46 protein-coding genes, 4 tRNA genes and 3 rRNA genes (2 of these 53 running past the window's edge) are annotated in these 57671 nt (G+C 42.5%); 35 read left to right on the top strand and 18 right to left on the bottom strand.

Translation table 11 applies throughout. The features are described from left to right. From NEE14_RS07430 to rrf, 5 genes are all read left to right on the top strand, one after another. A 16S ribosomal RNA gene (locus NEE14_RS07430) occupies positions 1-1110 on the top strand (it extends 417 nt beyond the left edge of the window). A gap of 141 nt (positions 1111-1251) precedes the next feature. Then, positions 1252-1325 (top strand) — tRNA-Ile (locus tag NEE14_RS07425). 11 nt (positions 1326-1336) lie between these two features. Beyond that, positions 1337-1410, top strand: a tRNA-Ala gene (locus NEE14_RS07420). Between the two features lie 162 nt (positions 1411-1572). Continuing rightward, positions 1573-4455 (top strand): 23S ribosomal RNA (locus NEE14_RS07415). A 92-nt stretch (positions 4456-4547) separates the two neighbouring features. Next, a 5S ribosomal RNA gene (gene rrf / locus NEE14_RS07410) occupies positions 4548-4658 on the top strand. Together the 16S, 23S and 5S rRNA genes with 2 tRNA genes alongside form the textbook arrangement of a ribosomal RNA operon. A 175-nt stretch (positions 4659-4833) precedes the next feature. On the opposite strand, the gene NEE14_RS07405 is transcribed toward rrf, so the two are convergent. Continuing rightward, positions 4834-6582, bottom strand: coding sequence for a metallophosphoesterase (locus NEE14_RS07405; protein WP_251968755.1), 1749 nt, complete (start codon positions 6580-6582; stop codon positions 4834-4836). A 468-nt stretch (positions 6583-7050) separates the two neighbouring features. Here NEE14_RS07405 and NEE14_RS07400 point away from each other — a divergent pair, with 468 nt between their 5' ends. The 6 genes from NEE14_RS07400 (at position 7051) to leuB (ending at position 13931) form a co-directional block, all read left to right on the top strand. Next, positions 7051-8547 (top strand): 2-isopropylmalate synthase, encoded by a 1497-nt coding sequence (locus NEE14_RS07400; protein ID WP_251968756.1) that lies wholly within the window; start codon positions 7051-7053, stop codon positions 8545-8547. Between the two features lie 6 nt (positions 8548-8553). Next, positions 8554-9954 carry a 3-isopropylmalate dehydratase large subunit gene (gene leuC / locus NEE14_RS07395; RefSeq protein WP_251968757.1) on the top strand — a complete coding sequence of 467 codons (1401 nt, stop codon included), beginning with the start codon at positions 8554-8556 and terminating at the stop codon, positions 9952-9954. Between the two features lie 21 nt (positions 9955-9975). Beyond that, the gene (locus NEE14_RS07390) at positions 9976-10413 is read left to right on the top strand and encodes a pyridoxamine 5'-phosphate oxidase family protein (RefSeq protein ID WP_251968758.1); all 438 of its coding nucleotides are present in this window, start codon (positions 9976-9978) and stop codon (positions 10411-10413) included. Further along, positions 10397-10996, top strand: a complete 600-nt coding sequence (gene leuD, locus NEE14_RS07385; RefSeq protein WP_251968759.1) for a 3-isopropylmalate dehydratase small subunit — start codon at positions 10397-10399, stop codon at positions 10994-10996. The genes NEE14_RS07390 and leuD overlap by 17 nt, the downstream gene beginning before the upstream one ends. A gap of 313 nt (positions 10997-11309) precedes the next feature. Then, on the top strand, positions 11310-12839 hold the full coding sequence (locus NEE14_RS07380) for an alpha-isopropylmalate synthase regulatory domain-containing protein (protein ID WP_251968760.1): 1530 nt from the start codon (positions 11310-11312) through the stop codon (positions 12837-12839). Positions 12840-12869: 30 nt separating this feature from the next. Further along, on the top strand, positions 12870-13931 hold the full coding sequence (gene leuB, locus NEE14_RS07375; protein WP_251968761.1) for a 3-isopropylmalate dehydrogenase: 1062 nt from the start codon (positions 12870-12872) through the stop codon (positions 13929-13931). 80 nt (positions 13932-14011) lie between these two features. On the opposite strand, the gene NEE14_RS07370 is transcribed toward leuB, so the two are convergent. Beyond that, complete coding sequence (locus NEE14_RS07370; RefSeq protein ID WP_251968762.1) at positions 14012-14842, bottom strand: tetratricopeptide repeat protein; 831 nt, start codon at positions 14840-14842, stop codon at positions 14012-14014. A 161-nt stretch (positions 14843-15003) separates the two neighbouring features. On the opposite strand from NEE14_RS07370, the gene NEE14_RS07365 reads away from it, so the two are divergent. Further along, the gene (locus NEE14_RS07365) at positions 15004-15849 is read left to right on the top strand and encodes a mechanosensitive ion channel family protein (protein ID WP_251968763.1); all 846 of its coding nucleotides are present in this window, start codon (positions 15004-15006) and stop codon (positions 15847-15849) included. 266 nt (positions 15850-16115) lie between these two features. On the opposite strand, the gene NEE14_RS07360 is transcribed toward NEE14_RS07365, so the two are convergent. Both NEE14_RS07360 and NEE14_RS07355 read right to left on the bottom strand, forming a co-directional pair. Continuing rightward, positions 16116-17771, bottom strand: a complete 1656-nt coding sequence (locus NEE14_RS07360) for an IS1182 family transposase (protein ID WP_338578715.1) — start codon at positions 17769-17771, stop codon at positions 16116-16118. A gap of 148 nt (positions 17772-17919) precedes the next feature. Next, complete coding sequence (locus NEE14_RS07355; RefSeq protein ID WP_251968783.1) at positions 17920-20415, bottom strand: DUF6383 domain-containing protein; 2496 nt, start codon at positions 20413-20415, stop codon at positions 17920-17922. A 389-nt stretch (positions 20416-20804) separates the two neighbouring features. On the opposite strand from NEE14_RS07355, the gene NEE14_RS07350 reads away from it, so the two are divergent. Then, positions 20805-22460, top strand: a complete 1656-nt coding sequence (locus NEE14_RS07350) for an IS1182 family transposase (protein ID WP_338578715.1) — start codon at positions 20805-20807, stop codon at positions 22458-22460. 167 nt (positions 22461-22627) lie between these two features. Here the strand turns inward: NEE14_RS07350 and NEE14_RS07345 are convergent, their stop codons facing one another. Then, a complete protein-coding gene (locus tag NEE14_RS07345) occupies positions 22628-24841 on the bottom strand; it encodes a RelA/SpoT family protein (RefSeq protein WP_251968010.1) in 2214 nt (737 codons plus the stop codon). 161 nt (positions 24842-25002) lie between these two features. Between NEE14_RS07345 and NEE14_RS07340 the strand changes: the two genes are divergently transcribed. From NEE14_RS07340 to NEE14_RS07310, 7 genes are all read left to right on the top strand, one after another. Further along, on the top strand, positions 25003-26526 hold the full coding sequence (locus NEE14_RS07340) for a DUF4301 family protein (protein ID WP_251968009.1): 1524 nt from the start codon (positions 25003-25005) through the stop codon (positions 26524-26526). Between the two features lie 165 nt (positions 26527-26691). Beyond that, positions 26692-28131 (top strand): sodium:proton antiporter NhaD, encoded by a 1440-nt coding sequence (gene nhaD, locus NEE14_RS07335; protein WP_251968008.1) that lies wholly within the window; start codon positions 26692-26694, stop codon positions 28129-28131. 6 nt (positions 28132-28137) lie between these two features. Next, entirely contained in the window at positions 28138-28986 is an 849-nt protein-coding gene (locus NEE14_RS07330) for an ATPase (protein ID WP_251968007.1), read from the top strand. Continuing rightward, positions 28983-29813 carry an N-acetylmuramic acid 6-phosphate etherase gene (gene murQ, locus NEE14_RS07325; RefSeq protein WP_251968006.1) on the top strand — a complete coding sequence of 277 codons (831 nt, stop codon included), beginning with the start codon at positions 28983-28985 and terminating at the stop codon, positions 29811-29813. Before NEE14_RS07330 ends, murQ begins: the two co-directional genes overlap by 4 nt. A 34-nt stretch (positions 29814-29847) precedes the next feature. Beyond that, a complete protein-coding gene (locus NEE14_RS07320; RefSeq protein WP_251968005.1) occupies positions 29848-30495 on the top strand; it encodes a hypothetical protein in 648 nt (215 codons plus the stop codon). Next, positions 30492-31106 carry a uracil-DNA glycosylase family protein gene (locus tag NEE14_RS07315; protein ID WP_251968004.1) on the top strand — a complete coding sequence of 205 codons (615 nt, stop codon included), beginning with the start codon at positions 30492-30494 and terminating at the stop codon, positions 31104-31106. The genes NEE14_RS07320 and NEE14_RS07315 overlap by 4 nt, the downstream gene beginning before the upstream one ends. A 110-nt stretch (positions 31107-31216) precedes the next feature. After that, positions 31217-31290 (top strand) — tRNA-Pro (locus NEE14_RS07310). 351 nt (positions 31291-31641) lie between these two features. Here NEE14_RS07310 and NEE14_RS07305 read toward each other — a convergent pair. Continuing rightward, on the bottom strand, positions 31642-33288 hold the full coding sequence (locus NEE14_RS07305; protein ID WP_251968003.1) for an RluA family pseudouridine synthase: 1647 nt from the start codon (positions 33286-33288) through the stop codon (positions 31642-31644). Between the two features lie 118 nt (positions 33289-33406). On the opposite strand from NEE14_RS07305, the gene msrA reads away from it, so the two are divergent. After that, positions 33407-33892: a peptide-methionine (S)-S-oxide reductase MsrA gene (gene msrA, locus NEE14_RS07300; RefSeq protein ID WP_251968002.1), complete on the top strand. Its 486-nt coding sequence runs from the start codon at positions 33407-33409 to the stop codon at positions 33890-33892. 33 nt (positions 33893-33925) lie between these two features. Here msrA and NEE14_RS07295 read toward each other — a convergent pair whose 3' ends face one another. Genes NEE14_RS07295 through NEE14_RS07285 form a run of 3 tightly spaced genes read right to left on the bottom strand, consistent with a single transcriptional unit; the run spans position 33926 to position 36720 of the window. Then, positions 33926-35248 (bottom strand): MATE family efflux transporter, encoded by a 1323-nt coding sequence (locus tag NEE14_RS07295; RefSeq protein WP_251968001.1) that lies wholly within the window; start codon positions 35246-35248, stop codon positions 33926-33928. 15 nt (positions 35249-35263) lie between these two features. After that, positions 35264-36031 (bottom strand): peptidylprolyl isomerase, encoded by a 768-nt coding sequence (locus NEE14_RS07290; protein ID WP_251968000.1) that lies wholly within the window; start codon positions 36029-36031, stop codon positions 35264-35266. A gap of 5 nt (positions 36032-36036) precedes the next feature. Next, positions 36037-36720 carry a peptidylprolyl isomerase gene (locus NEE14_RS07285; protein ID WP_251968013.1) on the bottom strand — a complete coding sequence of 228 codons (684 nt, stop codon included), beginning with the start codon at positions 36718-36720 and terminating at the stop codon, positions 36037-36039. 229 nt (positions 36721-36949) lie between these two features. Here NEE14_RS07285 and dcm point away from each other — a divergent pair, with 229 nt between their 5' ends. Further along, on the top strand, positions 36950-38233 hold the full coding sequence (gene dcm, locus NEE14_RS07280; protein WP_251967999.1) for a DNA (cytosine-5-)-methyltransferase: 1284 nt from the start codon (positions 36950-36952) through the stop codon (positions 38231-38233). Positions 38234-38237: 4 nt separating this feature from the next. Further along, positions 38238-39428, top strand: a complete 1191-nt coding sequence (locus NEE14_RS07275) for a type II restriction endonuclease (protein WP_251967998.1) — start codon at positions 38238-38240, stop codon at positions 39426-39428. On the opposite strand, the gene NEE14_RS07270 is transcribed toward NEE14_RS07275, so the two are convergent. After that, the gene (locus NEE14_RS07270; RefSeq protein ID WP_251967997.1) at positions 39412-39939 is read right to left on the bottom strand and encodes a very short patch repair endonuclease; all 528 of its coding nucleotides are present in this window, start codon (positions 39937-39939) and stop codon (positions 39412-39414) included. The genes NEE14_RS07275 and NEE14_RS07270 overlap by 17 nt on opposite strands. Positions 39940-40232: 293 nt before the next feature. Between NEE14_RS07270 and NEE14_RS07265 the strand changes: the two genes are divergently transcribed. From NEE14_RS07265 to NEE14_RS07235, 7 genes are all read left to right on the top strand, one after another. Then, positions 40233-40979, top strand: a complete 747-nt coding sequence (locus NEE14_RS07265) for a DUF6261 family protein (protein ID WP_251967996.1) — start codon at positions 40233-40235, stop codon at positions 40977-40979. A 127-nt stretch (positions 40980-41106) separates the two neighbouring features. Then, entirely contained in the window at positions 41107-41709 is a 603-nt protein-coding gene (locus NEE14_RS07260) for a riboflavin synthase (protein WP_022455565.1), read from the top strand. A gap of 7 nt (positions 41710-41716) precedes the next feature. After that, positions 41717-42265: a nitroreductase family protein gene (locus NEE14_RS07255; RefSeq protein ID WP_251967995.1), complete on the top strand. Its 549-nt coding sequence runs from the start codon at positions 41717-41719 to the stop codon at positions 42263-42265. Positions 42266-42289: 24 nt separating this feature from the next. After that, positions 42290-42967, top strand: coding sequence for a PAQR family membrane homeostasis protein TrhA (gene trhA / locus NEE14_RS07250; RefSeq protein WP_251967994.1), 678 nt, complete (start codon positions 42290-42292; stop codon positions 42965-42967). A 37-nt stretch (positions 42968-43004) separates the two neighbouring features. After that, positions 43005-43442 (top strand): LexA family protein, encoded by a 438-nt coding sequence (locus tag NEE14_RS07245; protein WP_251967993.1) that lies wholly within the window; start codon positions 43005-43007, stop codon positions 43440-43442. Next, positions 43439-44707: a Y-family DNA polymerase gene (locus tag NEE14_RS07240; protein WP_251967992.1), complete on the top strand. Its 1269-nt coding sequence runs from the start codon at positions 43439-43441 to the stop codon at positions 44705-44707. The genes NEE14_RS07245 and NEE14_RS07240 overlap by 4 nt, the downstream gene beginning before the upstream one ends. Before the next feature lie 55 nt (positions 44708-44762). Beyond that, the gene (locus NEE14_RS07235) at positions 44763-45368 is read left to right on the top strand and encodes a ribonuclease HII (RefSeq protein ID WP_251967991.1); all 606 of its coding nucleotides are present in this window, start codon (positions 44763-44765) and stop codon (positions 45366-45368) included. Positions 45369-45383: 15 nt separating this feature from the next. Here NEE14_RS07235 and NEE14_RS07230 read toward each other — a convergent pair whose 3' ends face one another. The 4 genes from NEE14_RS07230 to NEE14_RS07215 all read right to left on the bottom strand — a co-directional run bounded on the left by NEE14_RS07230 (position 45384) and on the right by NEE14_RS07215 (position 48442). After that, positions 45384-46634 carry an AmpG family muropeptide MFS transporter gene (locus NEE14_RS07230; RefSeq protein ID WP_251967990.1) on the bottom strand — a complete coding sequence of 417 codons (1251 nt, stop codon included), beginning with the start codon at positions 46632-46634 and terminating at the stop codon, positions 45384-45386. A 34-nt stretch (positions 46635-46668) separates the two neighbouring features. After that, positions 46669-47454, bottom strand: a complete 786-nt coding sequence (locus NEE14_RS07225; RefSeq protein WP_251967989.1) for an amidohydrolase — start codon at positions 47452-47454, stop codon at positions 46669-46671. A gap of 150 nt (positions 47455-47604) precedes the next feature. Next, on the bottom strand, positions 47605-48150 hold the full coding sequence (locus tag NEE14_RS07220) for a 1-acyl-sn-glycerol-3-phosphate acyltransferase (protein ID WP_251967988.1): 546 nt from the start codon (positions 48148-48150) through the stop codon (positions 47605-47607). 7 nt (positions 48151-48157) lie between these two features. Beyond that, positions 48158-48442 carry a hypothetical protein gene (locus NEE14_RS07215; RefSeq protein ID WP_251967987.1) on the bottom strand — a complete coding sequence of 95 codons (285 nt, stop codon included), beginning with the start codon at positions 48440-48442 and terminating at the stop codon, positions 48158-48160. Positions 48443-48570: 128 nt separating this feature from the next. On the opposite strand from NEE14_RS07215, the gene NEE14_RS07210 reads away from it, so the two are divergent. The 5 genes from NEE14_RS07210 (at position 48571) to ruvC (ending at position 54000) form a co-directional block, all read left to right on the top strand. After that, on the top strand, positions 48571-50235 hold the full coding sequence (locus tag NEE14_RS07210) for a glycosyltransferase (protein WP_251967986.1): 1665 nt from the start codon (positions 48571-48573) through the stop codon (positions 50233-50235). Between the two features lie 103 nt (positions 50236-50338). Next, complete coding sequence (glgP, locus tag NEE14_RS07205) at positions 50339-52900, top strand: alpha-glucan family phosphorylase (protein WP_251967985.1); 2562 nt, start codon at positions 50339-50341, stop codon at positions 52898-52900. A 129-nt stretch (positions 52901-53029) separates the two neighbouring features. Continuing rightward, positions 53030-53103, top strand: a tRNA-Ala gene (locus NEE14_RS07200). A 22-nt stretch (positions 53104-53125) separates the two neighbouring features. Further along, positions 53126-53437 carry a DUF4286 family protein gene (locus NEE14_RS07195; RefSeq protein ID WP_251967984.1) on the top strand — a complete coding sequence of 104 codons (312 nt, stop codon included), beginning with the start codon at positions 53126-53128 and terminating at the stop codon, positions 53435-53437. Next, positions 53437-54000 carry a crossover junction endodeoxyribonuclease RuvC gene (gene ruvC / locus NEE14_RS07190; RefSeq protein WP_251967983.1) on the top strand — a complete coding sequence of 188 codons (564 nt, stop codon included), beginning with the start codon at positions 53437-53439 and terminating at the stop codon, positions 53998-54000. The genes NEE14_RS07195 and ruvC overlap by 1 nt, the downstream gene beginning before the upstream one ends. 72 nt (positions 54001-54072) lie before the next feature. Here ruvC and gdhA read toward each other — a convergent pair whose 3' ends face one another. From gdhA to pruA, 4 genes are all read right to left on the bottom strand, one after another. Next, positions 54073-55407, bottom strand: coding sequence for an NADP-specific glutamate dehydrogenase (gene gdhA, locus NEE14_RS07185; RefSeq protein ID WP_251967982.1), 1335 nt, complete (start codon positions 55405-55407; stop codon positions 54073-54075). 146 nt (positions 55408-55553) lie between these two features. Further along, positions 55554-55730: a DUF4250 domain-containing protein gene (locus tag NEE14_RS07180; RefSeq protein WP_251967981.1), complete on the bottom strand. Its 177-nt coding sequence runs from the start codon at positions 55728-55730 to the stop codon at positions 55554-55556. A 211-nt stretch (positions 55731-55941) separates the two neighbouring features. Beyond that, entirely contained in the window at positions 55942-57111 is a 1170-nt protein-coding gene (locus NEE14_RS07175) for a proline dehydrogenase family protein (RefSeq protein ID WP_251967980.1), read from the bottom strand. Between the two features lie 42 nt (positions 57112-57153). Continuing rightward, positions 57154-57671: the 3' end of an L-glutamate gamma-semialdehyde dehydrogenase gene (gene pruA / locus NEE14_RS07170; protein WP_251967979.1), read on the bottom strand. The gene runs 1114 nt beyond the window's last position; only the last 518 of its 1632 coding nucleotides appear in the window; its start codon lies beyond the right edge, outside the window — the gene reads right to left on this strand; it ends in the stop codon at positions 57154-57156.

Raw genomic sequence — 57671 nt, 5'->3', positions numbered from 1 at the left:
GGATCTATGGTTTGTAAACTTCTTTTATACGGGAATAAAGTGAGTCACGTGTGGCTTTTTGTATGTACCGTATGAATAAGCATCGGCTAACTCCGTGCCAGCAGCCGCGGTAATACGGAGGATGCGAGCGTTATCCGGATTTATTGGGTTTAAAGGGTGCGTAGGTGGTTTCTTAAGTCAGCGGTGAAAGTTTGTGGCTTAACCATAAAATTGCCATTGATACTGGGAGACTTGAGTATGTTTGAGGTAGGCGGAATGCGTGGTGTAGCGGTGAAATGCATAGATATCACGCAGAACTCCGATTGCGAAGGCAGCTTGCCAAGCCATAACTGACACTGAAGCACGAAAGCGTGGGTATCAAACAGGATTAGATACCCTGGTAGTCCACGCAGTAAACGATGATTACTAGGAGTTTGCGATATAGTGTAAGCTCTACAGCGAAAGCGTTAAGTAATCCACCTGGGGAGTACGCCGGCAACGGTGAAACTCAAAGGAATTGACGGGGGCCCGCACAAGCGGAGGAACATGTGGTTTAATTCGATGATACGCGAGGAACCTTACCCGGGTTTGAACGCACAGCGACGAATCAGGAAACTGATTTTCTATCAATAGCGATGTGCGAGGTGCTGCATGGTTGTCGTCAGCTCGTGCCGTGAGGTGTCGGCTTAAGTGCCATAACGAGCGCAACCCTTGCCGTTAGTTACTAACAAGTAGTGTTGAGGACTCTAGCGGGACTGCCAGCGTAAGCTGTGAGGAAGGCGGGGATGACGTCAAATCAGCACGGCCCTTACATCCGGGGCGACACACGTGTTACAATGGCGTGGACAAAGAGCAGCCACTTGGCGACAAGGAGCTAATCTCCAAACCACGTCTCAGTTCGGATCGGAGTCTGCAACTCGACTCCGTGAAGCTGGATTCGCTAGTAATCGCGCATCAGCCATGGCGCGGTGAATACGTTCCCGGGCCTTGTACACACCGCCCGTCAAGCCATGGGAGCCGGGAGTACCTGAAGTCCGTAACCGCGAGGATCGGCCTAGGGTAAAACTGGTGACTGGGGCTAAGTCGTAACAAGGTAGCCGTACCGGAAGGTGCGGCTGGAACACCTCCTTTCTGGAGCGAGAGATTCCGAAAGAAAAAAACGAAGGATCAAGTAGAGGTATGAATGAAGAATACCTTGTACTACAGGTTGGATATGAAAAAAGATAGATGAAAAGAGAGAAAAGATGAAGCTGGGAAACCGGCAAAGTTGACAGTCCTATAGCTCAGTTGGTTAGAGCGCTACACTGATAATGTAGAGGTCGGCAGTTCAACTCTGCCTGGGACTACTCTCAGAGACGGGGGATTAGCTCAGCTGGCTAGAGCATCTGCTTTGCACGCAGAGGGTCAACGGTTCGAATCCGTTATTCTCCACAGAGTAGAATTGATGCTGGAAAAGGAAAAACGAAAAATAATTTTCAATTCTCCATTTTCAATTTTCAATTCAGAAAGATCTTTGACATGTTGTACATTCAGTAAAGTAAAAAAGAAGAGCAAGCTTAGTAAATATCAATCCGGCGCGTTAAGTGCCAGATAAAGAAAGTAAGCAAGGGCAGACGGTGGATGCCTTGGCTCTCGGAGGCGAAGAAGGACGTGATAAGCTGCGAAAAGCCCGGGGGAGATGCAAATAATCCTTGATCCCGGGATATCCGAATGGGGCAACCCGGCAGGTTGAAGGCCTGTCACCTTGAAACAAGGGGCAAACGCGGGGAACTGAAACATCTAAGTACCCGTAGGAGAAGAAAACAAAATGTGATTCCGCAAGTAGTGGCGAGCGAACGCGGAAAAGCCCAAACCGGTTTTGTCTAGGCAAAGCCGGGGTAGTAGGACCACGACGTGGCAAGACAGCCTTGAAGTAGAACCATCTGGAAAGGTGGGCCAGAGACGGTGACAGCCCGGTACACGACTCAAGGCCGAAGCCTAGTGGAATCCTGAGTAACGCGGAGCACGAGGAATTCTGCGCGAAGCAGCGGGGCCCATCCCGTAAGGCTAAATACTCCCGAGAGACCGATAGCGAACCAGTACTGTGAAGGAAAGGTGAAAAGAACCTCGAACAGAGGAGTGAAATAGACCCTGAACCCGTCTGCCTACAAGCGGTCGGAGCAGCGTAAGCTGTGACGGCGTGCCTTTTGCATAATGAACCTACGAGTTACTTTCAGTGGCAAGGTTAAGTACTTCAGGTACGAATCCGAAGCGAAAGCGAGTCTGAAAAGGGCATCAAGTCACTGTGAGTAGACGCGAAACCAAGTGATCTACCCTTGTCCAGGATGAAGGTTGGGTAACACCACCTGGAGGTCCGAATGGTTATACGTTGAAAAGTGTTCCAATGAGATGAGGGTAGGGGTGAAAGGCTAATCAAACTTGGAGATAGCTCGTACTCCCCGAAATGCATTTAGGTGCAGCCTGTGCGAAGTATAATATGAGGTAGAGCGACTGATTGGATGCGAGGGCTTCACCGCCTATCAAGTCCAGACAAACTCCGAATGCGTATTATATGATTCCATGGAGTGAGGGCATGGGTGCTAAGGTCCATGTCCGAGAGGAGAAGAATCCAGACCACCTGCTAAGGTCCCGAAATAATGCTTAAGTTGAGAAAACGAAGTCAGATTGCAAAGACAGCTAGGATGTTGGCTTGGAAGCAGCCATTCATTTAAAGAGTGCGTAACAGCTCACTAGTCGAGGAATTTGGCATGGATAATAATCGGGCATAAAGCATTTACCGAAGCAGTGGAATCTTTAAAGATTGGTAGGGGAGCATTCCGGCGGCGTCGAAGATGGAGGATGACCTCCGTTGGAGCTTCCGGAAAAGCAAATGTAGGTATAAGTAACGATAAAGGAGGTGAGAAACCTCCTCGCCGAAAGACTAAGGTTTCCTGATCAACGTTAATCGGATCAGGGTAAGTCGGGACCTAAGGATAAGCCGAACGGCGAAGCCGATGGAAGAAACGGTTAATATTCCGTTACTGCTTTAATGAGTGACGTGGAGACGGAGAAGTGACAGTCCTGCCGGCTGACGGAATAGCCGGTTGAAGGGTGTAGGAGCAGATCTTTGTAGGCAAATCCGCAGAGAGATCCGAACCTGAGAGTATGGAGCGCACCCCGGTGCAATCCAAGATGGACGTAACCAGGCTCCCGAGAAAATCCGCTAAACATAATCATTGAAGTACCCGTACCACAAACGGACACACGTAGTTGGGTTGAAAATACTGAGGCGCTCGAGTGAGTCACGGTTAAGGAACTAGGCAAAATGGTCCTGTAACTTCGGGATAAAGGACGCCGATCGGAAGATCGGCCGCAGAGAATAGGCCCAGGCGACTGTTTAACAAAAACACATGGCTGTGCGAAATAGTTAACATGAAGTATACAGCCTGACACCTGCCCGGTGCTGGAAGGTTAAGAGGAGAGCTCAGCGCAAGCGAAGGCTTGAATTGAAGCCCCAGTAAACGGCGGCCGTAACTATAACGGTCCTAAGGTAGCGAAATTCCTTGTCGGGTAAGTTCCGACCTGCACGAATGGTGTAACGATCTGGGCACTGTCTCAACCGTGAGCTCGGTGAAATTGTAGTATCGGTGAAGATGCCGATTACCCGCGATGGGACGAAAAGACCCCGTGAACCTTTACTATAGCTTTACATTGAATTTGGGCAATTGATGTGTAGGATAGGCCGGAGGCTATGAAGCTGGTACGCCAGTATTAGTGGAGCCGCCGTTGAAATACGGCCCTTTGATTGTTTGAGTTCTAACTTGCGGAAAGCGAGGACACTGTATGGTGGGTAGTTTGACTGGGGTGGTCGCCTCCAAAAGCGTAACGGAGGCTTCTAAAGGTACCCTCAGACCGATTGGTAACCGGTCGCAGAGTGTAATGGCATAAGGGTGCTTGACTGGGAGACAAACAAGTCGATCAGGTAGGAAACTAGAGCATAGTGATCCGGTGGTTCCGTATGGAAGGGCCATCGCTCAAAGGATAAAAGGTACTCCGGGGATAACAGGCTGATCCCTCCCAAGAGCTCATATCGACGGAGGGGTTTGGCACCTCGATGTCGGCTCGTCACATCCTGGGGCTGGAGAAGGTCCCAAGGGTTGGGCTGTTCGCCCATTAAAGTGGCACGCGAGCTGGGTTCAGAACGTCGTGAGACAGTTCGGTCTCTATCTATCGTGGGCGCAGGAAATTTGCGGGGATCTGACACTAGTACGAGAGGACCGTGTTGGACAGACCTCTGGTTTACCGGTTGTACCGCCAGGTGCACCGCCGGGTATCTAAGTCTGGAAAGGATAAGTGCTGAAAGCATCTAAGTACGAAGCCAACCTCAAGATAAGATTTCCTTAGGAGGGTCGTCAAAGACGATGACGTTGATAGGCTGCAGGTGTAAGGTCAGTAATGGCGAAGCCGAGCAGTACTAATAGCCCGAAACTTTCTTATCGGAAAAAGGATTGATAGTTACGAAGCAGAGAAGGTCTTCCGGAAGACTTTACGGGATGTACGGCAGGTTCAAAAGATTTAAATAAAGACATTAAGGTGGTTATAGCACGAGGGATCCACCTCTTCCCATTCCGAACAGAGAAGTTAAGCCTCGTCACGCCGATGGTACTGCGTAACAGTGGGAGAGTAGGTAGCCGCCGTTTTAGAGAGAGAGCCGGTTCAACATCTGTTGGATCGGCTTTTTTCGTGTTTATAGGCTTTCTTTATATCTAGATATTGTACCTTTATACAGTAAATTCAGTGAAGGTGTGCTTTTCTACACACCTTCGATAAATGATTTATTTTTGTTCAATACCAGTAACGGCTGTTTGGAACTTGTTATTTAGAATTTCTGAGATCTATAAATAAGGAATCGCAAGGTATTCCATGTAGAAAATAATTATAGATAGTTGCGATATTTCGTAAGTGAGTAACCATATCAGAAGACGAAGTACTTTTTGAAACTTCCTGAAATAATTGTTTGTACTGTTTTAACCGATAATTCGGAATGTCTTTAAGAGCCCCAACATCGGCATAGCGTAATCTGTATAGATCTAAGATTAGTTCATAGCCGTTCCAGCTTTTCCAAGAAGTAGAGTCTTGACTGGGTGAATGTCCTGTGACTTGATTAAAGATTGTTAGGCCGTTTATTGGAACAATACTGTCTTGAACGAATGTGGGTAAATCATTGGGGATGAAACGGAGTCTGACTAAATCTTGAAAGATGTAATCGCAAAATTCATGATAATTGCGTGACTGATGAATCCTTTTTTGCCAAACAGGCTGTTTGTGCTTTGTTATTGATGCTGAATACTCTTTCTCATAAAAAGGAAATAGTTGATTGAAATTTACTATAGAGTCAAGATAAACCGTTTTAATTTCTATTTGATATTCATTTCTGACTGTAGCAATTTTGTATGCAGGAGAATAAGTGGCAATAGAAGGAACTTGAATGTTATAAAGTTTATTCCCTTGTTCATCACTTATTGTACCTGTATTATTAATGTGCATATGTCCTGCAAAATGTAATTGTATTCCGGCTTGTAGAAATGCTTTACTAACCGAAAGTTTCGGTACTCTTGATAGATCAAATTTGTTATCTCCCCAAGCTTTCGATATGGCTTCAGAAGCACCATCATTGAATTCAATTAGAGGATAATGGCTGAAAGCAATTAAAGTTTTGTGTAGGCGTTGGGCTTCAGAGGCTATCTTTTTTACCCAAGGCAATAAGAATGGTTTATATTGGAGAATATTATTATACCCATCACCTGATCCTTGAAATTCTTGCTTCCCGTTAAGGGCTGATTTAGGTTTATGGACGCTTCCGTCAATAGCAAGTAGCCAGATTCCAGGTATAGGTTCTACCAAATAACTGGCATCAATAGCCGATATGGAATCAGTTAATAAATACTGTCTACAATTTGTAGCACTTTGTTCTGCCGCTTTTGAATATGAATAATTGTCATATGAATATGTACTAAAGGGAGTTTCCCAATAAAGATATTGTTGCTGGGGGAAAAATCCAAATTGCTGATAGCATTCCAATTGTTTTTTATAACCAGCTCCTTTTAGTGTCGTGTCAACTTGAATGCATTGATTTTCCTTTTGATTTGATATTGATAGACTACTGCAAATTGTATGTTTTTCTCCATTACTTGTAAGAAAGTTTCTATCACAATTTTCATAATCTCGAGGCTGAGAGGGATCATGATTACCCGTGGTAAAATAGAACGAAATTCCATATGTCTGCGTATATTTTTCCAGTATTTTTCGAACGGCATTCTGATTGATAAGTTGCCCGTTGTCTGTAAGATCACCAGGTATTACAATATGTTTGATTCCTTTTTGTGCAGCATCATCAAGTGCGGCGATAAAAGCAAAATAGTTTTCATTGAACAGACGAGTAGAATGTACTTGAGATTCCATTGTTCGTATTAAGTGCGGATGATTTACTACGTCTTGTATATGTGGATCTGCTATGAATGCAAGCTGAAATGGATAAATATCTGCAGGTTTCTTTACCTGTTCGCAAGCAGTAAAAGAAAATAAATAAGCGGAAGCAATTAAGTATTTGTATAAGCTTAACATGATAGTTTCTTGAATATTTAATAATTGTATGTAAACATACGAACTGTTTCTGGAAACGACAAATTTTCATAACATATAGTTCTTTCTGTTTGTAATTCTGATGTGGTTTTCATTGATAAAATGAAATTATTAGGTTTAGTAATGATAGTTTTTCGTTTGTTTTAATCTTTTTCTTACGGTTTGTAATATTTCAATTGAAAAAAGTTAGGAATATATTTTGTCGTTTCGGAAAACAATGTAACTTTGCACCGTCAAAAAGTTAAAACGGAAAAAGACAAGTTAAATGGAACAGATTTTGCGTAACAGTCTATTGAATTCGTTGGGTATTATTATTATTCTACTCTGGCAACAGGATAGGAAGTGAGACGGTGCGTGATTCTGTAAGATAAAATAAAGATAAAGACCTTTCTCGCTTCCTTGTGAGAAAGGTCTTTTTGGTTTGTATATAATTTAAAAAGAAAAAGAGATATGTCAGACAGATTATTTATTTTTGATACGACACTTCGTGATGGAGAACAAGTACCAGGTTGTCAGCTGAACACCGTTGAGAAAATTCAGGTGGCAAAAGCTCTGGAAGCGTTGGGTGTTGATATTATCGAGGCTGGATTCCCGGTTTCAAGCCCGGGTGATTTTAAGAGTGTGGTTGAAATCTCAAAGGCTGTTACGTGGCCAACTATTTGCGCTTTGACGCGTGCGGTTGAAAAAGATATAGACGTAGCTGCTGAAGCCTTAAAATTTGCCAAGCGTTCTCGGATTCATACAGGAATTGGAACTTCTGATCCACATATCAAATATAAATTTAATTCGACACGTGAAGAAATTATTGAAAGAGCTATTGCTGCCACAAAATATGCACGTAAGTTTGTGGATGATGTAGAGTTCTACTGCGAAGATGCCGGTCGTACAGAAAATGAATATCTGGCACGTGTAGTTGAAGCAGTTATCAAAGCCGGTGCAACTGTTGTAAATATTCCGGATACAACAGGCTACTGTTTACCTGATGAATATGGTGCTAAGATCAAATATTTGATGGAACACGTAGACGGCATTGAAAAGGCCATCATTTCTACTCACTGCCATAATGATTTGGGTATGGCTACAGCCAATACAGTTCAAGGCGTATTAAACGGTGCCCGTCAGGTGGAAGTAACTATTAATGGTATTGGTGAACGTGCCGGTAATACTTCTCTGGAAGAAATAGCAATGATTTTCAGAAGTCATAAGGAATGTGGAATTTCTACGAATATCAACACGACTAAGATATATGGTATCAGCCGGATGGTATCGAGCTTAATGAACATGCCTATCCAGCCTAACAAGGCAATTGTCGGTAGAAATGCCTTTGCTCATTCTTCAGGAATTCACCAGGACGGCGTTTTGAAGAATGCACAAACGTATGAGATTATCGATCCGAAAGATGTTGGTATTGACGACAACGCTATTGTATTGACAGCGCGTAGCGGACGTGCAGCTTTGAAACATCGTCTGCATGTATTAGGTATCGAAATTAATCAGGAAAAACTGGATCAGATTTATGAAGATTTCTTGAAGCTGGCTGATAAGAAGAAGGAAATTACGGATGATGATGTCTTGGTATTGGCCGGAGCCGATCGCTCGATGAATCATCATATCAAACTGGATTATTTGCAGGTAACAAGTGGTGTTGGCGTTCGTTCGGTTGCAAGCTTAGGATTGAGCATTGCCGGTGAGAAGTTTGAAGCAGCTTCATCCGGAAACGGACCTGTAGATGCCGCCATCAAGGCCCTGAAACAGATCATACATCGCCAAATGGTACTGAAGGAATTTACCATTCAGGCTATTAGTAAAGGAAGTGATGATGTGGGTAAAGTTCACATGCAGGTGGAATATGACGGACATGTATATTATGGCTTTGGTGCCAATACTGATATTATCGCAGCTTCTGTTGAAGCTTATATTGATGCAATTAATAAATTCGTAAAATGACAGAGCATGAATACGCTATTTGATAAAATCTGGGACGCCCACGTGGTTCAGCAAGTTGTTGATGGGCCAGTCCAATTGTATATTGACAGATTATATTGTCATGAAGTAACCAGTCCGCAAGCCTTTCAGGGACTTCGGGAACGCGGATTGTCTTGTTTCCGTCCGGATCATATCTTCTGTATGCCGGATCATAATACACCGACTCACGACCAGGATAAACCGATTGAAGATCCGATCTCAAAGGCTCAGGTTGATACGTTGGAGAAAAATGCCAAGGATTTTGGTTTGACTTATTTCGGCATGATGAATCCGAAGAACGGTATTATCCATGTAGTAGGTCCTGAACGTGGCTTGACTTTACCGGGCATGACGATTGTCTGTGGGGACTCTCATACTTCTACACATGGAGCCGTTGGTGCCGTTGCTTTCGGTATCGGTACGAGTGAAGTTGAAATGGTAATGGCTTCCCAGTGTATTTTGCAGTCACGCCCGAAAACAATGCGGATTACCATTGATGGAAAGTTAGGTAAAGGGGTTACAGCAAAGGATGTGGCTCTTTACATGATGTCGAAGATGACAACCAGTGGTGCTACGGGTTATTTTGTAGAATATGCAGGCGAAGCTATCCGCAGTCTGACTATGGAAGGACGACTGACTCTTTGTAACCTGTCTATTGAGATGGGAGCTCGTGGCGGTATGATTGCTCCGGACGAAGTTACTTTTGCTTATCTGAAAGGTCGTGAATATGCACCAAAAGGAGAAGACTGGGATAAGGCTGTAGCTTATTGGAAGACATTGAAGAGTGATGATGACGCAGTCTTTGATAAAGAAGTTCATTTTGATGCTGCCGATATTGAGCCGATGATTACTTATGGAACGAATCCGGGTATGGGAATGGGCATTACACAGTCTATCCCGACAACTGAAGGAATGAGTGAAGTAGAAAAAGGTTCATTTGAGAAGTCACTGCATTATATGGGATTCAAGCCGGGTGAAAAATTATTGGGTAAACCGGTAGATTATGTATTCTTAGGTGCTTGTACGAATGGGCGTATCGAAGATTTCCGTGCTTTTGCTTCTATCGTGAAAGGACGGAAAAAGGCCGAAAATATTACGGCTTGGCTTGTACCGGGTTCGTGGATGGTAGACGCGCAGATTCGGGAAGAAGGTTTGGATAAGGTTTTGGCAGAGGCTGGCTTTGAGATCCGTCAGCCGGGTTGTTCGGCTTGTCTGGCTATGAATGACGACAAGATCCCGGCAGGCAAATATGCTGTTTCAACCAGTAACCGTAACTTCGAAGGTCGCCAGGGTCCGGGTTCTCGTACTTTGTTGGCTAGTCCGCTTACGGCGGCTGCAGCTGCAGTGACAGGGAAGATAACAGACCCCCGTACTCTGTTAGGCGAATAATCAATAGTAATCTTTTAGCTTATGAGAGATGCCGAAAAAACGATCGGTCTGCTGATAGACAAGCAGAAGGTTGCATTCATGGGATCGGTGGATTCGGATGGATTTCCGAATATGAAAGCCATGCTGGCTCCCCGTAAACGTGAGGGAATCCGTGTGTTTTATTTCACGACCAATACATCTTCCATGCGTGTAGCCCAGTACCGGCAGAACGATAAGGCTTGCATTTATTTTTGTGACAAGCGTTTCTTCCGAGGTGTGATGTTGAAAGGGACAATGGAAGTGCTGACCGATACTGAACACAAGGCAATGATCTGGCAAGACGGGGATACGATGTATTATCCGGGAGGTGCTGAAGATCCTGATTATTGTGTCTTAAAGTTTACGGCAACTTGTGGGCGTTATTACCATAATTTTTCTTCTGAAGATTTTAATATAGATAATTATGAAACAAAAATTTAATATAGTAACAAGTACATGTGTTCCACTTCCGTTGGAAAATGTGGATACCGATCAGATTATACCGGCGCGTTTCTTAAAGGCAACAACGCGTGAAGAGAAGTTTTTCGGCGATAACCTGTTTCGCGACTGGCGTTATAATCCGGATGGTTCGTTGAACACTCAGTTCGTCTTGAACGATCCTACTTATGGTGGTCAGATTCTGGTGGCAGGAAAGAACTTCGGTTCTGGTTCAAGTCGTGAACATGCGGCGTGGGCCATTGCCGGTTATGGCTTCCGGGTTGTTGTTTCAAGCTTCTTCGCCGATATTCATAAAAATAATGAATTGAATAATTTCGTGCTTCCGGTCGTTGTAAGCGAGGAGTTCTTGAAAGAATTGTTCGATTCCATTTATGCTAATCCTAAAATGGAGGTCGAAGTAAATCTTCCGGAACAGACAATAATCAATAAGGCGACAGGAAAATCTGAGCATTTTGAAATCAATGCCTATAAGAAGCATTGTTTGATGAATGGATTGGATGATGTGGATTTCCTGGTAGAAAATCGTGGAAAGGTAGAAGCCTTTGAACAGGCAAGAAAACATTAATCTGGAAAAGTTTTTTGTCCTTGTTTGGGACAAGAGCATAAAGAGTTTTCTGCTCATCCTATTTTTCTTTTGGTAAGCAGATAAAGAATTCAATCTGATGTCAAATTCTTTAGTTCACGGCGTGAACTAAGTAATCCACGACGTGAACTACGTAATTCACGGTGTGAACTAAGTAATTCACGCCGTGAACTAAAGAATAGTTTGTGAATTCTATAAGTATATCTGTCCACATACATCTTTTTGATAGGTAGACGGTAAATGTTGGAACAGGCAGATCTGTTTCAGCGAAAGAAAAGAAAACAATTTTATCAGTATGAAGAATGAACATCCTCGTATAGAGATAATGGACACTACGTTGCGCGATGGAGAGCAGACCAGTGGCGTTTCGTTTGTGCCTCATGAGAAATTAATGATCGCCCGTTTGCTGCTTGAAGAGTTAAAAGTAGATCGGGTAGAAGTCGCTTCGGCTCGCGTGTCGGAAGGTGAATTTGGAGCCGTTAAGATGATTTGCAACTGGGCTGCCCAGCGGGGGTTACTGCCAAGAGTGGAAGTATTGGGGTTTGTTGACAAGAATATATCGGTCGATTGGATCTATAATGCGGGGTGTCGGGTTATTAATTTGTTGTGTAAAGGCTCGGAAAAGCATTGCCGGTTCCAGTTGAAAAATACAGTGGAAGAGCATATTGCCAATATTACCCAGACTGTCATGTATGCTGCACAGAAAGGTTTGGATGTCAATGTATATCTTGAAGACTGGAGTAACGGAATGAAAGATTCGCCGGATTATGTGTTCCAGCTGATGGATGCCTTGACGAAATTACCGATCAAACGGTTTATGTTGCCGGATACATTGGGCATTCTGAATCCATTGCAAGTTATCGAGTATATGCGGAAGATGATGAAACGTTATCCTGACGTACATTTTGATTTTCATGCGCATAACGATTACGATTTAGCCGTGAGCAATGTGTTAGCTGCTGTGCTTAGCGGAGTAAAAGGTCTGCATACAACGATCAACGGTTTGGGCGAACGGGCCGGAAATGCTCCTTTGTCGAGTGTACAGGCCATACTGAAAGATCATTTCCATGCTATTACCAATATTGATGAAAGCCTGCTGAATGAGGTAAGTCGTGTAGTCGAATCTTATTCGGGTATTTCTATTCCGGCCAACAAACCAATCATTGGGGAGAATGTATTTACGCAGGTAGCCGGTGTACATGCCGATGGCGACAATAAGAATAATTTGTATTGCAATGATTTGTTGCCCGAGCGTTTTGGCCGCAAACGTGAATATGCATTAGGAAAGAATAGTGGTAAGGCTAATATCCGGAAGAATCTGGAGACATTGGGACTGGAACTGGATGAAGAGTCGATGCGTAAGGTAACCGACCGGATTATTGAGCTTGGCGACAAGAAAGAGGTGGTTACTCCCGAAGATTTGCCATATATTGTCAGTGATGTTTTAAAACATGACGTTGTCAGCGAAAAAGTAAAACTGAAGAGTTATATTGTCAATTTAGCCTATGGACTGAAACCGATGGCTACATTGAAAATAGAAATTAACGGCAAGGAGTACGAAGAAAGTGCCAGTGGCGACGGTCAGTATGATGCTTTTGTACGGGCTCTTCGGAAAGTTTATAAGGAAACATTAAAGCGGAAATTCCCGATGCTGACCAATTATGCGGTGAGTATTCCTCCTGGAGGACGGACGGATGCCTTTGTGCAGACCGTGATTACATGGAGTTTTGAAGGGAAAGTATTCAGAACCCGTGGTCTGGATGCCGACCAGACCGAAGCAGCCATCAAGGCTACTATCAAAATGTTGAATATGATTGAAGAATAAGAACAGGTTTAATTAAAAATATTATAGACAATGAATTTCAAAATAGCTGTATTAGCCGGTGACGGTATCGGACCAGAGATTTCCGTGCAGGGCGTGAATGTCATGACCGCTGTTTGCGAGAAGTTTGGTCATCAGGTTAGTTATAAACATGCACTTTGTGGAGCGGATGCTATTGATAAGGTGGGCGATCCGTTTCCGGAAGAAACTTATCAAGTTTGTGAAGACGCAGATGCCGTATTGTTCTCGGCTGTAGGCGATCCGAAATTCGATAATGATCCGACGGCTAAAGTACGTCCGGAACAGGGACTTTTGGCTATGCGTAAACGACTGGGCCTTTTTGCAAATATCCGTCCTGTACAGACTTTCAAATGTTTGTTACATAAGTCTCCGCTTCGTGCAGAGCTGGTAGAAGGAGCAGACTTCCTGTGTATTCGTGAATTGACAGGTGGTATGTATTTTGGAGAAAAATACCAGGATAACGATAAGGCTTATGATACCAACATGTACACTCGTCCAGAAATCGAACGAATCCTGAAGGTCGGCTTCGAATATGCCATGAAGCGTCGTAAACATCTGACTGTAGTGGATAAGGCCAATGTCTTGGCTTCCTCTCGTTTGTGGAGACAGATTGCGCAGGAGATGGCTCCGAAATATCCGGAAGTAAAGACCGATTATATGTATGTTGATAATGCAGCCATGCGAATGATACAGGAACCGACTTTCTTTGATGTCATGGTTACAGAAAATACATTTGGAGATATTCTGACAGACGAAGGTTCTTGCATCAGCGGTTCCATGGGCTTACTTCCTTCTGCTTCTACAGGAAAGAGCACTCCGGTATTTGAACCGATCCATGGTTCATGGCCGCAGGCAAAAGGTTTGAATATAGCGAACCCATTGGCTCAGATTCTTTCTGTTGCTATGTTGTTTGAATATTTCGATCTGAAGGAAGAAGGCGCCTTGATCCGTGAAGCGGTCGATGCTTCTTTGGATGCTTGTGTCCGTACGCCGGAAATTCAGGTTGAAGGTGGGGCAAAATATGGAACGAAGGAAGTCGGCAGCTGGATTGTTGACTATATCAAGAAGAAATAATTGCCGTCAATAGTTTTTTGAGTTTGTAAGTTGATGGAATCTTGTTCATACAACTTATAAACTCAAAAGCTTTTCTTTTCTTATTCGCACATGCGTAACAATTCGTTGACGATCGTCTGGTCATAACCCATTTCCTGGGCTTTCAGAAAATCATTTTTGGCAGATTCCTTTTCATATTGAGCCAGTTTGACTTTTCCTCTCAATATATATAAAGAAGCCGTTGGCTCACTCTCTACAAATATGTGGTTAATATCATTCATGGCACGCGCATTCTTGCCCATCAGAAAATAAAGGTCAGCTCTTCCTTCATATAAGATCCAGTCGCGTGGCATTTTATCAATCAGATAATTGTAGATACGCTCGCTTTCATCGTAATTACCTCTTGTCTTTTCAAGGATGGCATATCCCATACGTGCCAGAACAGACTTTTCATTAAGCTGCAGAATCTTGTCGAAGTCTCCTTCTGCCGCTGCATATTTTTTTTGTGCCAGGTAAAGCAGTCCGCGGGCATACAACGATTCCTGATGTTCCGGATCTACAATCAGCAAGGCATTATAATCATTGATCGCTTTATCTATTTCGCCGAGTTCGGTGTAAAGGGAAGCTCTATTTTCAAGTATGGTAACACTTTTCGGATGGCGGCTTAATGCGGCTGTATAAGAAACAAGTGCCTCTTGCTTTTTCCCTTGTCGGCGTTGAATAGTTCCTAAATTACAGAGTAAGGCAAAATTGGCCGGGTTGCCAGGCTCTTCACGCATGGCATTTTTAAGTGCTTCTTCAGCTGAAACCAGGTCGTTTTTATCAAAATAATCACAGCTTTTCTGAATCCATTCTTCATACGTTTGAGCAGAAAGATGTCCGAAGCCATAAGAAATAAAAAATATTGTAAGAAATATAAATCTTTTTCCCATGAAATTTGTTTACTAAATAAGCACGTGCAAAACTAAGGATTTATTTCGGCTATTTGTCCAAATATAAATTATTTATAGCTTTGCTACACTTTGTAAGATTTCATGGTCGAATGAATTGACTTATAACGGATAAAGCTAACAAATTAAAATTGTAAAACAATATGATGCTATTAGAAGTAATTGAAACGGGAAGTAAATTATCACGAGTTTTAGATTCCCTTGTTGAACAGGGCGCAGCTTTGGGTTGGACTTTAATCAAAGCGTTGCTGGTATTTATTGTAGGTCGCTTTTTAATCAGTATGATCAATAAATTAGTGCAGCGCGTTTTGTTGAAACGGAAAATTGATCCTTCAATCAAAACCTTTGTCGGAAGTTTGATACATATTATATTGATGATCCTTCTGATTATTTCGGTAGTTGGTGCATTGGGCGTACAAACGGCTTCCTTTGCTGCCTTGTTGGCTTCAGCCGGTGTTGCAATTGGTATGGCTTTGAGCGGCAATCTGTCAAATTTCGCAGGGGGATTGATTATCCTGATCTTCAAGCCTTATAAAGTAGGCGATTTTATCGAGGCACAGGGGCTTTCTGGTACAGTTCGGGAGATACAAATCTTCCATACCGTATTGACAACAACCGACAATAAGGTGATTTATATTCCGAATGGCTCGTTGAGCAGCAGTGCTGTTGTCAATTATTCCTACCAGGAGGTTCGTCGTGTTGACTGGACATTCGGTGTAGAATACGGAACAGATTATGCAAAAGTAAAAGGTGTGCTGGAAGATATACTTGCAAAAGACGAACGGATCTTGCAAGAGCCGGCTGCTCCTTTTGTTGCGATGAGTCAGTTGGCCGATAGTAGTGTGAACTACGTTGTCCGTGTTTGGGTAAAAAGTCCGGATTATTGGAATGTCTATTATGGCATTACCCGTACGGTCTATGAGCGTTTCAATGCAGAAGGTATCGGATTCCCATTTCCTCAGCTGACTATACATCAGGCTAAAGATTGAAGTCTTTTGTACAGAAAACAATTGGGTTTGTTCAGAAAACATACCGTTTAGAAAGATTCTTTTGAATCTGATTATTTTTCAAAAGGATTTGTATATCTTTGTGGTGTAGAAAAAGAAACATACTCTTATTTTTGTTTTTAAGACAAAAATAAATGATTATATCAGTCTTTTATTACACTATTATTAATATTACTGTTAGGAGGGTGTGTCGTAATACGCGATTCACCCTCTTTTCTTTATCAACGATAAGAGCGTAGTTAACTTTTTCAGGCAGCGATATTCTGAAGATAATCTCGATTATTTTGTTCCCAATAGCTTAAATGAGCGGTAATAAGGCCGTAAAGGTGTTTAATTGGCCAATTTATACCCTCTTTATTCATCTTGGTACACATCTTTTTTATATTGAAGGCGATGGCCAGGAAGGAAAAGTCCATGAGAACCTTGTCCTTTCCAAAATGACGGAAGCGCTTGTAGTTCATGTTGAATTTTATCTGTCCAAATACAGCTTCCGGTTCTATGCACCTTTGCCCTCTGTGTTTCAGCCCTTCTTCGGAACAGAGAAGTTCCCGGGCTTTCTGTTTGTATATCCAGAGTCGGTGATTCAGTTCTATCGTCCTGTTTCCTTTAGCTTTAAAACACAGACATCTTAACGGACATCCTTCGCATCTGACAGCCCTATACCTGGCATATTCGACTACATATCCGGATTCGGTTTTCGTATGCCTGGTGCCTGCCCTCTGCATCTTTTGTCCCATTGGACAGACACAGTAATCCTGTTCTTCATTGTAGAAAAAGTTTTCGGCTTTAAAAGGATTCGGTTTAAATCTTGGCCGCTGCTCCATGTGGAAATAATTGTATTTGACGTATGCTTCCATCCCGTTTTCCGACATAAAGTGGTAATTCTCTTCTGATCCGTAACCGGAATCAGCAACCACCGTATGAGCCAACTGGCCGTATCTGTCGGCAAAGGACTTCAGGAAGGGAATCATCGTCAAGGTGTCAGTCGGATTCGGGAAAAGAGAATAATCGATAATGAATTGATTTTCCGTAGCAATCTGAAGATTATATCCGGGTTTTGTCTGACCGTTGCGCATGGCATCCTCCTTCATTCTCATAAAGGTGGCCTCTTTGTCTGTCTTGGAATAAGAGTTGCGGTCCTGAAGATTGTCCAGATGGTTATTGTATTCCTGAAGCTTATCTCTATGTGCTTCCAGTTCTTTCAGCTGCCTGCGTTTCTTTCTCAGTGCAGATTTCTGCTCTTTCGTGGATGGTTCTGAAGCCTGTTCAAGGGCATTGCGTAATTCTCCTGCCATTTCTGTCAGCATGGAAGGGGAAAACTCAATTTCCTCGTTGTTTTCCGAAGCTTTTTCCTGAGCGATGACGTCATCTATTTGGCTTAACAAAACACTGATTTTCTTCATCAGTCGTTCACGGTTTCGCTCAACGCTCTTCCGCCATACAAAAGTATATTTGTTGGCCTTGGACTCAATCTTTGTTCCGTCAATATATTCCACATTCAGACTGATGAAACCTTTGGATGAAAGCAGAAGTACGGTTTGGGTAAACACTTCGTTAATTTCCTTCTTCACCCGGTTACGGAAACGGTTGATAGTAATGAAGTCCGGTTTCTCATAACCGGCTAACCATATGTAATGGATATCACGACGAAGATGCTTTTCTATTTTCCGGCAGGAGTATATATTGTTCATATAGGCATACAAGATAACCTTTAGCATCATCTTGGGATGGTAAGGACTACGGCCGTATTCTTTGTATAACTTCCTGAAACCTTCAAGATTCAGGCTTTCAACCAAAGCGTCAACCATGCGTACAGGATCGTTTTCTGCAATATCTTCATCGATTCTTTGCGGAAAAAGTACCGTTTGGTTGGGAGTGTATGGACGAAAATGTATCTTTGTCATATGTGTAAATCTTTATGCTTAAAGATACAAAATCTTTAGGTAATAACAAAGCCCCAGCTTGTGAAAGTCGGGGCTTTGTGCTAAAAAAGAAGGTGTGCTTTTTGACACACCTTCTTTATGTATTACGACAATTCGTGTGTATATCTCGTTATTTCACGATCACCTTTTGAGCGACTTCGCCTTCGATAGCGACAATCAGCAAACCACGGGATGCCGGAACTGTAAAGCGATCACTGGTTACTAAATAGTTTCCAACGATCTTACCTAAGATATCCGTCAGGACAATCTTCTTGTCTTTGGCATTCATCACAGTTACCGAATTATGACCACCTGCAACGATGACAGATACCGGCTTTTCTATTTCTTCGTTGGGTGTCGGAGCAGAAGCCTTTTCAGTAGTGAAATTCATACCAGTATTTGACATTACCAAGGTATTAGCTATCTGAGTAACGAACGAGCCGCCCTTTACATTCACATTCTCCAGCCATAAGCTGCCGTCTTCATTCTTCTTCAACGAGAAGTAAGCCGGACTGTTCTTTGAAGTCCGAATTGTATCATTTGAAGGAATAAAGCCCAGACGGTTCTTACCTTCATATTGTGCCGTATCAATAGCCGACAAATAATAACGGACGTCTGAAGTTTTATCATCAGCACCAATCATGCAAGTAGAGATCAAGTAAACAGGTTTGCCCGGAATAACCGTATCAGCCTTTTCAATCTTGAACGAGAAATTATCTGCCGTATAGCCTGCTTTCGTAATTTCCTGACCTTCGTTCTTCATCTCAGCCCACAAAGTAAGCGGATTCATCGTCAGATACTTGCCATTCGAACCAAAACGCAAATGAGAGCTTTCTACCGTTTCATATTGTGGAGCATTAACAACTTCAACATCAAAGCTAACGGCATCTTCCTTCTTATCACTCAACAACAAATTAGACTGTGTATTATAAGTAACATATTTGTTGTCCACTGTCATTTCATAAACCGTACCATCATTCGACTGTCTGAAGACCACTTTCAATGGTTCTTTCTGGAAACTTGACAGAATTAAAGATTTTGTATCTTTATCTTCTACCAGGAAGCGATTTCCTAATTGATCACTCAGACGATAAGATACCGTACACAAGGTATCGCCTAATAACTGTGCACCGGCTGTTTTCACTTCTGTTCCAGCAAGCAAACGGAATGTCGTAGCTTCATTTTCCATGTCAGCCAATAACAAAGAGTCTGAAACAGATACCGGAACGGTTCCTCCAACGGCCTTCACATTCAACTGAATGGCTTTTTCTTTTAATTCAGCCTCCGTAAAACGAAGAACACCCAGATATTTATCCTTCAAATCAACCTTTGGCTGATATTCAAATGTAAGTGTATCAGTTCTTCCGGCTACCGTATAAGCACCACTTACACCCTTAACAGCAAAGATTTCACTGTTAGCCGCATAAGTCTTACCTTTCAAACGGTCCACAATACTATACTTACCATTTTCTTCCTTTACATACCATTGTCCGTCCGGATTATAAACGGAAGGAGTTTCAGCTACGTAACCACTTCCATACAGATACTTACCGCCATCTGTCGTCTTACCGGCATTCTTCAGGAAATAAACCCCTGAGCCTTTCTCCAACGTAACTGGAGTTCCGCGGCGAGTTGTAATAAACGGAGCTGTTCCTTGTAAAGGATTCGTTTCACTAACCGTCAGTACTTTGTTATCACCCAACGTAGCATAGACGACTTGGACATCATTTCCACTATATTTATTCACTGAAGTCAATGATGGAGCTTGCTTGACAAACATGGCAACAGAATCGTTCTTCAAGTCGATCGTAAACTTAAATTTCTGGAACGCCTCATTTCCCCATGTATGCGTACCACCTCCTTTAGGCCCTCTATACGTAGAATCGGCCACAAACTTAAATCCGAAGGCATTTTTAGCTCCCGAGATCTCGGTATAAAGTGTATCAACTCCTAAATATTTAGCCTTTCCATCGTCAAAGTATTCATTCCCTTTGACCTGCAGAGACATATAAGCTTCATTCTCACCCGTTAAATCGGTAGCGACCAATTCCTTATCCTTAAAGATATCACCGGAATAATTGCCACCCATATTTAGGATAAATGTAGAAATACCATCTCCTAATTCATTTGCTTTCAGCTGATAATCCGAAACAGGAAGTTCTACCGTAAAACTGTTGTTCGTAGTTGAAGTCAAAGCCAACTTGGAATTAGAAACAGACAAAGCCAAAGTTTTGCTGTCACCATAATAACCCACAATCTTGCCATCAGTAAATGTCCATTGAGAAACACCGGATGGATCCAGGACAGTAGTGGCATTTGCTTTTGTAGAGAATGCTAAAACAGCCTTTGTAGCTTTGTTCGTAAATTGATAAACATCTCCAGCGGCAGTCGTTTCTACTTTTTTAATCTGCCACAAAGCCAAATCTATGTCTTCTTTTTTATCCCCTTTATTACTTCTAACAAGAACAGAATCTGTCCGTTCTGCATCTAATGCCAAATAAGAACCATTTGACGTTAAATAAAAGTAATTCCCTTCTTTCCATTCTGCCTTATCAACAGCTGCTACAGCTGAAAACGAAGCACCCAACAATAAGGCAGTTGATAATAAAGTAAATCTTTTCTTCATATGTTTTTAATTTGTTTTTATTCTGACTCTTTTTAATCAATAACTTAGCAAAGATAGAAAAAGTTCATGGATTTGTCCTATGCATACCCGGTTTATGCGCCAAAAGTATATTTTATTGTACAAAAACCCCCGTTTATTATACCAGATACGAATATCGAAAATAAAAGCAACGAGAATCAAAAACAAAAGTAACAGGAATCATTTCCGATTCTCTCGAATCATGATTGAGACGTTCAATCATTCCCCAAAAGGCTTCACTTTCGTCAAATAAAAAAGAAGGTGTGTCAAAAAGCACACCTTCTTTTTTAGCACAAAGCCCCGACTTTCACAAGCTGGGGCTTTGTTATTACCTAAAGATTTTGTATCTTTAAGCATAAAGATTTACACATATGACAAAGATACATTTTCGTCCATACACTCCCAACCAAACGGTACTTTTTCCGCAAAGAATCGATGAAGATATTGCAGAAAACGATCCTGTACGCATGGTTGACGCTTTGGTTGAAAGCCTGAATCTTGAAGGTTTCAGGAAGTTATACAAAGAATACGGCCGTAGTCCTTACCATCCCAAGATGATGCTAAAGGTTATCTTGTATGCCTATATGAACAATATATACTCCTGCCGGAAAATAGAAAAGCATCTTCGTCGTGATATCCATTACATATGGTTAGCCGGTTATGAGAAACCGGACTTCATTACTATCAACCGTTTCCGTAACCGGGTGAAGAAGGAAATTAACGAAGTGTTTACCCAAACCGTACTTCTGCTTTCATCCAAAGGTTTCATCAGTCTGAATGTGGAATATATTGACGGAACAAAGATTGAGTCCAAGGCCAACAAATATACTTTTGTATGGCGGAAGAGCGTTGAGCGAAACCGTGAACGACTGATGAAGAAAATCAGTGTTTTGTTAAGCCAAATAGATGACGTCATCGCTCAGGAAAAAGCTTCGGAAAACAACGAGGAAATTGAGTTTTCCCCTTCCATGCTGACAGAAATGGCAGGAGAATTACGCAATGCCCTTGAACAGGCTTCAGAACCATCCACGAAAGAGCAGAAATCTGCACTGAGAAAGAAACGCAGGCAGCTGAAAGAACTGGAAGCACATAGAGATAAGCTTCAGGAATACAATAACCATCTGGACAATCTTCAGGACCGCAACTCTTATTCCAAGACAGACAAAGAGGCCACCTTTATGAGAATGAAGGAGGATGCCATGCGCAACGGTCAGACAAAACCCGGATATAATCTTCAGATTGCTACGGAAAATCAATTCATTATCGATTATTCTCTTTTCCCGAATCCGACTGACACCTTGACGATGATTCCCTTCCTGAAGTCCTTTGCCGACAGATACGGCCAGTTGGCTCATACGGTGGTTGCTGATTCCGGTTACGGATCAGAAGAGAATTACCACTTTATGTCGGAAAACGGGATGGAAGCATACGTCAAATACAATTATTTCCACATGGAGCAGCGGCCAAGATTTAAACCGAATCCTTTTAAAGCCGAAAACTTTTTCTACAATGAAGAACAGGATTACTGTGTCTGTCCAATGGGACAAAAGATGCAGAGGGCAGGCACCAGGCATACGAAAACCGAATCCGGATATGTAGTCGAATATGCCAGGTATAGGGCTGTCAGATGCGAAGGATGTCCGTTAAGATGTCTGTGTTTTAAAGCTAAAGGAAACAGGACGATAGAACTGAATCACCGACTCTGGATATACAAACAGAAAGCCCGGGAACTTCTCTGTTCCGAAGAAGGGCTGAAACACAGAGGGCAAAGGTGCATAGAACCGGAAGCTGTATTTGGACAGATAAAATTCAACATGAACTACAAGCGCTTCCGTCATTTTGGAAAGGACAAGGTTCTCATGGACTTTTCCTTCCTGGCCATCGCCTTCAATATAAAAAAGATGTGTACCAAGATGAATAAAGAGGGTATAAATTGGCCAATTAAACACCTTTACGGCCTTATTACCGCTCATTTAAGCTATTGGGAACAAAATAATCGAGATTATCTTCAGAATATCGCTGCCTGAAAAAGTTAACTACGCTCTTATCGTTGATAAAGAAAAGAGGGTGAATCGCGTATTACGACACACCCTCTTTTTTATTTGTCTTGTTAGATCTTCTAGCTTCTGGAAAAATAAAAACGACCTTCCAGGCAGCCTGAAAGGTCGTTAACCGTATTTGAATCTGATGCCGTTCACGTGTTGAGGCGTTCAACAGTCTTAACCCCTTTGACTGTCTTCAGCTTTTTAGTCAGCTGATTTAATGCTGTTGTATCTTTGACCTGAACTGTAAAGTTACCTTGGAATAGACCGTCTACCGAATCAATATTCAAGGACCGTAAAGAGACGTTGGTCTCTTTTCCAATCACCGATGTAATATTGGTAACGATGGCAATGTCATCACGCCCAACGACACGCAAGGTAACAATATATCCGTTGTCGCCCTTACCGCTCCATTTGGCCCGGATAATCCGATAACCGAAGCGGCTGAACATTTCCTGAGCATTCGGACAATCCATTCGGTGAATCTTGATTCCCTGTGTGGATACAAATCCGAATACTTCGTCCCCATAAATCGGATTACAGCATTTGGCCAGTTTATATTCGATTCCGGTCAGGTTCTTGTCGATGACTAATACATCTTTATTCGTTGCAATTTCTTCAGCTTCGGTAGTTGTAACGAACTCTTCCGCACTTCTGGCGGCTGGATGTTCCTGCTGCTCGGTTTCTTTGCGTATTAATTCCAAGTATTCATCAATAGCCACATTCGGATCAAGATGTTCCTCTGCAATATCTACATAGAAGTCGGTAACCGTTTTATAACCTTTCTTCTTGATATAGCGCATGAGTGAAGCTTCATCCAGCTCAATCTTCCTGTTCTTGAACCGTCGTTGCAGCATTTCTTTGGCAAAATCAACCATCTTGGCCATTTCTTCCCGTAAGGCCTGTTTAATGCGTACGCGGGCTTTCGAAGTAACGACAAAGTTCAGCCAGTCTCGTTTGGGAGACTGAGTAGGAGAGGTAATGATGGAAACGGAATCACCGTTGTTCAGTTCATATTTTATAGGAACATTCTTCCCATTGACCTTTGCGGATACGCATTTGCATCCTAGCTGCGAATGAATGGCGAAGGCAAAGTCCAGAACAGTGGCCCCTTTTGCCAGTTTAATCAGTTCACCGGTGGGCGTAAAGACATAGATTTCGTCTTTATACAAATCCATCCGGAAGTCTTTCATCAGATCCAACGGATTTGAATCCTTGGCTTCCAGGGCAGCCCGCACCGTATTCGTGAATTCATCCAGTCCTTTTTCTGCTTTGACACCTTTATAACGCCAGTGTGCAGCCAGACCCTTTTCAGCGATTTCGTCCATTCGTTTGGTTCGGATCTGTACTTCTACCCATTTGTTCTCTGGTCCCATTACCGTGATGTGCAGACTTTCATATCCGTTTGATTTAGGAATGGAAATCCAGTCTTTCAATCGCTTGGGATTCGGTTGGTACATATCTGTTACGATCGAATATACCTGCCAGCAGTCTGAACGTTCCTTTTCGAGGGGCGTATCCAATACTACGCGGATCGCAAACAAATCATAGATGTTCTCAAAATCTACTTTCTGCTTTTTCAGCTTATTGTTGATCGAATGAATGGACTTGGTTCGTCCTTTGATCTCGAATTTGAATCCTGCCTGCTCGAGCTTTTCCTTTAAGGGCGCAATAAAACGGGCAATATAGGCATCGCGGGAACGTTTGGTTTCGTTCAGCTTTTGCTTGATATAATCGAACTGCTTCCGGTCGGTATATTTTAAGGACAAATCTTCCAGCTCGCTTTTTATCTTATAAAGTCCCATCCGGTGCGACAGAGGAGCATATAAATAAGCAGCTTCAGTAGCCAGCCGGATCCGGTCGTCTTCTGATAATTTCTTTCCGAGTCGCATCATACAAAGACGGTCGGCTATCATGATCAAGATAACGCGAACATCTTCTGCAAACGAGAGCAACAGATGATGGAAATTCTCTGAATTGACGGCTGTATTGCGGGCATACAAATCGGAGGTACGAAGCAGGCGTTGAATCATGAGAACAATATCATCGCCGAACAGTTCTCTTACCTTATCTATTGTAATGACACCTTTGTAAACGGGACGGTAAAGCAGAAGAGCAAGTACAGAAGTTCTTTTCAGACCGATTTCGGTAGTTGCAATCAACGCCGTATCAATATTTCTGAGCAGACCATTAATTCCGTTCTTGTCGCGTCCATAACAATCTTGGGCTACAACCTGTTTCATCAGGTTCTTCATCTTGGAAATATCGTCTTTTTCCAGGAACGAATACAGGTTACGCAGTAATAATCTGTATTTTGTGAAGAATTCTTTCTTTTCTTCCGGTGTAAAAAATGGTAGTGTCTCCATAGGCTTTATACTTTATTTTTGCCCGTTTGAGGACAAGTACGATAAAACGTGTTGTAAAAGTATCTTTTTATTTTGAAATATCTATGATATTATTGTCGGTATTTTTATACATTTGCGTACTGCAATGTGAAAAAATATTTTATTCATAAAAATAGTGTACTATGTTAAACGCAAAAGACTTGGAGCAATTATCTGAAAAAGGTATTTCACAAGAGAAAATAGAAGAACAGTTATCCTGTTTTGTGAAAGGATTTCCGTTTCTTGAAATAGAGGCTTCGGCTTCCGTAGAAAAAGGAATTAAGGTAATTCCGGCAGAATCTCAACCGGCTTATATGGCTGCTTGGGATGCTTATCTGACAAAGAACAAGCGCATTTTGAAGTTTGTTCCGGCATCAGGTGCTGCCAGTCGTATGTTCAAGAATCTGTTCGGATTTCTTTCTGCTGATTATGATGTTCCTACAACTGATTTTGAGAAGAAGTTTTTTGCCGATATCCACAAGTTCGCATTTTATAAAGCATTAAATCAGAAATGCCAGGAAAATACGGGAAAGGATATTGCAGCCTTGGTTGCCATGGGCGAGTATAAGAAAGTTGTTTTCAATTTGTTGGAAAAGATCGGACTGAATTATGGATCTTTACCTAAAGGCTTATTGTTGTTCCATACTTATCCTGATACATTCCGTACTGCAATGGAAGAACATTTGGCAGAAGGAGCCATGTATGCTAAGAACAATGCCGGTGAGGTGAATATTCATTTTACAGTTTCTCCCGAACATCAGGCCTTGTTCGAACAGTTGGTTGCCGAGAAAAAAGATTATTATGAAGACAAGTTCTCTGTCAAATATGATATTTCTTTCAGTGTGCAGAAGCCGAGTACAGACACAATTGCTGTCAATATGGATAATACGCCATTCCGGGATAAAGATGGTAAATTGTTATTCCGTCCCGGAGGTCATGGAGCCTTGATTGAAAACTTGAATGATGTAGATGCCGATGTCGTCTTTATCAAGAATATTGACAATGTTGTTCCGGATAGCTTCAAGTCGGCTACGATTATTTACAAGAAACTGATTGCCGGTGTATTGGTCAGCTTGCAGGAGAGAATATTCAAATACCTGGAATTGATAGATACAGGCAAGTATTCACACGATCAGGTAGAAGAAATGATTCATTTCTTGCAGGATGAATTGTGTGTACGTAAATCAGACATTAAGTTAATGGAAGACGCAGAGTTGATTCTTTATATTAAGAACAAGCTGAATCGTCCGTTGCGTGTTTGCGGTATGGTGAAGAACGTCGGCGAACCGGGCGGTGGTCCGTTCCTGGCAGTGAATCCGGACGGTTCTGTTTCTTTGCAGGTATTGGAAAGTTCACAGATTGACATGAATGATCCGGCTAAGAAGGCTCTGTTTGAGAAAGGTACTCACTTTAATCCGGTTGATTTGGTTTGCGCTGTCAAGAACTATAAAGGCGAGAAGTTTAATTTGCCGGATTATGTGGATAAGAATACTGGTTTTATTTCCTATAAGAGCAAGGATGGAAAAGACCTGAAGGCGCTTGAATTGCCAGGCTTGTGGAATGGTGCTATGAGCGACTGGAATACGGTATTTGTAGAAGTGCCTATTGAGACCTTCAATCCGGTGAAGACTGTAAATGATTTGCTTCGTCGTGAACATCAATCTTAATCCATAATCTGATACTTAAATTCCCAGATCAAGAAAGTCTGGTATTATAAAATACAGATCTGACAGTTGAGCAGTCATTTTATTGATGTGCCTATGCTTTCAGGTCTGCATTTTTTATCTGTCAGGCAGATGTAATTTATATGTTAAAACCTAAAAGAACTGTTTATGTTAACATTGATCATAGCTATTTTTATTATCGGGTATTTGATGATTGCCCTCGAACATCCACTGAAAATCAATAAGGCAGCTTCGGCTTTATTGACGGGTACGATTTTATGGGTCTTGTATATTATGAATGCCCCTGACTTTGAGTCTTTAGTTTCAAGTGACGGCTTTAAGTCTTTTGTTCAAGATCCACACGCTGCTGGTTTGTCATTGTTGGAGCAATGTCAGCAATACATTGTGGAGCATCAGATATTGATCAGTATTGGAGAAATATGTCAGACTTTGATATTTCTGATCGGAGCTATGATCATTGTTGAACTGGTGGATGTCCATGGTGGCTTTGAGTTCATAACCAATCGGATTACAACGCGAAAGGCCCGGTCTCTTTTGATAATGATTTCGGTTCTTACCTTCTTCATGTCTTCCGTATTGGATAATCTGACAACGTCCATTGTTATGATTATGCTGGTCCGCAAGATTATTGCCGATCAGAAAACCCGTTGGCTGTTTGGCAGTATGATTATTATTGCGGCTAACAGCGGCGGTGCCTGGTCACCGATAGGTGATGTTACGACAATCATGCTTTGGATAAAAGGAAATATTTCTACCAGTGAAACCATTCCGCATCTGATTCTTCCGAGTCTGGTTTCCATGTTTGTACCTCTTTTCTTAATGGCCCGGCAATTAAAAGGCTCTGTTGAATCCCCAATACAAGAAGGGCGTATGGAGAATAATTCTACCTGCTGTACGGACGAATTCTTCATCTTGGCCCATCGAGAGCGTTTGTATATCTTTATCTTAGGTATTCTTTGCCTGTTGTTTGTGCCTGTATTTAAAATGGTAACACATTTACCTCCGTTTATGGGTGTAATGATCGGTGTCAGTATTTTATGGTTCTTTACTGAATTTATCTATGGCAAGAAAGAAGATCTGGAAGAAGACCGGAAACTGCGGGTATCAAAGGTGGTACATCGGATTGACGGAGCAACGCTTCTATTCTTCTTGGGTATCTTGTTGGCTGTAGAAGTATTGAGATATACAGGTATTTTAGGGGCTTTTGCTTCCTGGCTGGATGATTCGGTCGGCAATGTATTTATTGTCAATATGGTAATTGGAGCTCTTTCTGCTGTAGTAGATAATGTTCCGCTGGTGGCGGGTGCGATGGGTATGTATCCGGTGATGACGGAAGAAACTGTTGCGGCCAGTGCTGATCCGATATATTGGATGAACTTTGTGCAGGATGGTACATTCTGGCAGTTTTTAGCTTATTGTGCCGGCGTCGGCGGCAGTATGCTGATTATTGGTTCAGCAGCCGGAGTTGTCGTAATGGGTTTGGAACAGATTAGTTTTGGCTGGTATCTGAAGCGGATTTCCGGATTGGCTCTTTTGGGTTATCTGGCAGGAGCCTTTGTATATATTCTTCAATGTGTTGTATTTTAGTAGTAGATGATTGGAATAGCAGATAGTGGTTCGACCAAGACAGAATGGTGTCTGTTGGGAGAGACCGGGAAACTTGAATGTCGGTGTTTTACACCAGGGATGAATCCTTATTTCCAGACCGAAAAGGAAATGGCGGAAATGATTCAGCAATCTTTGTATCCTCAGATAGCTGATTATCCCATTGAAGCATTCTATTTTTATGGAGCCGGTTGTGCTTACCCGGAAAAGAATGCTTGTGTAGAAAGGGCAATTCAGTCGTATTGGCCTGTTCCGGTTGAGGTGAATAGTGATCTGATGGCTGCGGCCCACTCCTTATGCGGAACGGAAGCGGGCATTGCTTGTATTTTGGGAACAGGCTCCAATTCTTGTCTGTATGATGGGAAGAAAGTAAAAGAGCAGATTTCGCCTTTGGGATTTATTTTAGGTGATGAAGGCAGTGGAGCCGTTTTAGGTCGGAAGTTGATTGGCGATTGCCTGAAACGTCAGTTGCCGGCTTCGTTGTGTCAGGAGTTTATAGAGACTTATCAGCTTACGCCGGCTTCTATATTGGAACATGTTTACAAGAAACCTTTTCCGAACCGGTATCTGGCAGGCTTTGTTCCTTTCTTGAAAGAGCATTTGGATGTAGAGCCGGTTTATCAGTTGGTTTATCATAGCTTTGAAGAGTTTATTTGTCGGAATGTGATGCAGTATACAGATTATAATCAGTATCCAATCCATTTTGTGGGTTCGGTGGCTTTCTATTTTCAGTCTGTTTTGAGAGAAGTTCTGCAACAATATGAATTGAGGCCGGGAAAGATTGAGAAAGCGCCGATGAATGGTCTGGTTATGTATTATAATAAGGTAAGAAGATGAGTTTTCAGAAAATAACGGAACAAGAATCGTTGTATCATGATTTGGAGAAGAAATCGGTACACGAACTATTGACGGAGATTAACCGGGAAGATCAGAAAGTGGCATTGGCCGTGCAAAGGGTGATTCCGCAGATCGAGAAACTGGTAACCGGTATTGTGGAGCGGATGAAGCAAGGTGGACGACTGTTTTATTTAGGTGCCGGGACAAGCGGACGGTTGGGCGTTTTGGATGCATCCGAAATTCCACCGACTTATGGAATGCCTAATACGTATGTGATCGGATTGATAGCCGGAGGCGACAGCGCTTTACGGAATCCGGTGGAAGCAGCCGAAGATGATGCGTTGAAAGGTTGGCAGGAATTGTGTGAACATCATGTCTCTTCCCGGGATGTTGTAGTGGGCATTGCAGCTTCAGGTACGACACCTTACGTCATCGGAGCTTTACATCAGGCGCGTCAGGCTGGAATTTTGACGGGTGCGATTGCCTGTAATCCGGATTCTCCGGTAGCGGCTGAGGCAGATATAGCCATCGAACCGATTGTCGGTCCGGAATACGTTACAGGCAGTACACGGATGAAAAGCGGAACGGCCCAGAAGATGGTATTGAACATGATCAGTACGGCCACGATGATTCAATTGGGAAGAGTCAAGAACAACCGGATGGTGAACATGCAGCTGACCAATCAGAAGCTGGTCGATCGGGGAACACGGATGATTATGGATGAGTTGGGTTTGGATTACGATACGGCACTTCATTTGTTGCAATTGCATGGCTCTGTTCGTGAAGCTGTTGATTCTTATCATCGGGAGTGGCGTTTGAATCAGTGATATTTTGTATATTTGCGCGTTAAATCATAATGAAATGAGTTTCTTATCAAAATTATTCAAGAAGAATACACCGGAAACAACAGAAGAAACGACAAAAGGAACTGTTGAAGAGTTCGTTTCTCTGATCCGTGTTTACTATCAGGCTGTCATGGCCGTTAACTTAGGAGTTACGAATCTGAATATGCTGGCTGATATGGCTTTGTTTAAGCGTATGCTGAAGATTCCGACTCAGAACAATAAATTAGGCGTTGCAGAAAAGTCGCGTGTCCGCAAAGTCCTGATGCAGGATTATGGATTAAACGAGGCTTTCTTTAAGGAAATAGATTCGTCGGTAAGGAAATGTTGTAAGACGCAGAACGATATCAAGACCTATTTCTTTATGTTCCAAGGCTTCTGTAATGATTTGTTTAGTCTGTTGGGTAACCTGATGCAATGGAAGTTCCGTCTGGCGCTTTTGTTGAAGAAGATGCTTTATGCACAGACAGTTAAGACGGTACATGAAATCATGACACGCTCGGAATGGAACGATGTCAGTGTACAGAAAGCTGCCTGGAGTGTCCGTAAATATGCGCAGACATTGGGTTATTCCGAACAATGGGTAACGGATTTTGTCTATAATGTCGTTCTTTTGGCCCGCGAAGACCAGAAAAGACAGGCAAAAGAAGGAAAGAAAGACGCATGAAAGAAACCGTAGCCGAGAAACATCCGCTGGGATTCTTTCTGCCCGAAAATACACAGTTGCTGATGTTGGGGAGTTTTCCTCCGCCTCAGCAACGTTGGTCCATGAATTTCTACTATCCGAATATACAAAACGATATGTGGAGAATTCTTGGACTTTTGTTTTATGCGGACAAAGACTTCTTTTTGGAAGCGCCCCGGAAATTCAGTGAAGAGAAATGTAAGGCTTTCTGCCGGGAAAAAGGTTTGGGAATAGGCGATACTGGCGTAGAGGTCATCCGCCAGAAAGGAAATGCTTCGGATAAGTTCCTTGAAATCGTCCGACCGATTGATTTGGAAAAGGTATTGGCTCAGATTCCGCAATGCCGGGCCATTGTCGTTACCGGGCAAAAGGCCATGGATACGCTTTTGTCGGTCTTGTCGTTATATGCACTGGTAGAAGAACCGGCAGTCGGAACTTTTTCTCCTTTTGTCTGGCATGGAAGAGAAATGAAACTGTTTCGTATGCCTTCTTCATCGCGAGCCTATCCGAAACCATTACCGGAAAAAGCGGCTATCTATCGGAAAATGTTCGAATTACTGGGAATGTTGCCTGCTGAGGAAAAAGAAAAATGAATTTTTCTGATAAATTTTTTACTGAAACGCTTGTCAGTTTAAAATAAAGTCGTACCTTTGCAACCGTAATCGAGAACGGTACTACCGAAGCGATTACAAGACATAAAAATCGGGATGTAGCACAGTTGGCTAGCGCGCCACGTTCGGGACGTGGAGGTCGGAAGTTCGAGTCTTCTCATCCCGACTATTGAAAGGCTAAATATCTACTTAATAGATGTTTGGCCTTTCGTCTTTTTAGCCGGTTTTGGTTGGCTGTAATCCCTTATCCTTTCTATTTTTCCATACTGCTTTTATTCATTAATCATCATGTCGTTGAAATTAGTTCACCTATATGAACTAAAGCTGTAGGCGAAAGATGATACGTTCTTCGTTACTTTTGGATATGAATCCTATCTGTTTTTAATTGTTTGACAAATGTGGTAAAGCTTTTTCATATATGTGGTAAAGCTTTACGACTAATATGGAAAAGCTTTTTGACAGCTGTCAAAAATATAAAGTGCAGGCAATTTTATGCTCCGGGATAATGAGAATGCGATTATTTCTCCGTAGGATAAAAATCGGCCGGCTTTTCGATGTGGATCCGTTTCCCGGTAGTAGGATGATCAAACTCCAGGAGTTCGGCGTGTAAATACAGGCGGTCCGATTCTCGCCCGTAAAGTGTATCGCCTTCGATCGGGGCATTTAATCCGTCAGGATGTGCGGCATGGACGCGCAGTTGGTGCGTACGTCCGGTATGCGGATAGAAGGCAACCCACGTTTGATGGGCACTCCTTTGGAGCACTTCATACGTAGTGAAGGCGGGTTTGCCTAAGGTTTCATGGATGATTTGCCGCGGACGATCCAGTGGATCGGGGCAGATGGGCAGAGCAATACTTCCTTTATCCGAATCGACGATGCCATCGAGCCGGGCGATGTATCGTTTGCGGATGGTCCGGTTCTTAAACTGTGCCTGCAGATGTTGGTGAACTTCTTTTTTCTTGGCAATCAGCAACAGACCGGAAGTAGCCATATCCAGACGGTGAACTATCAGCGGACCGGTGGCTTCTGGATATTGTTTTCGTGCCCAGTCGTAGACAGAAAAGTTGGCTTCTTTCCCGGGAACCGACAACATGCCCGCCGGCTTGTTGACGACCAGCAGGTCATTGTCTTCATAAAGAATCTTCAAAGAAATATCGGATGCAACCGAGGTCTGGACCGATTGGAAGGTAACCGGCAGGCCGATTAGCATGTGTTTGAGGATCGGTTCGCATTTTCCTTTGCAGGCAGGGTAGAAGTAACCATGCCGGCGTATTTCTGTTTTCGGAGAATTGCCCCACCAGAATTCAGCCATCGCAATCGGACGAAGCTGATTCAAATAGGCATATTGCAGCAGTTTGGGTGCAGCACATTCGCCTGCTCCGGCGGGAGGAACTTGCTGGGCTGTCGGTGCAAAGATTTCACAAAGATCTTTTGTCTCTCCTCGGGCATTTAACAGATTAAACTGGGCGAAAAGCCGGAGCTGAAGGGCTGCCGACCGTTTCTTCCGTTCTTGCTTCCGTTGCTGGATTTGCTTTTCATACTCCAGGATACGTGTTCCCAGTTGGGTGAGTTCGGCTTTCCATTTTCGTTCCAGCCGTTTATATTCTGCCTTTTGGAACTGACTTTCTTGGATGAGCCGGGCATCTTCGTCGGCAGTCAGACCCGTTTCGCGGAGGCGTGCCCGCCGTTCTTTTTCTGTTTTCAAGAAGGTTTTGGCGGCTTGCAATGCCTGCGATGCGGCCGTCTGCTGTTGTTGAAGTTCCTCTTTCCACGACAAATAAGCCGGATTGTGCTGCATCGCTTCGAGTTCATGGTTGATGGCAGTAATCTGTTCTTCTTCGATCTTGAAGAATCCGTCGGGTTGCAATAAGTCATAGACCGGCGGAACAAAATAATCGTGGTTGTTGGAATGGGCCAGATTCCCGGAGAAAGCCGCTAAGAAACCGATTTCTCCCGTTGGTTTCCGTACAACCAGCACGCCAAACATTTTCCCTTTCTCCAGTTCTTCCCGCCAGTCGCCCCGTGTTTCCAGATAGGCTTGTACTTCTTTTGTCGCCAAAAGGCAAAGCGGATGCGGGGTATAATGGAACGGATTGGTGAACGCTTCCGGCAGTTCGATACCGTCGGTTGGGGATTGAAAGGGGTGAAATTTGCTTACAGACATGATAGTTCGCATTGAAAACAGCGCTGCAAAAGTAATCAACATCACGGGATATAAAGGCATCTGCTTGGTGCTGTTAGATTTTTTTGTACATTTGGGTCCGATAAAAAAGGAGGAAACAATGAAACAAGAGACTGCAATATTTGCGTGCGGCTGCTTTTGGGGCGCACAGTATCAGTTTGAACATGCCAAAGGAGTTATTGATTCGGTTGTCGGTTATATGGGCGGAGATAAGGAACATCCTACTTATCAGGAGGTAAAAGCGCATACAACGGGTCATGCTGAAGTGACGAAAGTGGTATTTGATGCCGACCAGACATCCTATACCGACTTATGTAAATTATTCTTTGAGATTCACGATCCGGCACAAACCGACGGACAAGGTCCGGACATTGGTCCGCAATACCGGAGTGAAATCTTTTATCTGAATGAAGAGCAGAAGAAACAGGCCGAAGAAGTAATTGCCTTGTTGCGGTCAAAAGGCTATGAAGTGAATACACGCCTTACGCCGGCTTCTACTTTCTGGGAAGGAGAGGAGTATCATCAGCATTATTATGACAAGACAGGCGGAGAACCTTATTGTCATATCCGAACCAAGAAATTTTAATAGGCAGAGACGCATTAAAGCGTCTCTGTTGTTTTATTCGGTTGTTGAGCGTGTCAGGAGAAGAAAGCGTCTTCCTAAACATAAACCTAAAGTCGTCAGGCTTACCGGAAAACCGAACCAGACACCCAATGCTCCTAAATGGAGGATAAAGCCGCAGATGTAACCGATCGGTAAGGCGAGTCCGAAGTGACACACTAATGCCATCTTGGCCATGTATTTGACATCCGTCAGTCCGCGCAAGGCGTTGGCGAATAGAATCTGCAGACCGTCGCCGAACTGATAGAGCATCATGGGCCAGCAGAAGAGAGCCACCAACTTTACGACTTCTTCTTCCGGGGTAAATAAATAGCCGATGCGTGTGCGGAAGAGTAATAAAAACGCGATGAAAAGCAGGGCGAATGTGTTGATAATTACAAAGCCAGCCTGAGCCGCCTTGCGTATTTCCTGATTATTCCGGCTTCCGTTGAAATTGCTTACCCGGATGGAAACAGCCGCTCCGATACCATAGTACAGCATAAAACCTAACGTCGTCACAACTCCTCCTACCTGATAAGCTGCCAACGCTGTACTGCCGATCCAGCCCATCATAATGACACTCAGACTGAAAGATCCCGTCTCTACACCCATTTGGAAACCGACCGGCAAACCCAAGCGTACCAGATTCCGGATACTTTCCCGGTTGATGACGCTTTGTCTGAAACCTTGAAGGTACTCGGTATATTTCTTCCTTTTACAAAAGAGCCAGCAGAAAGCAACCAATGTCAGGATACGGCTGAAAAGTGTTGATATACCGGCACCTGTCAATCCCAGTTCCGGAAATCCGCCATGACCGTAAATGAGAAAGTAATTCCCGACGATATTGAGGACATTGGCACTCAGCATGACATACATCGGAGTCAGCGTATCGGTCGTTCCGTCGCTGAACTGCTTGAACGAATTGAACAGCATGGTGAAGACAACCGAGAAGAGTTGCAGAATATAATACGGAATGATGTACGGATACAGCTCTTTCGGCTGGTTGAGCCAGTCGAGGTTGAAGAGCAGAAACAGCATGCAAAGGCTTAACAGGATACCGACGATGAAGTTGATCGCCAGACTGTTCTTCAGCGTAGCGCCTACTTCGGCGTATTGTTTCTGGGCAAACAGGCGACCGACAATGGGTGTCAATCCGTAAGAAAAGCCCATTCCGAAGATGAAAGCCAGGTTAAAGAAGTTATTCACAAACGAAGCTGCCGCCAGTTCCTGCGTGCTGTGATGCCCGACCATGATATTATCGGCAAAGCCCACAATAATAATGCCCAGCTGTCCCAGCATAATCGGGACACCCAGGCGTATTGTTTCTTTATAATGATTCATCAGACACGATTATATTCAACCGAGCAGTTCAACGGACGTGATAACGACATTCTCTGTCGGGCGGTCTTGTCTGTTCGTCTTAACCTGTTGGATGGCATCGACTACTTCGATACCTTTTACCACTTCTCCATAAACGGTATATTGGTTATCCAGGAACGGAACTCCGCCTTCCGTCTTATAGATTTCCCGTATTTCTTTCGGAAGTTTGGCTTCGTCTTTCCGCTTTTCCGCTTCCAGTTCGGTTTTCCCGATCAGTGTATCACGCAAAATAGCCAATTCTTCCTTGTTGCCGCTCCGGTAATATTCCATGATCTTAGGTTTGTTCTCGGCCTGTAAGCGGGCGAAAATAGATTGCTTCAGCCGGTTCTCCAGCTGCTTTTCCATCTGGTTCAGCTCGGCATCCGAATATTTTTTCCCGGTCACGATATAAAACTGCGAAGCCGATGAAGCACGTTCCGGATTCACTTCATCACCGGTACGGGCAGCGCACAGGGCGCCTTTCTTATGAAAATATTTCGGATAGTTGAATTCTGCCGGAACCGTATAACCCAGATCGCCGGCGCCTAATGATTTGTTCATAGGCGCGTCTTTCGATGTTACATCACCGCCCTGGATCATAAAATCCTTGATGACGCGGTGAAACAACAATCCGTTGTACGTCCCGTCTTTTACCAGCTGTATAAAATTGTCCCGGTGCTTGGGTGTTTCATTGTATAATTTCAACTGGATGTCACCCATCGAGGTGTGCATCACCACTTGCGTTTCGTTCATTTGATTTTCCATTCCCTTTATTTCTCTACTATTTTCATTGATTTAATCTTTATATTCTTGAGCGGACGGTCTTCGGTATTGGTTTCAACCATCTGAATCTTGAATACCGTCTTCATGCCACTTACGACTTCACCAAATACGGTGTATTTGTCATCGAGGTCCGGACGTCCACCTTCCAGCATATAAGCCTGGCGTTGTTCGGCTGTAAATTCCTTGTTCTGTTCCTTCTCCATCTTATCCAGTTCCATCTCGGTAAAGAATTTTCCGGTCACAATATAGAACTGCGAAGCCGACGAAGCCCGTTCCGGATTGACATCATCGCTTGTCCGGGCCGCACACAAAGCGCCTGCCTTATGGAAATGCTTCGGATATACGATTTCTGCTGGAATGGTATAATCCGGATCACCGTCGCCCAAATGCTTGTCTGCCGGCGCATCCTTCGAGTTGATATCTCCCGCCTGAATCATGAATTGCTTGATTACGCGGTGGAACAAGAGTCCGTCGTATAAATGATCTTTCACATTCTTGATGAAATTATCCCGGTGCAACGGCGTGTCGTTATACAACTTTACCTTGATTTTTCCCATATCGGTATCAATCTGTACCAGGGTTTCCTTCTCCTCCTGTGCCTTTGCCTCTGCGAAAGGAACAGACAAAGCCATCATGGCTATCAGCAAACTTGTCAATAGGCTTTTCATCATCATCTTCTGAATTATTTGATTAGTAAATTAATTTATGCGAACAAAAATACAAAATAAAAAGAAAAGGCTCAGCGCTCTGCCTTGTTTTTGTGGGGAATAAGTAAAGTTAGGGAAATATAGGATATTTTGTGGTGTAAAGAGATGGTTGGATTTGCTAATTCCATTTTCCTAATTTGGGAAATCGAATATACTGGCGTAAATTTGTGAACGAATTAGTGAAAATAACTTTATGAATACAACTTTATCTAATATACATTTATCTGATTTTCCTGAGAAGATTTCCATTACGGAAACTTCTGGGGGAAAAGTTCAAATATATATGTATGGTCCAAAATCTTATGATAATCAATTGGCGGTGATTACGCACTACTTGCATAATCGTGAATTTGCCAAAGGTTTCTCCATCGAACTAGCTCAAAAATATTTAAAAGAATATTTAGAATATAAGTTTCCCAAAATGGAAGTTACAAGGAATATACTATGTGAACCTTTGCAAGCAGGGCTATTTAATGATTTTTTTCAAATACCTTTCCCTGATCCTGAAGATTATAAGTTTACTTTTATTGATTTGTTTGCAGGGATGGGAGGATTCCGATTAGCTATGCAGGCGCAAGGGGGAAAATGTATTTTTTCTTCAGAATGGAATCCTTTTGCCCAAAAGACATATATGGCGAATTTTGGAGAAATGCCTTTTGGCGATATTACAAAAGAGGAGATAAAGAAATATATTCCCGATCATTTTGATGTGCTGTGTGCTGGATTTCCTTGTCAACCGTTTTCTATAGCAGGAGTGTCCAAGAAAAAAAGTTTAGGCAGGGAAACAGGTTTCCGTGATAAAACACAAGGAACTTTATTTTTTGATGTAGCTGAAATTTTAAGTCGTCATAGACCGAAAGCTTTTTATTTGGAAAATGTCAAAAATTTAGTATCTCATGATAAAGGTAATACATTTAAAGTGATTCAAGCCACATTGGAAGAGTTGGAATATTCCATACATTATAAGGTTATGGATGGTAAAGATTATGTACCGCAGCATAGAGAGCGAATAATGATTGTTGGTTTTGATAAGAGACGTTATCAAGGGCAAGAGAAATTTGAATTCCCTATGACAAATAATCCAACTAGAAAAATTCGAGAAATTTTGGATTCGAATCCAGATCCTAAATATACTCTTTCTGATAAATTGTGGAATTATTTGCAAGATTATGCAGAGAAACATCGAGCTAAAGGTAATGGATTCGGTTTTGGTTTGGTGGATTTGGATGGCATAAGTAGAACTCTTAGTGCAAGGTATTATAAGGATGGTTCAGAAATATTAATTCCACAAAGAAAAGGAATGAATCCTCGACGTTTGACTCCTAGAGAATGTGCTCGTTTAATGGGATATCCAGATGAGTATATTATAAATAAGGTTTCAGATGTTCAAGCATATAGGCAATGTGGTAATTCTGTCGTTGTGCCACTTATTACTGCTGTTTCAGAACAATTGGTCAAAACAATGCTAAAAGGTTAGTTTTATGGGAGATCTATTAAATAGCGCAATTGAAAAAGTGCAAAATGCAAAACATGCATTTTGTCGTTTCATTACAGTAAACGATACAGGGAAAAATGGCTCACATCAAGCAGGTTTTTATATTCCTAAGTGTGCGGCTTCTCTTTTATTTGATATTCCCGGCGTAAAAGGAGAGAATAAAGATAAATTTGTAAAGGTGAAGTGGCAGGATGACTTCATAACTGATAGCCGTTTTATCTATTATGGGCAAGGTTCACGTAACGAGTATCGCATTACTCGTTTAGGAAAGGATTTTCCTTTTTTTGAAGAAGAATATTTGGGTGGTTTGTTGATTATTGCACAGCAAAGTGATGATTATTACTATGGTTTTGTTTTACAATCAGATCAGGATATTGATGACTTTTTTGCATTCTTCAATCTTTCATCAGAAAAGACCAATCAGTTAATAGATATTTCACAATCTGTATCTCTTGAAGAACGGTTGGATGTGGAGATTCAACATATTGTTTCTTTATATGAAGATTTTCCGGAAACGAGACAAATGGCTAAATTGGCCAGAGATATTTATAATAATATCCATAAAGTTACAGATTCTAAGATTTGTGATAATCCTGACTTTCAGTTATTAAAATGGTTTGATACGGAATATAGTTTGTTCCGAAGCTTTGAAGAAAAGATATATGCTCCAATTTATAGTAAGCCATTTGCCAATTGTCAAGAGCTAGTTAAATTTTCTAATGCTATTTTAAACCGACGTAAATCACGAGCAGGTAAATCTTTGGAGCATCATCTCGCGACTATATTTTCAGCCGCTAAATTGGAATTTGAGGAACAAGTTATTACGGAGGACAATAAGAAGCCTGATTTTATATTCCCTAACGGAGAAGCATATCATAATTTATTGTTCCCAGCAGAAAATTTAGTTTTTCTTGGAGCTAAAACAACTTGCAAAGATCGTTGGCGTCAAGTATTGAATGAAGCCAACCGTATTGATATCAAATATTTGTTTACTATGCAACAAGGAATATCCAAGAATCAACTATTGGAAATGAAGCATGAACATGTAAAATTGGTGGTTCCTGAATCATACAAAAACTCATTTGATAAAGAATGTCAACCTGACATCGAAACATTAGCTACATTTATCGCAATGGTCAAATCTAAACAGGAGTCACGGTCTACTTATTCTGTTTAATTTTTAATTCCCCATACCCCGCTTCTCCCTCGGCTGCCAGGCTGGGGGAATTTTCTTCTATTCCATACGTTTTAAGTGGGTTGGGCTTGAAATGCTCTAGGTAAGTGTGGTTGATGTGGTACTCCATTTCTTGCAATGTCTGTTCGCGGACAGCAGGTTTCAACTGACATTCCCAAATGGTCATTACCCGCCAGCCCATTTTCCTCAGTTGCACTTTGTTGCGTTCGTCCCGTTGCTTGTTCCGTTCGATTTTCTTTTTCCAGAAATCCGTGTTACTGTGTGGAATATGGCTGTCTACTTCATGTCCATGCCAAAAACAGCCGTGAATGAAGATCACAATTCCGTATTTGCGCAATACAATATCGGGCGTGCCCGGCAACTTCTTCACGTTCTTGCGATAGCGGTAGCCCCGGTGGTACAAGTAGCGGCGGACGATAAGTTCTGGCTTAGTGTCCTTGCTTTTAATCCTCGCCATGACGGCCGAACGTTTCTTTTTGTTCCAAATATCCATACCCATGCGTCTTTGCTGCAAATTTACTAATTCGAAAGGAAAGCATGAAAGGATTTAAAAGAAGTATAAATGCTATTTATCGCGCTAAATTCCGTTTCCCGGATTGCGAAACCCCGATTTAGTGGGCTAAATTCCGTTTTTCGGATTGCGGAATACCGATTTAATAGGCTAAATTTCATTTTGGGGATTGTGGAAACCCAATTTAGCGTGCTGAATTGCATTTTCCCATCGGTAAAAATAGAAATAAGGATAATTCTCTTTATATTTGAGAACTAAACTTTAAAATTTTTAATATGGCAACAATGTTAAAACCCAACGAAATCAATCTTGCAAGATTAAACAACGCCGAATTTACTTTTTTTGCCGGACAAATCTGTACATACGTAAATGAAGGAACCGTTGAAGCACTTCATGTGCCCCAGGAAACCTATTCGGCTTTTTCGGCAAACTATGACAAGTTGATAGATCTGGTGGATCAAAGCCGGATTGCCTCCGAAACTGCCCGGATTACAGAATTGGACAAGCAGGTAGATGACTTGCTTTCGTATTTCTTCTCGACCGTTAAGACGGGATGCAATCATCCGATCGAGGTGAAACGAACGGCAGCACAGGCATTACAGAATGTGATGAAACCTTATTTCGGAGCCCAGTCGTTGCCCCAACGGCAGCAGGTACAGACGGTCGACGGCCTGCTGAAAGATTTGAAGAAAGATGAAAATAAGGCTCATCTCACGGCTTTGGGCTTGTCGGAAGAACTTGTGTATTTGGAAGAAATGAATGCGGAATATAAGTCGCTTATCGAAAGTCGTGCTGCTAATCAGATGGCGAATCCGGTTGAATCGGCCAAACCGATCCGTATGGAAATGTATGATCAGTATGATGAGATCGTGACTACCGCTTGGGCATTCAGTATCGCTTCGCCGTCTGATGTTCTTACGGCTTTCATTACCAAGGTGAACAAACTGATTGCCGATACCAACCAGGCGTATAACCAGCGCATGGCGGAACGAAAGAAATCAACTGAAGAAAACAAGGCTTGATATCCCGATGCTCCCGGTTAGAGATGTGCCGGGAGTTTTTGTATCGTGTATTCTTGTTTCTCTTTCCTTTTTAACCGGATTATTTTCCGTATCTTCGCATATCGAAACTCTAAAAATCCAAATCATTATGTTTTCAGGAATTGTAGAAGAAGCTGCCAAGGTGGTAGCGATAGAAAAAGATAAAGGCAACATTCATATTACGATGGAATGTTCGTTTGTGAATGAATTGAAGATCGACCAGAGCGTAGCACATAATGGTGTGTGCTTGACTGTCGTGAAGAAGACCGACAAAACGTATACGGTAACGGCTATTCAGGAAACATTGGATCGTTCGAACTTAGGGCATCTGGTGCCGGGCAGTCTGGTAAATCTGGAACGGAGCATGCTGATGAACGGCCGCTTGGACGGACATATCGTCCAGGGACATGTAGATCAGACGGCTGTTTGTACAAATGTGGAAGAAGCAGACGGCAGCTGGTATTATACGTTCGAATATAAATTCGACAAGGCAATGGCACAGAAAGGGTACGTGACGGTCGAAAAAGGTTCGGTATGCGTAAACGGAGTCAGTCTGACCGTATGTAATTCACAGGATAACAGCTTCCAGGTAGCGATTATTCCTTATACGCACGATCATACGAACTTCTGCCAGATCGAGAAGGGAACGGTAGTGAACCTCGAGTTTGATATCGTGGGAAAATATATCAGTAAGATGATGCAATATAAATAATCTGGTGATGACGACGTTCTTTGATTTGGTGGCCCGGCGGCAAAGCGACCGGGCTTTCGATCCGGACCGTCCGGTCGAGAAGGAAAAAATCCAGCAGATCTTGGAGACAGTCCGCCTGGCTCCTTCGGCCTGCAATTCACAGCCCTGGCATTTTATCGTAGTAGACGATCCGGAGACGAAGAATAAACTGGCGGATGCCGTGGCGAGCAAGATATTAGGTATAAACCATTTCTCGAAGCAGGCACCGGTACATATCGTGGTGGTAGAAGAGAAACCCAACCTGAGTGCCGGTTTCGGAGCCTGGCTGAAGGATAAGAACTTTGCTCACATCGACGTAGGAATTGCTGCTGCTCATCTGGTGTTAGCGGCCGAAGACGAAGGATTGGGCAGTTGTATCATGGGCTGGTTTGACGAGGATAAAGTACGCAAGCTGTTAGGAATTCCTTCCGGCAAGCGTGTGTTACTGGATGTCGTGTTGGGCTATTCAACGCAACCCGACCGGAAAAAGGTTCGGAAAGAACTGGATAAGATTGTCAGTTGGAACCGGTATGAGTAATTCATACCTTCATTGATTCATCAGGTGGAGACAACGGTAAAGAAAAATAGGAGCGGACTGTTCTATTCTAAGAAGGAAGAACAGATAAACTCAATCTCGCATGCTGCCGGATTCGCGTTGGGACTGATTGTCTGTTTCTGCTTTTTAGCGTATTGCCATCAATACGGTGACGAGTGGGCAACATTAGGAGTTTGGCTTTATCTGGCAGGCATGGGCGGTTCGTATCTGACGTCAACGCTTTATCATGCCTTGCGTCATCATAATCCGTTGAAGAAAAGGCTCCGTCAATGGGATCATGCTGCCATATACTGGCATATTGCCGGCAGCTATTCACCGATTACGTTGACGGTTTTACGCGAGGAAGGTGCATGGGGCTGGGGACTGTTCGCTTTTGTGTGGACCTGTGCTCTTGTCGGAACGGCGGTCAGTTTTCGTAAGATGGAAGAACATAGCCACATAGAAACCCTTTGTTTCATAGTGATGGGCTTGTCTATTTTAGTCGCTTTCGGTCCGTTGTTGGCCGTAGCTGAAACAGCCTGCTACTGGATGATAGCAGAAGGAGTCTGTTATATTACCGGAGCTGTGTTTTATTCCTTCCGTCGTATCCGGTATGCCCATTCTATTTTCCATTTCTTTGTTCTGGCCGGTTCTGCCTGTCATATGGTGGCGGTATGGCATGTCTTGAGTCTGGGTGTATCTTGAATAAATGGTCAGTTACTAAATAAAACACGATGAAGTAATGCTAACGATAGAACTACTTTCTGCCGATTTGTCGAGCGAACTGCCTCTTCCTTTTGCGGATGCCGGTATCAAGGCGGGATTTCCGTCTCCGGCTCAGGATTATCTGGAAGGAACAATCGACTTGAATAAAGAACTGGTTCGTCATCCGGCTACCACTTTTTATGGACGGGTGAAAGGAAATTCCATGATTGATGCTGGCATTGAAGAGGGTGATTTACTGGTGATCGACAAGTCGCTGGAACCACAAGACGGTGATATGGTCGTGGCTTTTATCGACGGAGATTTTACGATCAAGTATGTTCGTCAGGAAAAAGACTGCTTGTGGTTAGTGCCCGCCAATGCCGATTATCAGCCTATCCGAGTGACGGAGGAGAATGACTTTATGGTGTGGGGTGTCGTAACTTATACCATTAAAAAGCGGAACAGGAGACTATGATCGGACTGGTTGACTGCAATAACTTCTATGCCTCGTGCGAACGGGTCTTTAATCCATCCTTGCGGCATGTACCAGTCGTTGTATTGTCGAACAATGATGGTTGTATCGTGGCCCGAAGTAATGAAGCAAAGGCATTGGGAATTGATATGGGAGTTCCTTTCTATCAGGTGAAAGATCAGTTGGAGAAGGCACAGGTGGCCGTATTCTCGTCCAATTATATTCTATATGGTGATATGAGCCGACGGGTAATGATGCTGTTGTCTTCTTTTACTCCGCATCTTTCCATCTATTCGATTGATGAGGCTTTTCTGGATCTTCAGGGAATAGCAGAAGGAGAAAAACTCCGCGAGTATGGTTTACAACTGGTACGGACAGTAACCAAAGGAACTGGAATCCCGGTTACCTTGGGTATTGCTTCTACAAAGACGTTGGCGAAAGTCGCATCGAAATACGGGAAAAAGTATGCCGGTTATAAAGGCGTATGTCTGATTGATACGGAAGAGAAACGGAAGAAAGCCTTGCAGGATTTCCCGATTGAAGATGTCTGGGGTATCGGGCGGCGGATGCGTAAGCAACTGACTTATTACGGAATTCATACGGCAGCCGACTTCTGTTCCAAGTCGGAATCGTGGATCCGGAAAGAGTTTACGGTGACCGGTGTGCGTACCTGGAAAGAGTTGCAGGGTATTTCTTGTATTGATATAGACGATTTGCCTCAGAAGAAAAGTATCTGTACAAGCCGTAGTTTTGCTGAAGGGATCAGCGAGTTGGCTGTCTTGGAAGAAGCTGTAGCCAACTTTGCGGCCTCGTGTGCCCGTAAATTGCGGGAACAGCATACGTGTTGTCAGGCACTGACTGTTTTTGCCTATACCGGACGCTTCCGGCTGGACTTGCCGCAATGCCATATTCAGGAATATGTTCCCATAACTGTGCCGACCAATTATCCGCCGGAAATTATCCAGGCTGCTTTGCGTGGTTTGCGGACCGGCTGGAGAAAAGGCGACTTCCGGTTTAAGAAGGCCGGAGTTATCGTCTGGAATATCACACCTGACACGGCTATTCAAACACAGTTGTTTGATCCGGTGGACCGCGGGAAGCAGGCAGCCTTGCAGAAAGCCATTGATGAAATTAACCGGAAGAACGGATACCAGATCTTGAAAGTAGCTTCACAGGGCGACGGGCGAAAGTGGAATCTGAAGAATGAATACATATCACGGCAATATACAACCAATCTTCGGGATGTCATTGAAGTGAAATCGGAGTAAACAAACTGCCCTTTTGTTTTTTTACTAAATTTGTCGCCAGAAAAGACAACAAAAGATGTTATTACCTTATTTACAAGAGAACCGGATTGAAGCCGGTTGCGATGAGGCCGGACGAGGTTGTTTGGCGGGTGCAGTCTATGCGGCTGCCGTCATCTTACCGCCCGACTTCAAGAACGAAATGTTGAATGATTCGAAGCAGCTGACCGAAAAACAGCGGTATGCCTTGCGAAGTGTGATAGAAGAGTCGGCTTTGGCTTGGGCTGTCGGAATCGTTTCGCCGGAAGAGATCGATCAGATTAATATTCTGAATGCTTCCTTTTTGGCCATGCACCGTGCCATCGATCAGTTGAAGATCCGTCCGCAGCATTTGCTGATCGACGGGAACCGCTTTAATCCTTATCCCGGAATTCCGCATACAACCATCGTGAAAGGAGACGGAAAGTATCTGTCGATCGCCGCCGCATCCATTTTGGCCAAAACATACCGTGATGATTATATGAATGAGTTACACCGGGAATATCCTGTCTATGACTGGGATCATAATAAAGGATATCCGACGAAGAAACATCGGGCAGCTATCGCTGCGCACGGAATTTCGCCCTATCACCGGAAGAGTTATAATCTGCTGGGCAACGGCCAACTCACCTTGGATTTGTTTTAAGCCTATTTCTTTCCGTTATTTATTGATTCGAATAAACGGAAGCACGAGGAATAGCGGGATACAGCAGAGCATCACCCAAATGAAGAAGTGCTGGTAACCGATACATTCCTGAATCCATCCCGAAATCATACCGGGCACCATCATGCCGAGTGCCATAAATCCGGTACTGATAGCATAGTGAGACGTTTTATATTCTCCTTCGGCAAAAAGCATCAGGTACATGGTGTATCCGGTAAATCCAAATCCGTAACCAAACTGTTCGATGGCAACACAGGTATTGATAATAGCAAAGTTGTCTGTCTGTGCGTATGCCAAATAAAGATAGACCAGATTAGGCAGAGAGATGGCGAGTGCCATCGGCCAGATCCATCGTTTTAGGCCGTGTTTCGAAATGGCAATACCTCCGGCAATTCCCCCTAATAGAAGGGCAATGACACCAATGGTACCATAGACAAATCCTACCTGGCCGGTACTTAATCCCAAACCACCTATCTCCGGTTGATCCAGTAGGAATGGAGACGCCAGTTTAACCAATTGCGATTCACCCAAGCGGTACGTCAACATAAAGAGGAGAGCCGGTATAATTCCTTTCTTGGAAAAGAATGACGAAAAGGTCTGTACAAATTCCTTCCAGATACTATGAATGGTGACACCGCTTCGCAGCTTGTCGGATGAAGGTTTCGGTAGGATGAATTTGTGCCAAAGGGCAAGCGCGATGAAAATTCCTGCCATGACAAAGAAAACAAGGCTCCAGGCCATCGGAATGTGACCGGTTGACTTTTCCAGCCAGCCGGCCAGCATGACCAGCAATCCTTGTCCGGTAATCATGGCAATACGATAACACGTATTCCGGATGCCGATAAAGAAAGCCTGCTGTTCTTCATTCAGCCCGAGCATATAAAACCCGTCGGCTGCAATGTCGTGGGTAGCAGAACAGAAAGCCATCACCCAAAAGAAGGCAAGGGTTGCCTGGAAGAAGAAATCACCAGGCAAGATAAATGCGATTCCGGCCATTCCGCCCCCGATCAGTACCTGCATGATCCAGATCCACCAGCGTTTTGTCTTGATCAAGTCTACAAACGGGCTCCAGAGAGGTTTAATTACCCAGGGAAAATATAACCAGCTTGTATAAAGGGCGATGTCGGTATTGGAAACATCGAGCCGTTTGTACATAATGACGGATAATGTCATCACGGCTACATAGGGTAAGCCTTCTGCAAAATATAATGTAGGAATCCAGTTCCAGGGAGATTTCTTTGTTGTCATACTGTTTCAGGTATTAGTCAGGTTGGTTTTCCAATTACAAATTTAGCTGAAAAGAATCTTGATCGTTCGCTACCGGAAACTTGCGGCGGAAGGTCATGAGTTTTTCTGCAGATAATGTGCGAGTGAGCAGACAATGCTTACGGCTATAGGCACATCCTAACATTTCTCCTTTCGGTGAAAAGAGTACGGAACCGCCTGCGTAATTGAAGCCCTTACCATCAATGCCCGTTCGATTGACACCGCATACATAAGCCTGGTTTTCGATCGCCCGAGCCAGCAGCAAAGGTTGCCATACCGCAGAACGGACTTCAGGCCAGTTGGCCATATAAATCAACAGATCATATTCGTTATCCTGGTTACGGCTCCAGACGGGAAAGCGTAAGTCGTAACAGATTTGCAGACAGATGTTCCACCCTTTATATAAGATCACAGGACGTTCATTACCGGCTGTGTAGGTATGTGTTTCACCGGCCATACTGAACAGATGGCGTTTGTCGTAATGATACACTTGGCCGTCAGGAGTAATGAAGAATGCCCGGTTGTAAAAGTGTTCCTCTTCATGCGCTATAAAACTTCCTGTGATAGCCAAATTGTATGTATTCGCCCATCTTTTGACGGTAGAGACGGTTTTTCCTGTCATTTCTTCCGCTAATGCTGCCGCGTTCATGGAAAAACCGGTTGTAAACATTTCCGGCAAGACAACCAGGTCGGTTTTCCCTTTTGCCTCTTTTAATCGGGATTCACAGCTTACTAAATTCTTTTCCTTCTGTTCCCATTCAATCGGAAATTGCAGAAAGCTTATGCGTAAATCATTTTCCATTGTATTCTAAAAGATACGAGATTCGTTTTTAATATAAGTGAGGATCATAATCGATTCTCACGAGATTCGTTTTTCAAATTGCATTATTAAAAAAGGAACCGGACGAGAATAATTCAGTCTGGTTCCTTTTTCGTCTTGAGGATAAACTCTTCAACCGCCGAAATGCTCCGGATGACAAGCTCTGATTCCGTTGTACTTTTCACGGATTATCGCAATATCCTGGTCCGCATTCCCTGTCGGATAAAATATTTCTTTAATGCCAACGGTCTTTTTTCCATAATCAATGTAGGCCAGTAAAATAGGAACATGGGCTTTCAATGCGATATAATAGAATCCTTTTTTCCATTCATCTACCCGTTTTCGTGTTCCTTCGGGTGTAATGGCTACTTGAAACCGGTCGTTTGTCTGAAACATTTCAACCACCTGGTCTGTCAGTGATGTTCGTTTGTCCCGATTGACAGGAATTCCTCCCATACTCTTGAACAGCAGATTAAAAGGGAAGAAGAACCAGTCTTTCTTCATCAGAAACCCGGCTGTCAGGCCAATGGATGTGTAAAACAATTTTCCAACGACGAAATCCCAGTTGCTTGTATGCGGAGCTACACAAATAACGCATTTGGGTAATTCCACTCCTTCATGAGGACCCAACTTCCATCCAAACCAGCGAAGAAGAGTTTTACAGATAATTTGTTTCATTCAATGCTTATTTGTTTAATTCGCCAATTTCAGCGGCAATAGCATCAATTTCCTTTTGCAAGTCAGCTCTGAGTTTACTGTAATATGCTTTTACCAGTTTCGGATTGTCTTTACCGTCAGGTCTGCCGGCACGGCCGATAAAATTATCTTGCATATCCAGAATCCGGGCCAGGATAGTGTCTGCTTTTTCTGTGTTAGTATCCGGCAGATACAATTTGCAAAACACGGTTTCCAAAAATAAGTTACCAGCCGTGTAGCTGATTTCTTTCTTTAAAATACGTCTATTAGCCATAATCTTTTAAATTAGAATATCGACAAAGCTACAAAAATTACAATTAAAATATAAGAGGCTAATCAAAAAAAGCGTAAAAAAGATTATCTTTGCAAGCAGAAAATCATACCATTAAAAAGAACTACAGGATGAACAATACAGAAACTGCGCCAGAATATGTGTTTGAAAGTAGTTGGGAAGTGTGTAATAAGGTCGGAGGAATTTATACAGTCCTTTCTACAAAGGCGCATACTTTACAACAAATGTTGAGTGATCGGATTATTTTTATCGGACCAGATATTTGGGATAAAACTCAACCTTTGGATTTTGTGGATGATACAAGTCTTTTTACAGATTGGAAGCAGCATGCTGAATCAGCAGATGGCCTTCATGTGAAAATAGGGCGTTGGAATGTTCCGGGAATGCCTCCTGTTATTTTAGTTGATTTTAAACCCTTTTTCCCGGAAAAAGATGCGTTGTATTATATGATGTGGGATCAGTTTCATGTTGATTCTATTCATGCATACGGAGATTATGACGAATCTTGTATTTTTGCTTATGCCGTAGGAAAGGTTATTGAGAGTTTTTACCATTATTATAAGTTGGAAGATAAGCCGGTCGTTGCACATTTCGATGAATGGATGTTGGGAATGGGAGCGTTGTATGTAAAGAAACAGCTTCCGAAGGTTGCTACCATATTCACCACTCATGCAACATCTATCGGGCGTTCTATAGCAGGAAACAATAAAGCTCTGTATGCCTATATGGATGGATACAATGGGGATCAGATGGCATATGAGTTGAATATGGAAGCGAAACATTCCATCGAGAAACAGACCGCTCACCAGGTAGATTGCTTTACTACGGTAAGTGATATCACGGCCCGGGAATGTGAACAGCTCTTGGATAAGAAGCCGGATGTTGTAACTCCGAATGGATTTGAACCCAACTTCGTACCTGCAGCTGCAGAATATGCTGTAAAAAGAGCAGAAGCACGCAAGGCTTTGCTTAATATGGCCGAAAAGCTGTTAGGATATTCAATCGATCCGGATGCTTTGTTGATATCAACGAGTGGCCGTTATGAATACAGAAATAAAGGTATTGACGTATTTATCGAAGCAATGAATCGAGTTCGTACCAGTGGACAGTTGCAGCGTGAAGCGATCGCCTTTATTATGGTTCCTGCATGGGTACGGGAAGTCCGTTCAGACTTAAAGAAAGCTATTGAAATCGATTATCCGAATGAAGAACCCATGCAATGTCCTTTTATCACTCACTGGTTAAATCAGATGCAGGATGATCGGGTGATGAATTACATCGGTTATGCCGGTTTTACGAATGCCAAGAATGAAAAGCTGAAGATTATATTTATTCCGTGTTATTTGGATGGAAAAGATGGTATTTTGAATAAGCCATATTATGATATTCTGATCGGTATGGATGTGACGGTTTATCCTTCCTATTACGAACCATGGGGATATACTCCGTTGGAAAGCATCGCTTTTGGAATTCCGACTATCACAACGAATCTGGCCGGTTTCGGTTTATGGGCATTGAAAGCGGGTGTATCAGGAAAGAATATTCAAGAAGGAGTTGTCGTGATAGACCGTACAGACTTTAATTATTTTGATGTGGCAACAGAGATTACTAACCATATCTTGGCTTTGGCGGATATAGCAGACGAGAAACAGAAAAACAAAATTAAGGAAAATTGTTTCGATTTGGCCCAGAAAGCCGAATGGAGCCGATTTATTACTTATTATAAGGAGGCTTTTTCTGTTGCATTAATGCATGCAAGCGAAAGGAATTCTTGAAAACATTAAAATTCAATCAAATAAATTAATTATCTTTGCCGCCGTTTGATGATTATATCAAAATGGAAGCAAACAAAAGAAATATAAACTAAACTTCACGATAATGAAAATCAAATCGAATGACCCTATTTGGAAGGATGTTTATTCTCAGTCTAAATTACCTGCCTCTTTAGAGGTATTGAAGGAAATGTCTACTAATCTTTGGTGGGTATGGAATTACGAAGGGGCAAAACTATTTGGAAAAATTGATCCGATTCTTTGGAAGAAAACAGAAGGAAATCCTGTTCAATTATTACAGAACCTTTCTTTTCAGCGTACAGAAGAAATTTTAGCTGATAAAGAATTGATGGCTGAAATCGCAAAGGTGTATGCTGATTTCAAAGCTTATATGAATGTGAAGCCAGATCAGACCAAACCATCTGTCGCTTATTTCAGTATGGAGTATGGTTTGACGAATGTTTTGAAGATTTACTCAGGTGGTTTAGGTGTTTTGGCCGGTGATTATCTGAAGGAAGCAAGTGACAGTAATGTCGATATGTGTGCTGTTGGTTTCTTGTATCGTTATGGTTATTTTACACAGACCTTATCGATGGATGGCCAGCAGATTGCTAATTATGAAGCACAGAACTTTAATTCTCTTCCATTGGTTCAGGTTATGGAAGAAAATGGTGAACCAATGGTATTGGAAGTTCCTTATCCAGGACGTACCGTTTACGCTCATATCTGGAAAGTCAGTGTAGGCCGTGTTCCTTTGTATTTAATGGATACGGATATACCGCAGAATAGCGAATGGGACCGTTCAATTACTCACCAATTGTATGGTGGTGATTGGGAAAACCGTATGAAGCAGGAATATCTGTTAGGTATCGGTGGTATTATGATGCTGAACAAGCTGGGTATCAAGAAACAGATATATCATTGCAATGAAGGACATGCTGCTTTGATCAACGCACAGCGTTTGGTTGATTATATCCAGAAAGAAGGATTGTCATTCAATCAGGCTATGGAAGTAGTTCGTGCTTCTTCACTTTATACAGTACATACCCCGGTTCCTGCCGGACATGACTATTTCGATGAAGGTTTGTTTGGCCGCTACATGGGTGAATTCCCTAATAAATTAGGTATCAGCTGGCAGGAATTTATTGACATGGGACGTGTAAATCCAGGTTCAAATGAGAAGTTCTGCATGAGTACGTTCGCTTTGAATACTTGTCAGGAAGCTAATGGTGTAAGCTGGTTGCACGGAAAAGTTTCTCAGCGTATGTTTGCTCCAATTTGGAAGGGTTATTTCCCGGAAGAATTACATGTAGGATATGTGACAAATGGTGTTCATATGCCGACATGGGCTTCAACAGAATGGAAAGAGTTCTTCTATAAGAGATTCCATAAGAATTTCTATGCTGATCAGTCTAATCAGAAATATTGGGAAGCTATTCAGTCAATGCCGGATGAAGATATCTGGAATATCCGTCAGACATTGAAGAATAAACTGATCAAATATATCAAGAATGAATATAAGACAACTTGGCTGAAGAATCAGGGAGACCCGGCAAAAGTAGTTTCTATTCTGGAGAAGATCAATCCGAATGCTTTGTTAATTGGTTTTGGTCGCCGTTTTGCAACTTATAAACGTGCTCACTTGTTGTTTACTGATTTGGATCGTTTGGCAAAAATTGTAAATAACGAACAATTCCCGATTCAGTTTGTATTTACAGGTAAAGCTCACCCGGCTGATGGTGGTGGACAAGGTTTGATCAAGCATATCATTGAGATTTCTCGTCGTCCGGAATTCCAAGGTAAGATTATTTTCCTTGAGAATTATGACATGCGCTTAGCTCGTCACTTGATAGCTGGTGTGGATGTCTGGTTGAATACTCCGACTCGTCCGTTGGAAGCTTCTGGTACTTCAGGAGAAAAAGCAGAAATGAACGGTGTATTGAACTTCTCGGTACTGGACGGATGGTGGTATGAAGGTTATCGTGAAGGTGCTGGTTGGGCCTTGACTGATAAGCGGACTTACGAAAATCAGCAGTATCAGGATCAGTTGGATGCAGCAACTATCTATCAGATGTTAGAGTCAGAAATCATCCCAACATATTATGCTAAGAATAGTAAGGGTTATTCTCCTGAGTGGATTCAGTACATCAAGAATTCTATGTCTCAGATAGCCTACAACTATACAATGAAGCGTATGCTGGACGATTATATTAATCGTTTCTACAAGAAGTTAGCTACTCGTTCCGCAGTTCTGACAAAAGACAATTATGCAAAAGCAAAAGAAATAGCTGCATGGAAAGAAGAAGTAGCTGCACATTGGGATTGTTTTGAAGTGACTTCCTTTACTTGTGATGCTGATTTTGCAGCTAATGGACCTGTTGTAGGTAAGGAAAGTACATTTAATCTGGTAATAGATCGTCATGAATTGGTAGGCATGTTGGGTGCTGAAGCGATTATTACAAAAGAAGATCCAGAAAAGCATCAGACGGTTATCGTAGAGAAAGCTGAATTCGAATTAAAGAAAGAAGAAGGTACGCATATGTATTTTGAGCTGAAGATTACTCCAACAGAAGCCGGAAATCATAAGCTCGGCTTCAGAATCTTCCCGAAGAATCCGAATTTACCTCACCGCATGGACTTCGCCTTTATTCGTTGGATCCAATTATAATCAGATAGCATAAGTGTGATTTGATATTATAAAATGAGAAAAAGAGTGCATCTTTTCGGAGATGCATTCTTTTTTTGTGTCATCAATTTGATGCAGTTGGATATTTTATTATCTTTGCTACGTACAAAAGGGGCATTAGCTCATCTGGCTAGAGCGTTAGACTGGCAGTCTAAAGGTGATCGGTTCGAGTCCGATATGCTCCACTGTTTTTATATACTTTTCGGAATGATTATTTATAACATCACCTTCCATATTGAGAAAGATATTCTACCTGATTGTTTAAATTTTCTGAAGTCTATTTATATTCCATTAGCTACTCAAAGTGGATTTATGCATTCTCCTCGTATGCATCGGGTGTTACCGCACGTAGACGAAGAAGAGGGCAATAGTTATGCCATACAGTTCCGGGTAAAGAATGTGGATACGCTTAATTATTGGATCGAGCAGGAAGGGTTGCGTCTTTCACACGAACTGGTTCGTCGTTTCGGCTCGAAAGTCATCGGTTTTACTACAGTTTTAGAGGAAGTTGAATTATAATGGTGAAAGAACGTGTGATATTAGGTATTGATCCTGGTACCATAGTGATGGGATATGGTGTATTATTGGTTTTGGATAATAAACCTTATCTACAGACTATGGGCGTACTTCAACTAAATAAATTTGAAGACCATTATTTACGTCTGAAGAAAATCTTTGAACGGGTATTAGGGCTGATTGATCAATATCATCCGGATGAATTGGCAATAGAAGCTCCATTCTTTGGTAAAAATGTACAGAGTATGCTGAAATTAGGGCGAGCTCAAGGAGTAGCTATAGCTGCAGCTATGGAAAGAGATATCCCTATTTTTGAGTATGCTCCGTTGAAAATTAAACAGGCAATAACAGGCAATGGAAGTGCTTCAAAGGAGCAAGTAGCTGGAGTCTTAAAGAATTATTTGCATATCAAGGAGGAAAATATGTTGCCTCAGTTGGATGCCACAGATGGATTAGCTGCGGCTGTGTGCCATTTCTTCCAGAGTAATAATCCGGTCTTAGAAAGAAAATATAGTAATTGGGGGGATTATATAAAGAAAAATCCGGATAAAATCCATAAAAAATGACCATCATTATCTGGAAAACAGATGAATGACGGTCATTTCTTATTTATAGTTTAAATTCTCTATTACTTTCCTTTATACAATTCCTTGTGCCATCATTGCACGAGCTACTTTCATGAATCCGGCGATATTAGCACCTTTTACATAGTTGATATATTCGCCTTCACGACCGTGTTCTACACATTGTTGATGGATATTGCTCATAATCTGATGTAAGCGCGCATCTACTTCTTCTGCACTCCATGAGATGTGCATAGCATTTTGGGTCATTTCCAAGCCAGAAGTAGCTACACCACCCGCATTGACTGCTTTGCCTGGAGCAAACAACTGCTTGTGTTCGATAAACAAGTCTACTGCTTCGGCTGTACATCCCATATTGGAAACTTCGGCTACACACAATGTCTTATTTTCTATCAACATTTTGGCGTCGTTAGCATCCAATTCATTTTGAGTTGCACATGGTAAGGCGATGTCAACTTTTTGTTCCCAAGGTTTACGTCCAGGATAGAATGTTGCGTTCGGGAATTCTTCAACATATGGTGCGACAACATCGTTTCCAGATGCACGAAGTTCAAGCATATAATCTATTTTCTTACCAGAGATGCCATCTGGGTCGTATACATAACCGTCAGGTCCGGAAATTGTTACAACCTTAGCTCCTAATTCTGTCGCTTTTGTTGCTGCACCCCATGCTACGTTTCCGAAGCCAGAGATTGCAACTGTTTTACCTTTTATGTCAATTCCGTGCTCATCTAACATCTGATGTACGAAATACAAAGCTCCAAAACCTGTTGCTTCTGGGCGCAGAATAGAGCCTCCGAATTCCATTCCTTTACCTGTAAATGTTCCTGTATTCTCGCGAGCCAATTTCTTATACATGCCATACAGATAACCAATCTCACGACCTCCAACTCCAATATCACCGGCAGGTACATCCGTATCTGGACCTATATTTCTCCATAATTCCAATATAAAGGCCTGGCAGAAACGCATAATTTCAGCATCGCTCTTACCTCTTGGAGCGAAATCTGAACCACCTTTACCACCACCCATAGGCAATGTTGTAAGGGCGTTCTTGAATGTCTGTTCAAATCCTAAGAATTTTAGGATAGACAAGTTAACGGACGGATGGAAACGCAGACCTCCTTTGTACGGGCCTATTGCATTATTGAATTGAACGCGGTAACCTAAATTAATCTGAACCTCACCTTTATCGTCTACCCAAGGTACACGGAATGTAAATATACGGTCTGGTTCTACCAAACGTTCTATGATTTTAGCTTTTTCAAACTCTGGGTGCTCATTATACACCTCTTCTATTGATAAAAGAACTTCTTTAACAGCTTGCAAGTACTCTTTCTCTCCCGGGTGCTTAGCTTCCAGTGATGATAAAATCGCTTCTGTTTTCATGTTGTAATTGCTTTAAGTCTAACATTATGATTACAAAGGTAGCGATTGAACTGGAATATACAAGGTTTTAGCTTACAATTTGCAAGATGTTCCGTATGTTATTAAGCATACAACCTTTGAGAAGCAAAATTTGTTATATAAAAAGCTTACCAAAATTTGTTTTGATTTGGGTTATATTCAAATCCTACGGATTCCAGTTCTTCTACAATATTTTTCTTGTTCACGTGCATATCTTCGCATAATTCATCGAGCGACTTGTAGTTGTCTCTTAAGTTTGTATTGATGAAGCTAAACAGAATCATCGGGTCTTTAGGTAGTTCCATTTGTTTTTTTATTTATTATAAATCTGATAACCTTATTTTCGAGGTGCAAAGTTATGATATTTTTTTATGAAGTGTTTAGCTGATAATTATTCTTTGTAAAATAAAAATACCGGAGAACAAAAGTATTTGTTTCTGCAACATCATCTTTTGTCTCCGGTATCTGTGTATTATCGGTCAAATATCAGTCTTCATTAAGAGCATTGTCTTACTCTTATTTTCTTTTTCTGCGTTCCATTTCCGCTTTCAGCATGCGAAGTTCACGACCAGTTTGTCCTGCAACTGACGTATTTTCTTCTGCCCGCCGAATTAGGTATGGAAGTACATCATTGACCTTTGCATAAGGAACATATTTAGTAACATTATATCCCTCATGAGCCAGATTGAACGATATATTGTCGCTCATACCCAACAATTGGGCGAAGAAGATTCGAGGATCATTTTTCTTTAATCCTTTTTCTTCTATCAATTTGGCTAACTTGTAATTACTTTCTTCATTGTGAGTGCCCATGAACATTTCGAAACGATCGATATGATCAACGACAAAACGTACACCCGCGTCATAATTTTCGTCAGTAGCCTGTTTGTCTTTGCAAATAGGGTCGGGATAACCCATAGCAGCTGCACGAGCCCGTTCTTCTTCCATGTAAGCTCCACGTACGAACTTAATACCCGGAATATAATCTTTTTCAATAGCGTCTGCGTATATTTTTTGCAGATAAGCCATACGGTCATGCCGGTACATCTGTAATGTTGCAAAAACGATTGCACGCTTCTTGTTAAATTTGCGCATGGCATCGTCTGTCAATTTATCGATGGCGTCTTGGAAGCAGTAATCTTCCGCATCAACCAGAATGCGAACATCATTCTCATATGCTCGCTGGCATAAAGCCATGAATCGTTCTTTAAATTCCCGGAAGGCTTTTACTTCCTCAATTGTCAGTTCACTGTGTCTTTCTGAAGCTTTAGCGAGCAATTCATCTGTTGTGATGGTAGAAGGTTTGAATACCGCATAAGCGAGGTTTTTATTTTCCTTTGCATAATCGATGGAACGGATAGTTTCATCAAATGTAGCTTGGATTCCTTCAGGGGTTTGTTCACCTTCAGCCGAGAAGTCAAGTGTTGACATCACATTGAACTCCTTCAAATGATTGATCGCTTTTTCACAATCCTGCAAGGTCTCACCACCGACAAATTGTTTATAAAGTGTGGGCTTAACGGCCCATGCCAGTGGAAAATGGATCTTCAACGCGATCAGAGTAGCCCATTTGGCAAACTTAACCAAACCGGGATATTTGATCGTATTGAACAGAAGGTAAGCATTTTTCAGCTCACCTTCACTTTTTGCCGAAAAGGCAATTTCTGTATTATTAAAATCAAGCATGATTGTCACGTAATTACAAGGTTAACGGATAAACTTGATAAATTATTCTTCTCCTAAGAACGGATAACCGTAGCTGGTAGGAGGTACTAATGTTTCCTTGATACAACGAGGATTTGTCCAGCGGATTAAGTTCAATGGACCACCAGCCTTATCGTTTGTACCAGAAGCACGAGAACCACCAAACGGCTGCTGAGCAATTACAGCTCCTGTCGGTTTATCGTTGATGTAGAAGTTACCAGCTGAATAGCGTAAAATGTTAAATGCCTTATCAATAGCATAACGGTCGTATGCAAAGATTGAGCCTGTCAAACCATATGGAGATGTACGATCGCAAAGACGTAATGTTTCTTCGTAATCTTTGTCTTCATATACGTAAACAGTTATAACCGGACCAAAGATTTCTTCTACCATACTCTTGAACATCGGATCGGTTGTCTGGATGACAGTTGGTTCAACAAAGTAACCTACTGATTTATCTCCATGTCCACCAAATACAATTTCAGCGTCTGGTGATTGCTTTGCATATTCGATATAACTCATGATGTTATCGAATGAAGCTT

The sequence above is a fragment of the Parabacteroides sp. AD58 genome, assembly GCF_023744375.2.
In the GTDB taxonomy this organism is placed as follows: domain Bacteria; phylum Bacteroidota; class Bacteroidia; order Bacteroidales; family Tannerellaceae; genus Parabacteroides; species Parabacteroides absconsus.
The sequence above is the reverse complement of the archived record's forward strand: the minus strand, read 5'-3'. Positions and strand labels throughout refer to the sequence as shown.

Bases quoted from the DNA above. Each gene is read 5' to 3' on its own strand.
- NEE14_RS07405 (WP_251968755.1), bottom strand. From the start codon at position 6,582: ATGTTAAGCTTATACAAATACTTAATTGCTTCCGCTTATTTATTTTCT.
- NEE14_RS07400 (WP_251968756.1), top strand. From the start codon at position 7,051: ATGTCAGACAGATTATTTATTTTTGATACGACACTTCGTGATGGAGAA.
- leuC (WP_251968757.1), top strand. From the start codon at position 8,554: ATGAATACGCTATTTGATAAAATCTGGGACGCCCACGTGGTTCAGCAA.
- NEE14_RS07390 (WP_251968758.1), top strand. From the start codon at position 9,976: ATGAGAGATGCCGAAAAAACGATCGGTCTGCTGATAGACAAGCAGAAG.
- leuD (WP_251968759.1), top strand. From the start codon at position 10,397: ATGAAACAAAAATTTAATATAGTAACAAGTACATGTGTTCCACTTCCG.
- NEE14_RS07380 (WP_251968760.1), top strand. From the start codon at position 11,310: ATGAAGAATGAACATCCTCGTATAGAGATAATGGACACTACGTTGCGC.
- leuB (WP_251968761.1), top strand. From the start codon at position 12,870: ATGAATTTCAAAATAGCTGTATTAGCCGGTGACGGTATCGGACCAGAG.
- NEE14_RS07370 (WP_251968762.1), bottom strand. From the start codon at position 14,842: ATGGGAAAAAGATTTATATTTCTTACAATATTTTTTATTTCTTATGGC.
- NEE14_RS07365 (WP_251968763.1), top strand. From the start codon at position 15,004: ATGATGCTATTAGAAGTAATTGAAACGGGAAGTAAATTATCACGAGTT.
- NEE14_RS07360 (WP_338578715.1), bottom strand. From the start codon at position 17,771: ATGACAAAGATACATTTTCGTCCATACACTCCCAACCAAACGGTACTT.
- NEE14_RS07355 (WP_251968783.1), bottom strand. From the start codon at position 20,415: ATGAAGAAAAGATTTACTTTATTATCAACTGCCTTATTGTTGGGTGCT.
- NEE14_RS07350 (WP_338578715.1), top strand. From the start codon at position 20,805: ATGACAAAGATACATTTTCGTCCATACACTCCCAACCAAACGGTACTT.
- NEE14_RS07345 (WP_251968010.1), bottom strand. From the start codon at position 24,841: ATGGAGACACTACCATTTTTTACACCGGAAGAAAAGAAAGAATTCTTC.
- NEE14_RS07340 (WP_251968009.1), top strand. From the start codon at position 25,003: ATGTTAAACGCAAAAGACTTGGAGCAATTATCTGAAAAAGGTATTTCA.
- nhaD (WP_251968008.1), top strand. From the start codon at position 26,692: ATGTTAACATTGATCATAGCTATTTTTATTATCGGGTATTTGATGATT.
- NEE14_RS07330 (WP_251968007.1), top strand. From the start codon at position 28,138: ATGATTGGAATAGCAGATAGTGGTTCGACCAAGACAGAATGGTGTCTG.
- murQ (WP_251968006.1), top strand. From the start codon at position 28,983: ATGAGTTTTCAGAAAATAACGGAACAAGAATCGTTGTATCATGATTTG.
- NEE14_RS07320 (WP_251968005.1), top strand. From the start codon at position 29,848: ATGAGTTTCTTATCAAAATTATTCAAGAAGAATACACCGGAAACAACA.
- NEE14_RS07315 (WP_251968004.1), top strand. From the start codon at position 30,492: ATGAAAGAAACCGTAGCCGAGAAACATCCGCTGGGATTCTTTCTGCCC.
- NEE14_RS07305 (WP_251968003.1), bottom strand. From the start codon at position 33,288: ATGTCTGTAAGCAAATTTCACCCCTTTCAATCCCCAACCGACGGTATC.
- msrA (WP_251968002.1), top strand. From the start codon at position 33,407: ATGAAACAAGAGACTGCAATATTTGCGTGCGGCTGCTTTTGGGGCGCA.
- NEE14_RS07295 (WP_251968001.1), bottom strand. From the start codon at position 35,248: ATGAATCATTATAAAGAAACAATACGCCTGGGTGTCCCGATTATGCTG.
- NEE14_RS07290 (WP_251968000.1), bottom strand. From the start codon at position 36,031: ATGGAAAATCAAATGAACGAAACGCAAGTGGTGATGCACACCTCGATG.
- NEE14_RS07285 (WP_251968013.1), bottom strand. From the start codon at position 36,720: ATGATGAAAAGCCTATTGACAAGTTTGCTGATAGCCATGATGGCTTTG.
- dcm (WP_251967999.1), top strand. From the start codon at position 36,950: ATGAATACAACTTTATCTAATATACATTTATCTGATTTTCCTGAGAAG.
- NEE14_RS07275 (WP_251967998.1), top strand. From the start codon at position 38,238: ATGGGAGATCTATTAAATAGCGCAATTGAAAAAGTGCAAAATGCAAAA.
- NEE14_RS07270 (WP_251967997.1), bottom strand. From the start codon at position 39,939: ATGGATATTTGGAACAAAAAGAAACGTTCGGCCGTCATGGCGAGGATT.
- NEE14_RS07265 (WP_251967996.1), top strand. From the start codon at position 40,233: ATGGCAACAATGTTAAAACCCAACGAAATCAATCTTGCAAGATTAAAC.
- NEE14_RS07260 (WP_022455565.1), top strand. From the start codon at position 41,107: ATGTTTTCAGGAATTGTAGAAGAAGCTGCCAAGGTGGTAGCGATAGAA.
- NEE14_RS07255 (WP_251967995.1), top strand. From the start codon at position 41,717: ATGACGACGTTCTTTGATTTGGTGGCCCGGCGGCAAAGCGACCGGGCT.
- NEE14_RS07245 (WP_251967993.1), top strand. From the start codon at position 43,005: ATGCTAACGATAGAACTACTTTCTGCCGATTTGTCGAGCGAACTGCCT.
- NEE14_RS07240 (WP_251967992.1), top strand. From the start codon at position 43,439: ATGATCGGACTGGTTGACTGCAATAACTTCTATGCCTCGTGCGAACGG.
- NEE14_RS07235 (WP_251967991.1), top strand. From the start codon at position 44,763: ATGTTATTACCTTATTTACAAGAGAACCGGATTGAAGCCGGTTGCGAT.
- NEE14_RS07230 (WP_251967990.1), bottom strand. From the start codon at position 46,634: ATGACAACAAAGAAATCTCCCTGGAACTGGATTCCTACATTATATTTT.
- NEE14_RS07225 (WP_251967989.1), bottom strand. From the start codon at position 47,454: ATGGAAAATGATTTACGCATAAGCTTTCTGCAATTTCCGATTGAATGG.
- NEE14_RS07220 (WP_251967988.1), bottom strand. From the start codon at position 48,150: ATGAAACAAATTATCTGTAAAACTCTTCTTCGCTGGTTTGGATGGAAG.
- NEE14_RS07215 (WP_251967987.1), bottom strand. From the start codon at position 48,442: ATGGCTAATAGACGTATTTTAAAGAAAGAAATCAGCTACACGGCTGGT.
- NEE14_RS07210 (WP_251967986.1), top strand. From the start codon at position 48,571: ATGAACAATACAGAAACTGCGCCAGAATATGTGTTTGAAAGTAGTTGG.
- glgP (WP_251967985.1), top strand. From the start codon at position 50,339: ATGAAAATCAAATCGAATGACCCTATTTGGAAGGATGTTTATTCTCAG.
- NEE14_RS07195 (WP_251967984.1), top strand. From the start codon at position 53,126: ATGATTATTTATAACATCACCTTCCATATTGAGAAAGATATTCTACCT.
- ruvC (WP_251967983.1), top strand. From the start codon at position 53,437: ATGGTGAAAGAACGTGTGATATTAGGTATTGATCCTGGTACCATAGTG.
- gdhA (WP_251967982.1), bottom strand. From the start codon at position 55,407: ATGAAAACAGAAGCGATTTTATCATCACTGGAAGCTAAGCACCCGGGA.
- NEE14_RS07180 (WP_251967981.1), bottom strand. From the start codon at position 55,730: ATGGAACTACCTAAAGACCCGATGATTCTGTTTAGCTTCATCAATACA.
- NEE14_RS07175 (WP_251967980.1), bottom strand. From the start codon at position 57,111: ATGCTTGATTTTAATAATACAGAAATTGCCTTTTCGGCAAAAAGTGAA.